The organism is Thiococcus pfennigii (assembly GCF_016583835.1).
GTDB lineage: Bacteria > Pseudomonadota > Gammaproteobacteria > Chromatiales > Chromatiaceae > Thiococcus > Thiococcus pfennigii.
The window spans coordinates 1-57,537 of record NZ_NRRW01000022.1 but is presented as its reverse complement, the minus strand read 5'-3'; the positions used below and the strand labels follow the sequence as shown (position 1 = coordinate 57,537).

General features: G+C 69.3%; 44 protein-coding genes. 15 read left to right on the top strand and 29 right to left on the bottom strand.

All coding sequences use genetic code 11. The annotated features are described in order from the left end of the window. The 7 genes from CKO41_RS09380 to minE form a co-directional block, all read left to right on the top strand. The coding region (locus CKO41_RS09380; protein ID WP_276568928.1) for a DNA polymerase III subunit gamma/tau C-terminal domain-containing protein at positions 1–458 on the top strand (458 nt) is incomplete at its 5' end. A 230-nt stretch (positions 459–688) separates the two neighbouring features. Next, positions 689–1,012: a YbaB/EbfC family nucleoid-associated protein gene (locus CKO41_RS09375; RefSeq protein ID WP_200255199.1), complete on the top strand. Its 324-nt coding sequence runs from the start codon at positions 689–691 to the stop codon at positions 1,010–1,012. A gap of 5 nt (positions 1,013–1,017) precedes the next feature. Further along, positions 1,018–1,614, top strand: a complete 597-nt coding sequence (recR, locus tag CKO41_RS09370; protein WP_200381944.1) for a recombination mediator RecR — start codon at positions 1,018–1,020, stop codon at positions 1,612–1,614. 41 nt (positions 1,615–1,655) lie between these two features. Beyond that, positions 1,656–2,000 carry a histidine triad nucleotide-binding protein gene (locus CKO41_RS09365; RefSeq protein ID WP_200255203.1) on the top strand — a complete coding sequence of 115 codons (345 nt, stop codon included), beginning with the start codon at positions 1,656–1,658 and terminating at the stop codon, positions 1,998–2,000. Positions 2,001–2,238: 238 nt separating this feature from the next. Next, the gene (minC, locus tag CKO41_RS09360; RefSeq protein WP_242464181.1) at positions 2,239–3,024 is read left to right on the top strand and encodes a septum site-determining protein MinC; all 786 of its coding nucleotides are present in this window, start codon (positions 2,239–2,241) and stop codon (positions 3,022–3,024) included. A 121-nt stretch (positions 3,025–3,145) separates the two neighbouring features. Further along, positions 3,146–3,958, top strand: a complete 813-nt coding sequence (gene minD, locus CKO41_RS09355; RefSeq protein ID WP_200255207.1) for a septum site-determining protein MinD — start codon at positions 3,146–3,148, stop codon at positions 3,956–3,958. A gap of 5 nt (positions 3,959–3,963) precedes the next feature. Further along, on the top strand, positions 3,964–4,233 hold the full coding sequence (gene minE, locus CKO41_RS09350; protein ID WP_200255208.1) for a cell division topological specificity factor MinE: 270 nt from the start codon (positions 3,964–3,966) through the stop codon (positions 4,231–4,233). Positions 4,234–4,356: 123 nt separating this feature from the next. Here the strand turns inward: minE and CKO41_RS09345 are convergent, their stop codons facing one another. The 12 genes from CKO41_RS09345 to CKO41_RS09290 form a co-directional block, all read right to left on the bottom strand. Continuing rightward, positions 4,357–5,928 (bottom strand): ATP-binding protein, encoded by a 1,572-nt coding sequence (locus CKO41_RS09345; RefSeq protein ID WP_200381943.1) that lies wholly within the window; start codon positions 5,926–5,928, stop codon positions 4,357–4,359. A 476-nt stretch (positions 5,929–6,404) separates the two neighbouring features. Then, positions 6,405–7,976 carry an AAA family ATPase gene (locus CKO41_RS09340; protein ID WP_200381942.1) on the bottom strand — a complete coding sequence of 524 codons (1,572 nt, stop codon included), beginning with the start codon at positions 7,974–7,976 and terminating at the stop codon, positions 6,405–6,407. Positions 7,977–8,214: 238 nt separating this feature from the next. Continuing rightward, positions 8,215–8,601: a PIN domain-containing protein gene (locus CKO41_RS09335; protein ID WP_200381941.1), complete on the bottom strand. Its 387-nt coding sequence runs from the start codon at positions 8,599–8,601 to the stop codon at positions 8,215–8,217. A gap of 17 nt (positions 8,602–8,618) precedes the next feature. Beyond that, positions 8,619–8,885 carry a ribbon-helix-helix domain-containing protein gene (locus CKO41_RS09330; protein WP_200381940.1) on the bottom strand — a complete coding sequence of 89 codons (267 nt, stop codon included), beginning with the start codon at positions 8,883–8,885 and terminating at the stop codon, positions 8,619–8,621. A 332-nt stretch (positions 8,886–9,217) separates the two neighbouring features. Then, positions 9,218–9,724: a hypothetical protein gene (locus CKO41_RS09325; RefSeq protein WP_200381938.1), complete on the bottom strand. Its 507-nt coding sequence runs from the start codon at positions 9,722–9,724 to the stop codon at positions 9,218–9,220. Further along, positions 9,721–10,008 carry a HepT-like ribonuclease domain-containing protein gene (locus tag CKO41_RS09320; protein ID WP_200381936.1) on the bottom strand — a complete coding sequence of 96 codons (288 nt, stop codon included), beginning with the start codon at positions 10,006–10,008 and terminating at the stop codon, positions 9,721–9,723. The genes CKO41_RS09325 and CKO41_RS09320 overlap by 4 nt, the downstream gene beginning before the upstream one ends. Before the next feature lie 51 nt (positions 10,009–10,059). Continuing rightward, positions 10,060–10,494: a type IV pilin protein gene (locus CKO41_RS09315; protein WP_200381934.1), complete on the bottom strand. Its 435-nt coding sequence runs from the start codon at positions 10,492–10,494 to the stop codon at positions 10,060–10,062. Positions 10,495–10,758: 264 nt separating this feature from the next. Next, positions 10,759–15,657 (bottom strand): PilC/PilY family type IV pilus protein, encoded by a 4,899-nt coding sequence (locus CKO41_RS09310; RefSeq protein WP_200381932.1) that lies wholly within the window; start codon positions 15,655–15,657, stop codon positions 10,759–10,761. A 41-nt stretch (positions 15,658–15,698) separates the two neighbouring features. Further along, the gene (locus CKO41_RS09305; RefSeq protein ID WP_242464179.1) at positions 15,699–16,265 is read right to left on the bottom strand and encodes a pilus assembly PilX family protein; all 567 of its coding nucleotides are present in this window, start codon (positions 16,263–16,265) and stop codon (positions 15,699–15,701) included. Between the two features lie 11 nt (positions 16,266–16,276). Beyond that, the gene (locus tag CKO41_RS09300; RefSeq protein WP_200252941.1) at positions 16,277–17,290 is read right to left on the bottom strand and encodes a PilW family protein; all 1,014 of its coding nucleotides are present in this window, start codon (positions 17,288–17,290) and stop codon (positions 16,277–16,279) included. Continuing rightward, the gene (pilV, locus tag CKO41_RS09295; protein WP_200252943.1) at positions 17,287–17,763 is read right to left on the bottom strand and encodes a type IV pilus modification protein PilV; all 477 of its coding nucleotides are present in this window, start codon (positions 17,761–17,763) and stop codon (positions 17,287–17,289) included. The genes CKO41_RS09300 and pilV overlap by 4 nt, the downstream gene beginning before the upstream one ends. Before the next feature lie 4 nt (positions 17,764–17,767). Then, a complete protein-coding gene (locus CKO41_RS09290; protein ID WP_276568927.1) occupies positions 17,768–18,376 on the bottom strand; it encodes a GspH/FimT family pseudopilin in 609 nt (202 codons plus the stop codon). Between the two features lie 876 nt (positions 18,377–19,252). Here CKO41_RS09290 and CKO41_RS09285 point away from each other — a divergent pair. Further along, on the top strand, positions 19,253–21,310 hold the full coding sequence (locus CKO41_RS09285; RefSeq protein WP_200381930.1) for an EAL domain-containing response regulator: 2,058 nt from the start codon (positions 19,253–19,255) through the stop codon (positions 21,308–21,310). Between the two features lie 1,118 nt (positions 21,311–22,428). Here the strand turns inward: CKO41_RS09285 and purB are convergent. Then, a complete protein-coding gene (purB, locus tag CKO41_RS09280; protein WP_200381928.1) occupies positions 22,429–23,796 on the bottom strand; it encodes an adenylosuccinate lyase in 1,368 nt (455 codons plus the stop codon). A gap of 26 nt (positions 23,797–23,822) precedes the next feature. Continuing rightward, positions 23,823–26,486 (bottom strand): aconitate hydratase AcnA, encoded by a 2,664-nt coding sequence (gene acnA / locus CKO41_RS09275; protein ID WP_200381926.1) that lies wholly within the window; start codon positions 26,484–26,486, stop codon positions 23,823–23,825. A 464-nt stretch (positions 26,487–26,950) separates the two neighbouring features. On the opposite strand from acnA, the gene CKO41_RS09270 reads away from it, so the two are divergent. Continuing rightward, positions 26,951–28,243, top strand: a complete 1,293-nt coding sequence (locus tag CKO41_RS09270) for a transposase (RefSeq protein WP_200381924.1) — start codon at positions 26,951–26,953, stop codon at positions 28,241–28,243. Between the two features lie 1,043 nt (positions 28,244–29,286). On the opposite strand, the gene CKO41_RS09265 is transcribed toward CKO41_RS09270, so the two are convergent. The 10 genes from CKO41_RS09265 to def form a co-directional block, all read right to left on the bottom strand. Next, the gene (locus tag CKO41_RS09265) at positions 29,287–33,648 is read right to left on the bottom strand and encodes a response regulator (RefSeq protein WP_200381922.1); all 4,362 of its coding nucleotides are present in this window, start codon (positions 33,646–33,648) and stop codon (positions 29,287–29,289) included. A gap of 438 nt (positions 33,649–34,086) precedes the next feature. Beyond that, complete coding sequence (locus CKO41_RS09260) at positions 34,087–34,794, bottom strand: PilZ domain-containing protein (protein ID WP_200381920.1); 708 nt, start codon at positions 34,792–34,794, stop codon at positions 34,087–34,089. A 387-nt stretch (positions 34,795–35,181) separates the two neighbouring features. After that, on the bottom strand, positions 35,182–36,633 hold the full coding sequence (locus CKO41_RS09255) for a TrkH family potassium uptake protein (RefSeq protein WP_200251669.1): 1,452 nt from the start codon (positions 36,631–36,633) through the stop codon (positions 35,182–35,184). Positions 36,634–36,661: 28 nt separating this feature from the next. Further along, entirely contained in the window at positions 36,662–38,035 is a 1,374-nt protein-coding gene (trkA, locus tag CKO41_RS09250) for a Trk system potassium transporter TrkA (RefSeq protein WP_200381918.1), read from the bottom strand. A 78-nt stretch (positions 38,036–38,113) separates the two neighbouring features. Next, positions 38,114–39,481, bottom strand: coding sequence for a sigma-54-dependent transcriptional regulator (locus tag CKO41_RS09245; protein WP_200251665.1), 1,368 nt, complete (start codon positions 39,479–39,481; stop codon positions 38,114–38,116). An 83-nt stretch (positions 39,482–39,564) separates the two neighbouring features. Further along, on the bottom strand, positions 39,565–41,754 hold the full coding sequence (locus tag CKO41_RS09240) for a sensor histidine kinase (RefSeq protein WP_420826470.1): 2,190 nt from the start codon (positions 41,752–41,754) through the stop codon (positions 39,565–39,567). Further along, on the bottom strand, positions 41,736–42,296 hold the full coding sequence (locus CKO41_RS09235) for a DUF4390 domain-containing protein (protein ID WP_200251659.1): 561 nt from the start codon (positions 42,294–42,296) through the stop codon (positions 41,736–41,738). The genes CKO41_RS09240 and CKO41_RS09235 overlap by 19 nt, the downstream gene beginning before the upstream one ends. Beyond that, the gene (gene rsmB / locus CKO41_RS09230; protein WP_338115559.1) at positions 42,293–43,654 is read right to left on the bottom strand and encodes a 16S rRNA (cytosine(967)-C(5))-methyltransferase RsmB; all 1,362 of its coding nucleotides are present in this window, start codon (positions 43,652–43,654) and stop codon (positions 42,293–42,295) included. Before rsmB ends, CKO41_RS09235 begins: the two co-directional genes overlap by 4 nt. After that, positions 43,647–44,582 carry a methionyl-tRNA formyltransferase gene (fmt, locus tag CKO41_RS09225; RefSeq protein ID WP_200381913.1) on the bottom strand — a complete coding sequence of 312 codons (936 nt, stop codon included), beginning with the start codon at positions 44,580–44,582 and terminating at the stop codon, positions 43,647–43,649. Before fmt ends, rsmB begins: the two co-directional genes overlap by 8 nt. A 68-nt stretch (positions 44,583–44,650) precedes the next feature. Continuing rightward, positions 44,651–45,187: a peptide deformylase gene (def, locus tag CKO41_RS09220; RefSeq protein WP_200255168.1), complete on the bottom strand. Its 537-nt coding sequence runs from the start codon at positions 45,185–45,187 to the stop codon at positions 44,651–44,653. Between the two features lie 104 nt (positions 45,188–45,291). Here def and CKO41_RS09215 point away from each other — a divergent pair, with 104 nt between their 5' ends. The 3 genes from CKO41_RS09215 to CKO41_RS09205 all read left to right on the top strand — a co-directional run bounded on the left by CKO41_RS09215 (position 45,292) and on the right by CKO41_RS09205 (position 48,219). Beyond that, a complete protein-coding gene (locus CKO41_RS09215) occupies positions 45,292–46,488 on the top strand; it encodes a LysM peptidoglycan-binding domain-containing protein (protein WP_200255170.1) in 1,197 nt (398 codons plus the stop codon). After that, on the top strand, positions 46,489–47,655 hold the full coding sequence (dprA, locus tag CKO41_RS09210) for a DNA-processing protein DprA (RefSeq protein WP_200381911.1): 1,167 nt from the start codon (positions 46,489–46,491) through the stop codon (positions 47,653–47,655). 87 nt (positions 47,656–47,742) lie between these two features. After that, the gene (locus CKO41_RS09205; protein WP_274607591.1) at positions 47,743–48,219 is read left to right on the top strand and encodes a Smg family protein; all 477 of its coding nucleotides are present in this window, start codon (positions 47,743–47,745) and stop codon (positions 48,217–48,219) included. 797 nt (positions 48,220–49,016) lie between these two features. Here the strand turns inward: CKO41_RS09205 and CKO41_RS09200 are convergent. The 4 genes from CKO41_RS09200 to CKO41_RS09185 are packed head-to-tail and all read right to left on the bottom strand — an operon-like array spanning position 49,017 to position 53,184. Then, entirely contained in the window at positions 49,017–50,144 is a 1,128-nt protein-coding gene (locus CKO41_RS09200) for a metal ABC transporter permease (RefSeq protein WP_200253624.1), read from the bottom strand. 1 nt (position 50,145) lies between these two features. Next, positions 50,146–51,285: a metal ABC transporter permease gene (locus tag CKO41_RS09195; protein ID WP_200381908.1), complete on the bottom strand. Its 1,140-nt coding sequence runs from the start codon at positions 51,283–51,285 to the stop codon at positions 50,146–50,148. Next, positions 51,282–52,187, bottom strand: a complete 906-nt coding sequence (locus CKO41_RS09190; RefSeq protein WP_242464176.1) for a metal ABC transporter ATP-binding protein — start codon at positions 52,185–52,187, stop codon at positions 51,282–51,284. The genes CKO41_RS09195 and CKO41_RS09190 overlap by 4 nt, the downstream gene beginning before the upstream one ends. Then, positions 52,168–53,184 (bottom strand): metal ABC transporter solute-binding protein, Zn/Mn family, encoded by a 1,017-nt coding sequence (locus CKO41_RS09185; protein WP_200253620.1) that lies wholly within the window; start codon positions 53,182–53,184, stop codon positions 52,168–52,170. Before CKO41_RS09185 ends, CKO41_RS09190 begins: the two co-directional genes overlap by 20 nt. Before the next feature lie 396 nt (positions 53,185–53,580). Here CKO41_RS09185 and topA point away from each other — a divergent pair, with 396 nt between their 5' ends. Both topA and tsaC read left to right on the top strand, forming a co-directional pair. After that, positions 53,581–55,980, top strand: coding sequence for a type I DNA topoisomerase (topA, locus tag CKO41_RS09180; protein WP_200381906.1), 2,400 nt, complete (start codon positions 53,581–53,583; stop codon positions 55,978–55,980). Between the two features lie 25 nt (positions 55,981–56,005). After that, complete coding sequence (tsaC, locus tag CKO41_RS09175; protein WP_200253618.1) at positions 56,006–56,560, top strand: L-threonylcarbamoyladenylate synthase type 1 TsaC; 555 nt, start codon at positions 56,006–56,008, stop codon at positions 56,558–56,560. A gap of 62 nt (positions 56,561–56,622) precedes the next feature. On the opposite strand, the gene CKO41_RS18915 is transcribed toward tsaC, so the two are convergent. Beyond that, a complete protein-coding gene (locus CKO41_RS18915) occupies positions 56,623–56,748 on the bottom strand; it encodes a hypothetical protein (RefSeq protein ID WP_274607590.1) in 126 nt (41 codons plus the stop codon). A 583-nt stretch (positions 56,749–57,331) separates the two neighbouring features. Here CKO41_RS18915 and CKO41_RS09170 point away from each other — a divergent pair. After that, positions 57,332–57,537 (top strand): CDP-archaeol synthase (locus CKO41_RS09170; protein ID WP_200381904.1); only part of this gene is annotated, 206 nt, incomplete at its 3' end.

Genomic DNA, 57,537 nt, shown 5'->3' with positions numbered 1-57,537 from the left:
CTCCGCCCCGGCCGGCGGTCGCGGTCGCGCCGGCGGCTGTCGAGGTGCCCGCCGCGGTCCCGGGGCGGTCCCTCGCCGGGGCCGAGGATTGGCACCGACTGATCGGCGAGCTCAAGCTCGGGGGCATGGCCAACGAGCTGGCGCACCACTGCGAGCTGATCGGTTGGGACGGCCAATGCCTGCGGCTGAACCTGGATGTTGCCAGCCAGCATGTGCGGGTGGCGAGCGCCGAGGCGCGGCTCCGGCAGGCGCTGGGGCAGGCCCTCGGCGTCGACCTGCGCCTGGAGATCTGTCTGTCCCGTCCGGAGGGGGAGACCCCGGCGCAGCGCCGCCGCCGCCAGGCCGCCGAGCGGCAGGCCGAGGCGCAGCAGACGATGCAGCAGGACCCGGTGGCCTGCGCGATCCGGGAGCAGTTCGACGCGGAATGGGTATCGGGCAGCATCAAGCCCAGCCATTGACAGGCCGCCCCGCGGCGCCGCGGGTCGATAGGATCCCGGCCGTCGTGCGCCGGGCGACGACAGGGGCGGGAGGGGAGGCGCACCCGCACGGCCTTCGATGAGAAGGCACGGGGCGCGCGCACGGTAACCCGACAGGCTGCGTGTCGCACGGTAGCTCGACCCGATCGCATGCACCGGTCATTTTCGCATCGTTCCTTGACGGTAACGAGCCAAACAGAGGTAAGACACGCGTGAAAGCTGGACTAGGCAATATCCTCAAGCAAGCCCAGAAGATGCAGGAAGATCTCCAGAAGGCGCAGGAGCAGTTGGCGCGGGAGGAGGTCGTCGGCGAGTCCGGCGGTGGTATGGTCAAGGTCACCATGACCGGCCGACATGAGGTCAAGCGGGTCGAGATCGACCCCACGCTGTTCGGCGACGACAAGGAGATGCTCGAAGACCTGGTGGCCGCCGCCGTCAACGACGCCGTGAAGCGGGTCGCCGAGAAGGCCCAGGAGAACATGGCCGGCGTCACGGCCGGTCTGCCGCTTCCGCCCGGCTTCAAGATGCCCTTCTAGTCGCCGTGACCGAGCTGCCGCTGGTCAGCCAGCTGATCGACGCCCTGCGCTGCCTGCCCGGGGTGGGGCCGAAGTCGGCGCAGCGCATGGCCTTCCACCTGCTCGAGCGCGACCGCGACGGCGGCCGCGAGCTCGCCCGCGTCCTCGCCGAGGCGATGGCCCGCGTCACGCGCTGTCGCAAGTGCCGCACGCTGAGCGAGACCGAGCTCTGCGGGCTCTGCGCCAATCCGCGCCGCGACGCGACGCTGCTGTGCGTCGTCGAGCAGCCCTCCGGGGTGATTGCCATCGAGCAGGCGACCGATTACCGTGGGCTCTACTTCGTGCTCGGCGGCCGCCTGTCGCCGCTCGACGGGATCGGCCCGGACGAGCTCGGCCTGGACCTCCTCGCCGAGCGCCTGCGCCGCGACGGGATCGCCGAGCTGATCCTGGCCACGAACCCGACGGTCGAAGGCGGGGCGACGGCCCAGTACATCGCCCAGCTCGCGACGAGCGCCGGGGTCGGCGTGACCCGGATCGCCCACGGCGTGCCGCTCGGCGGCGATCTGGAGATGGTCGACGGGGGCACGCTCGCCCATGCCTTCGTCGGTCGTCATGCCCTGTGATGGCGGCCGGATTCGGGTGTTGAATCGACGAGGAGTGCGCCATGTCCGAGACCATCTTCGGTAAGATCGCCGCCGGCGAGATCCCGGCCGACATCGTCTATCAGGACGACGAGATCGTCGCCTTCCGCGACCTCAGCCCGCAGGCGCCGACCCATGTGCTGGTGATCCCGCGCAAGCCGATCCGCACGCTGAACGATGCCGCCCCCGAGGATGCCGAGCTGCTCGGCAAGCTGTTCCTCGCCGCGGCCAAGGTCGCCGCCCACGAGGGCATCGCCGAGGCTGGCTACCGCGTCGTCGTCAACTGCAACGCGGCGGCCGGCCAGACGGTCTTCCACCTGCACCTGCACGTGCTCGGGGGGCGGCCGCTACAATGGCCGCCCGGCTGAACGGGGCACGCGCAGGGGCACCGTGGGTGCTCGGGGCGGTGTCCGATCGGGCGCCGCCGTCGGGGTCCGTGCCGGGTGCCGGGCGGGTCGCCGCGCCATGGGGAGGCGCCGGCGGTGCCGATTGGGCGGCCGCGACCACGCGGCGGTCCGCCGATGATGAAACGATTGACCGAGGCCCGCCGGTGCGGGCCTTTCCGCATGACGCTTCTCGGGACAGGGGGGCCTGACGGCCGACAAGATGGCATCGAAAGCTGATCAGATGGTTGGTGGCATCAAGCCCGCCTTCGAACTCAAATCGGCCGGCTTCACGCTACCGATCATCCGCCTGCTCGACGTGGACCTGGACGCGGTCGCGGCCCAGCTCGCCGCCAAGGTCGAGCAGGCGCCGGACTTCTTCCGCAACACGCCCGTCGTCATCGACCTGGGCGGCCTGCCAGAGACCGAGCGCGACGTCGAATTCCCAATGTTGGTCGGCCTGCTGCGCGGCCACGGCATGCTGCCCTTCGGCGTGCGCGGGGGCACCGAGCAACACCACCGGGCGGCGCAGGCGATGGAGCTCGCGGTCCTCGGCGAATCGCGGGTGCCGCGCGACAAGGCCCAGGGCCGAGGCGCGCCGCCCCCGGCGCCACGCCGGCCGGCGCCCCGGACGGAGCCCGAGCCCGACCATGAGCCGCTCGCGGCGGCCCCGCCGCCCTCGGGCAGCTTCACGCTGATCAACCGCCCGATTCGCTCCGGTCAACGCATCCATGCGCTGGGCGGCGATCTCTCGATCGTCGGCGCCGTGAGTTCCGGCGCCGAGCTGATGGCCGAGGGCAACATCCATGTCTACGGCCCGTTGCGCGGCCGGGCGATGGCCGGGATGAACGGCAATGTCGAGGCGCGGATCTTCTGCCAGGACTTGCAGGCCGAGCTGGTCTCCATCGCCGGCCACTACCGGGTCAGCGAGAACATCCCGGCGGCGCTGCGCGGCGTGGCGGTGCAGATCTTCCTCGATGGCCAGGCGCTGCGGATCGAGCCGCTGTAGCACCGCCGGTACGCCGTGGCCGAGGCCGCACCGGCTGGCCTCGGCGGTGCCCGTGGCGGTCCGGACGCGGGCGCGATCGATCATTCGCTTTTCCCGTTAGCAAAACCAGGAGGGCCAGAGATTGGCCAGAATCATCGTTATCACCTCGGGCAAGGGTGGCGTCGGCAAGACGACGACCGCAGCGGCCTTCTCCATGGGGCTGGCGCTGCGTGGTCACAAGACCGCGGTCATCGATTTCGACGTCGGCCTGCGCAATCTCGACCTCATCATGGGCTGCGAGCGGCGCGTGGTCTATGATTTCGTCAACGTCATCAACGGCGAGGCCAACCTGAATCAGGCCCTGATCCGCGACAAGCGCTGCGATCAGCTCTATGTCCTGCCGGCCTCGCAGACCCGCGACAAGGACGCGCTGACGAAAGAGGGCGTCGGGGCCGTCATCGAGGAACTCTCGAAGACCTTCGACTTCGTCGTCTGCGATTCGCCGGCCGGCATCGAACATGGCGCGATGATGGCCATGTACTACGCCGACGACGCGATCGTCGTGACCAACCCCGAGGTCTCCTCGGTGCGCGACTCCGACCGCATGCTCGGGATCCTCTCGAGCAAGTCCCAGCGGGCCGAGACCAATGCCGAGCCGATCCGGGAGTTCCTGCTCTTGACGCGCTATTCCCCGGAGCGGGTCGCGCATGGCGAGATGCTGAGCGTCGAGGACGTGCAGGAGATCCTGTCGATGGACCTGCTCGGCGTCGTCCCCGAGTCGCAGGCCGTGCTCAACGCCTCGAACGCCGGGACGCCGGTGGTCCTCGACAAGATCAGTCCGGCGGGTCAGGCCTATGGCGACATGGTTGCCCGCTATCTGGGCGAAGATGTGCCACATCGCTTCCTGGCCGTCGAGAAGAAGGGCTTCTTCAGCCGTCTGTTGAAGAGGGGGTGATCACCATGGGGTTGCTCGACTATTTTCGTGGCCAGCGTCCCAAGGGCAGTGCGACCGTCGCCAAGGAGCGCCTGCAGATCCTCGTCGCCCATGATCGGGCAGAGCGCAATCGCCCCACCTATCTGCTGAACATGCAGCGGGACATCCTGGACGTGATCCGCAAATACGTGGCCGTCGACATGGACGCGGTCTCGGTCAACTACGAGCAGGACGACGACCGAGAGACCCTCGAGGTCAACATCGTCCTCCCGGAACCGGCCGAAGAGCGCGCCTGAGCGCCCCAGCCCCGTCCCTCCCGCCAGGTTGGGCGGGGGGCGGGGCTCGGCACCGCAGCTGACCGGTGAGAGGCCTCGGCGCGCGGTCGGCAGGGCCGGCATTCTTGAGAGTAGTCCGTGGCCTCAGGCGCGGATCACCCGAATCGTGCGCCCCTGCGGGCTGATCTGGGTGGTACTGGCGGTGCGTTCGGCGAGCGGCGGCTGTCCCGAGCGCCGGTCGAAGAGCACCAGCCAGCCGCTGTTCAGACCCAGCCCGGCGAGGTAGCCGTCCAGTTGCCCCAGCCCCTCGGCGAGCGGGTCCGGGGCGCCGTCGCGCCAGACCTTGAGTTCCATGCCCAAGGTGACCGGGCCGTAGCGCAGACACAGATCCATGCGGCCCTTACCGATTGCGTATTCGCGCTCCAGGGTGCCACCGCCGTTGACCACCCGGTGCAGGAAGGCCATGAGCACCAGATGGGGGGCGATCTCGTGATAGGGGGCGCTGCCGAGCAAGGGTTCGCCGTGCTGGCGCCAGAAGGCGAGGAAGGCATCGAGCAAGGCGTCGGGGTTCAGCGTGCCATCGGGATCGAGCCAGGTGGGGGCGATCTGGGGCAGCGAGGCTTGCGGGGTGAAGGCCAGCATGCGCGGCAGGACTTCGCGATAGATCGGATTGGCGACGCGCAAGCCCCCGGCGGACTGGCGCAGCAACCCCAGATCGAGCAGATACTGGATATCGTCGTCGGGCACATCGCCCAAGGCGGTGCCGGCTAGCATCGGCTCGATGACATGGCGCACCCGGGGTTCGCGCAATTTGTGGGCGAGCTGATCGAGATGGGTCACGCGCTCGAGGATCATCGCCTCCTTGGCCTGGTCGATGAGTTCCAGGGTGATGGGCTGGGTGCGGTCGCGGCCGGCGGGCAGCTCGAAACAGGCGCGGTAGGCCAGCGCATTGACCAGCCAGGGCTGGCCCTGCGTCAGTGCCCAGACGCGCTCGAGGGCTTCCGCCGTGAAGACCTGTCCGGTCTCTTCGGTATGCGCCAGCAACAGGGTGCGAGTCTCCTCGGCCGTGAAGTCCCCGAGGCGCAGCGACTTGGCCTTGATATTGAAGGCGCTGCCGCCGGTGATGACCGCGCGCTCGGAGCTGGCGTGAATCCGGTAGTCGCGCAGGTCGCGCACCCCGCACAGCACGACGGTCTGCGGGAAGGCCTGGGGGCGCTGGGGATAGCCGGCGCGCAACTGGCGCAGCAGCGAAATGAGGGTGTCGCCGATCAGGGCATCGACCTCGTCGAGGAGCAGCACCAGCGGTTGCGGCGTGCGTTGGCACCACTGGCTGAGAAAGATGCTCAGCGCCGAGCCGGGTGCGGTGTTGGACAACACCTCCTGCGCGTGGCGCGGGCGCGCCTCGTCGCCGAGCCAGACCTGGGCCGAGTTGGCGATATCGGTGACGATGGTCGCTATGGCTTCGGCGAGGCGTTCGCGCCAGGCCTGGGCTCCCTCCAGGTTGGCATAGACGGCGCGATAGCGTCCGTCGCGATTCAGATGCTCCATGAGCGCCAGCAGGCAGGTGGTCTTGCCGGTCTGGCGCGGGGCATGGAGCAGGAAGTATTTCTTCTGGTCGACCAAGCTGAGGATCTCGTCCAGATCCCAGCGCGACAGCGGCGGCAGGCAGTAGTGGTCGTCCGGCCGCACCGGACCTTCGGTGTTGAAGAAACGCATGGGTTCCCCTGGCACGGAGTGAGCACGACGTCAGCCTATCACGGCTGACCGGCACCCGCGCGGCAGCGGTCGGAGGATCGCCCGGACCGGGCCGCAGGACCCGCCCGGGTCGCGCGCCTCCCAGCCCGTAGGGCGGGAAAGCGAAGCGCATCCCGCCGCTCACGATGTCACGGTCGCGCCTCCCGCAGCCGATGAAAAGGGCTTGTCGCGTTACGATCCCGGCCGGTTTCCCCATGCGGCGGCCTGGCTGCGCGAGCCTCGCCATCAGGGGTTGGCGACCCGTCGATGGCGGGATGCGCTGTGCTTTCCCGCCCTACGTCCTACGTCCTTCGGTGTTGAAGAATCGCATGACGCACCTCGCGGATCAGGGGGCGCGGCGAGCATAGCACGGGCGGTTCGAGCGGCTAATTGCGTGACACTGTGGCGGGCGTCTCGCCCGCCACAGGCGCATGCATCGCCAATTGTTGAGCCGTGACTCAGGCGCGGATCACCCGAATCGTGTGCCCCTGCGGGCTGATCTGGGTGGTGCTGGCGGTGCGTTCGGCGAGCGGCGGCTGTCCCGAGCGCCGGTCGAAGAGCACCAGCCAGCCGCTGTTCAGACCCAGCCCGGCGAGGTAGCCGTCCAGTTGCCCCAGCCCCTCGGCGAGCGGGTCCGGGGCGCCGTCGCGCCAGACCTTGAGTTCCATGCCCAAGGTGACCGGGCCGTAGCGCAGACACAGATCCATGCGGCCCTTACCGATCGCGTATTCGCGCTCCAGGGTGCCACCGCCGTTGACCACCCGGTGCAGGAAGGCCATGAGCACCAGATGGGGGGCGATCTCGTGATAGGGGGCGCTGCCGAGCAAGGGTTCGCCGTGCTGGCGCCAGAAGGCGAGGAAGGCATCGAGCAAGGCGTCGGGGTTCAGCGTGCCATCGGGATCGAGCCAGGTGGGGGCGATCTGGGGCAGCGAGGCTTGCGGGGTGAAGGCCAGCATGCGCGGCAGGACTTCGCGATAGATCGGATTGGCGACGCGCAAGCCCCCGGCGGACTGGCGCAGCAACCCCAGATCGAGCAGATACTGGATATCGTCGTCGGGCACATCGCCCAAGGCGGTGCCGGCTAGCATCGGCTCGATGACATGGCGCACCCGGGGTTCGCGCAATTTGTGGGCGAGCTGATCGAGATGGGTCACGCGCTCGAGGATCATCGCCTCCTTGGCCTGGTCGATGAGTTCCAGGGTGATGGGCTGGGTGCGGTCGCGGCCGACGGGCAGCTCGAAACAGGCGCGGTAGGCCAGCGCATTGACCAGCCAGGGCTGGCCCTGCGTCAGTGCCCAGACGCGCCCGAGGGCTTCCGCCGTGAAGACCTGTCCGGTCTCTTCGGTATGCTCCAGCAACAGGGTGCGAGTCTCCTCGGCCGTGAAGTCGGCGAGGCGCAGCGACTTGGCCTTGATATTGAAGGCGCTGCCGCCGGTGATGACCGCGCGCTCGGAGCTGGCGTGAATCCGGTAGTCGCGCAGGTCGCGCACCCCGCACAGCACGACGGTCTGCGGGAAGGCATGGGGGCGCTGGGGATAGCCGGCGCGCAACTGGCGCAGCAGCGAAATGAGGGTGTCGCCGATCAGGGCATCGACCTCGTCCAATAACAGCACCGCCGGGCGCGGATCGGCGCCCGACCAGAACTCCAACAGGCGCGCGAGGCGGTCCTCGGGCGCAAAGATCGCCCCCTCGCGGTGCTGCCAGTCATCGGGACGCGCGTCGTTCAGATAGAGCCGGATCGAACGCCCCAGGACACTACAGATCGCCGCCATGCCGCGGGCGACATCCTCGCGCGCGGTCTGCGCCGCCTCGATGTTGGCATAGACGGCGCGATAGCGTCCGTCCCGATTCAGATGCGCCATCAGCGCCAGCAGGCAGGTGGTCTTGCCGGTCTGGCGCGGGGCATGGAGCAGGAAGTATTTCTTCTGGTCGATCAGGCGAAGGACTTCCCCCAGATCCCAGCGCGACAGCGGCGGCAGGCTGTAGTGGTCCTCTGCTCGCACCGGACCTTCGGTGTTGAAGAAACGCATGGGTTCCCCTGGCACGGAGTCAGCACCACGTCAGCCTAGCACGGCCGGCCGGCACCCGCGCGGCAGCGGTCGGAGGATCGCCCGATGCGGGTCGCAAGACCCGCCCGGGTCGCGCACCTCCGAGGGCGCCGGGAATCCCGCCAGCGGTTTGCCCATTCTCCGGCGCGCACTCCCGGTGTCTATCGAGGTGGTGAGCCCGATCGTTCTCGGGCTTGCCGTTCCGACGCGGCAGCGATGATCAGGACAGGATCTCGAAGGCGAGCTGGCGGGGTCCCTGCTGGATCCGATAGGTAGCGAAGTCGCCGCGGTCGATCGTGAAGACCTTGCGCAAGCCGAGCGTTTCGGCCAGCACGACCAGGGAGGCGTCCGCCAAGTCCATCGGGTGATCCGCATGGCGCACCATCAAGGCAAAGGCGCGTGTCAGCGTGCGATCGTCCAGGTAGCGGACCTCGAGTCCGCGCGCCGCGACGAAGTCCACCGGGCGCCGCGCGCCGATGCTGGCTGGGGTCAGTAGATGAAAGGCCCCGGTCAGCACCGGAACCGTGGTGCACAGCGGCTCGGTGACTTTGGCCAATATCTCCTTGCAGTGGGTGTGACTGCCGTCGGCGGGATCGAACAGGGCCACCAGGGGACCCGTGTCGGTCAGGATCGCCGCCGGTGCTTCCGGCGGATCGCCTCCCGGACGGCGTGTTTGGTCTCGCTCGCCGGAGCGATCGCGTAACCGCCCTCGCCGAGATCGAGCTCGGAGTGAATGTCGTTGGGGGTGCGCCTGGCCTGCTTCATGGCCTCGCTCTCGTAGGCGCTCAAACCCCGCTTCAGGACCTCGGAGATCGAGAGCCCGGTCAGATTGCGCAGGCGGTCCAATGTCTTCTCGGCTTCCTCGTCGAGACGGACTGTTCTCGTTCCCATGACGGCACTCCGGTCGCAGGTGAATACGTAAAGTAATAAAGGGGGTAGCGGCCAGGCAACGAGGGATCGCCGACTCGTTCGCACACTCCGTGTAGAAGCGAGACTCGGCCGCGGGGTAGGAGCCTGCTTGCGGGCGATTGGGCAAGCGACCGGCGGTGGCGGCCGGCGGTCGATCGCGCTGCCCCGCCTAGGCCGCCACCTCCTCGGCGGGGTCATCGGAATGCCGGTTTCGATGAAATGCGGACTCTTGAGGGACAAGACGATCTAGTCGGCCTCGACGAAGAGCGGGCGAACGACATGCAATTCAGTGGTCCCGGCGCCGATGCTGCCCGTCAGGTTTCGGAATACCGTCGATTTGCCGTTCTCGAAGCAAGGCGTAATCGTGACGAGCCCCACATCGCCGTCCGCAAAGTGGGTGTAGCCCTTCTTGATTTGTCCCCACGGACGCGGTTCGTGTCCGTTCGCCACGCATATTCTGCGGCGATCATCGACATCGGAACGCATGATGCCTCGAGGTCGTCGGGGGCCTCGTTGCGAGGACTGATGACGCCAAGCTCCGCGATCTGCGTCCATGCCCATCCGTGTGGCAGAGTGAACGGTAGATCAGCGTGCACGAGAGGTGGGACGGCCTTCGGTTTCCTGATTTCCCCCGCTTTCACCAACCGCGCTTTCTCCGCCGCGATCCGCTTCAGCAACTCGGACGCTGGTTCGTCAGCCGGGTCCTGCGCCACCAGTTTCCCGCGCACGGCGAGGTTCAGCACGAAGCGGCGCAGGCGTGGGATGGCATTGGGGGCATCCGCGATGCGGTCATACAGAGTCAGCAGACGTTTCGCGTTCATGCGTTCGTGTCATCCTCGGCGGGTACGAGCGGTTCGAGGATGTCGATCGATGGAGCGATCTCTTCGTTGACTCCCGCGCAGACCAAGTCCACATCGACTGTCGCATAGCCTTGGATCAGCCGGTGCCGCATGCCGGTGACCTCTCGCCAGGGAACCGCCGGCAGCGCGGACGTCGATTCGGTCGAGACGCGTCCATCGGCCTCGCCGATGACCTCCAGGCCGTAGGTCGGGTTAGCCCCTCGGGGCGTAACCCGACAGCGGCCTCGGTGGCGGCGCGTGGCCACTCGCGAATCAGGGCCTCGCGACCCGAGGAAAGACCAGAAAGACGATTCAGCTCATTGACGCCAGCAGACCGATAGGTCGACGTCTTCGGCGGAGATCCCCTTGACGCCGGCTGCATTGATAGACAGGGTCCCGCACTTGTCGCCAGTCATCGCCCCGGCTGGTGTGGCGACGAGGGTGTAGGAGGTGCCGTCAGGCACTCCCTCGAAGTCGATGGTGTAATAGGTGGCATCCCCGTCCTTTGGGGCCTTTTCGAAAGGCAACGTGCCTTCGTCGTCGGCCCCGGCATAGGTATTGTTCATCGTGTAATAGCGCTCCATGAACTGCGCCAGCTCGAGCAGCGCCGCCTGGGCGTCCGCCCGGCGCGCCTTGCGGATCTGTTCTTGGTAGGACGGATAGGCGATGGCGGCGAGGATGCCGACGATCGCCACCGTGATCATCAGTTCGATCAGGGTGAAGCCGCGGGGGCGGACACGGGTCATCTTCATGGGGTTCTCCGAGGTTGGGAGCGCGAGGCGCGGCGTGCGCGCCAGGCGAGGGTTCGAAAAGGGGCGGAGATTGGTCTGTCGGCCCGCACCGCGGGAGAAACGCAAGGTTCGACGGCCACCCGAACAGGGGTGCGACTCGGCGAGGAACGCTGGTCATTCGGCACCCAAGGGGCAGTCCTTCGCGAGCAGATGGGCTCGGCCCGCAACGCGCCGCGGGGTGCCCGATCCGTTCTGGGCATCACGTGGCGACGTGCGGTGCGTCATCTATCTGAACTGCTGCCAGGATTGGCGGCCGAACGCATTACTATCGCCTTCCAGAGGCAACACTTCGCCGCGGCCACTGCTACCGATTGCAATGCCGGTGCCTGGGATCTGCACCACCGTTAGCCGCTCTCCGCTCCCAAAGCCGATGCCGCTCGGCGGGATGCCGTCGATCGTATCGTCACTGTCGATGTCACCGTCGCCATCCAGGTCGAAGACTGGGCTCCCATAGCGCCCACCGGTCAGGAGCTCGAGGTCGTAGAGGAACCCTTCGCGCCCGCCGACGCAGGGGTCATCGCTCGGGATCAGGGTCGTGAAGCGGACGTGATCGGTCGTCGATCCGAACGGGAAGGTCGCCTCGCTGATGACCCGCTCGCCTGGGCTGGTGTCGTAATCGAGATCGAGGTACCAGCCCCGCTTGTCGCTGTCCCAGTCGGTCTCGGACACGGTGCGCAGCAGATAGTCCTCGCCGCCGATCTCGATCTCGGTCTCGGACTCGATCTCCTGCCGGAGCAGTTCGCTGCGGCCGATCGGGTAGGTGCCGGTCAGGCTGTCGCGGATGCCGTAGAGGGTCTGGACCTGGGTATCGGCGGCGTCCTCCACGCGGAAGTAGCTGCCGGTGCCGAAGGCCACCATCAGGGTGTCCTTGTCGCCGGGGGCATAAGCGATCGCCGGGCGGGCCGTGATCGGCTGCGGGTTGCCGCTGCCGTCGGTCGCCGTGAACAGCTCCTTGACACTCCAGTTCGCCTTGTTCGCGTCAGCGAGCGTGAAGCGCCACAAGTGGCCTTGCAGATCGCCGGCGTAGACGTGGTTGACCGTCAGGTCATTGGCTGGCCAGTGGGTCCACTTCGGTGAGGCCAGGCCGTTCGGGGCGTCACCGCCCCCCTCGCCCGTGTCGATCTTCGCGATCAGATCGCCGGTCGCGAGCTCGACGACGAAGAGGATCGCCCTCTGGCTGCTGCCGTTGTAGCCGTTGCCGAAGATCGCTGCCCACTGGCCCGTGCTGAGCCGGGCGATTACGGGTTGGCCGACGCCATAGCCGAGGTCCCGATCCGTGAACTCCCAGAGCACGTCGCTCGGTCCGAACGACTTGGGCGCGGTGACGTCGAGCGCGAAGACCGTCCGGCCGCCGGCGCCCTGGCTGCCGACGAGGATGGTCCGCCAGGCGTCCTTGATGTACGCCTCCTCGATCACGGGCGTCCCATCGACCAGGTAGCGGTGGCTGCCGAGGCCGTCGACATAGTCGGGGTCCATCAGGCGGCTGAGGGGTGTGAACGCCTCCCCGGTCTCTCGCTCCAGCAGTGCGCTGGGTACGAAGGCGAGCTCCTCGGCGCCGGTCTTCGCGTTGAAGCCGTGGAGCATGCCGTCGTTGGCGGCGATGTAGATCATATCCGGCCGGTCGCGGTAGGCGGGGGCACCGAGGAGTCGGCTGCTGCCAGGGTAGTAGCTGCCGACGTACTGCGGGCTGGCGTTGATGATGTCGCCGAGGAGGCGCAGGTCGCCCTCGTCCGACACCCGGCTGCGAAACGACTCGTGGGCGTCGTCGTCACCGCGCAGCCAGGCGATGCGCGCGGCGGCGAGGCCGTCACCCGTGTCGCGCTCGTAGCCTTGCGACTCGCTGCTCGGGCCCCAGTCGAGGTTGGCCTGTTGACGTTCGCTCAGGTCTTCGAACGCGAAGTCGACTGGGGTGCGCTCGTACTCGCCGCTGTCTTCGTCGTACTCCAGGCTCACGGTGACGATATTGCGGTTGTCGGGCCTCGTGTCGCGCAGCCGTACCTCCGCGTCCCAGGCGGTGCTGCCGAGCTGACCGTCCCCCTCGATCTCCCGGGCGATCAGGGCCCCGGACCAGTCTTCGCTGCGGAAGCTGACCGTGTACAGGAGGGTCTCGCTCGACAAGAAGGACGAACTCGCGGCGGCGGCGGCGCCGGATTGTTCGCTGAGCAGCAGGATCTGCCGGAAGGCCTCCTCCATCTGCGCCTTCAGATTGCCGGCGTTGGTGACGAGGAAATAGTTGGGCGAGGTCTCCCCCGGTTCCGGATCATCGTCGGAGCCGTACTTGGCCGCGTACCAGAGCGGGTTCTCGAGGACGGTGGCGGCCTGCGCCCCGAGGTTCGGCTCGAAGGTACGCGAGGCGGTAAAGGGCAGGGGCGCGCATCCCGACGGCGGGGACGGGCCATCGCAGTATCCTGGAGACTGGCCTGGTGGTGTGTTGAGGAAATAGACGGGATCCTGGCCGCTGCCTTCGCCGGTCTTCTGGTCGCGGACCTCCAGGTAGACGCCGTCGGCCGTCGTTCCCGAGATGACATAGCCCATGTATTGCGTGATGCCGCCCGCGGCGTACTCCGAATTCAGCGTGACGATGAGTTCATCGTCCGCGGTTACGGCGAGTTCGTAGCTGACGATGGCGTCCATGTCGTGATCGGCGCCCTGTTCGACGTCCTCGAAGTTGATGCGGAATTTCGCGTAGGGCCGGCCTTCGTTGACCGACGCATCGGCATCGGAGCCCTGAGGATCCGTGTTCGCGAACGATTCGACGAAGAAGTCGACGATCGTGTCGGTCGGCTGGAATTGGCCCTTCGTCGCGGAGATACTGTTGCCGGCGACGGACTTGGCGAAGGGTACCAGTGTGATCCGGGTGCCGCCGACCGGGATCTCGAGCCGCGGCAGCGGCGAGGCCAGGGCGACCGCGAAGGTGGTGAGGTTCTGGTCGTCGTCCAGGTCGTCGCGGATGTCGTTGGTGTAGCCGAAGCGGGCGATGGAAGCGGAATAGTAGCCGCCCTGCTTGGTCGGCTCGGCCGGGGACAAGCCGCGGATGTTGCCGAGGCTGGTGACCGTCTTCGCAGTCGGGGCGCCGTCGCTCTCATCGCCCGATTGGCCGATGAAGTGCTGGCTGGGACCGCCGTGCTCCGCGTCCCAGATCTCCTGGGCCTCGCTCGTGACGTTCAGGCCCGAGATGTCCCCGGAGAAGCTACCGAACGAGGTGCCTGGGACCGCGTCGGTGTCGTAGGACGGATTGACGTCGCTGATGACCAGTTGCACACCCGGGGAGCAGTAGAAGGCGAGGGAGTCGTCGCGGGTATAGGGGTCTTCCCAGGCCGGTGCTGGAAGCCGCATCGTCGATGAACCGGAATGGTCCCTCAGGGTGATCTGTTCGTGGCCATCTGTCAGCGATGGCACGAATGCGCTCGTTGGACTGGTCTTGCCGGAGAAATAGCGCAGGCTCTCGTACATCATCTCCCCGATCGGGTTGCCCCAGTCGGGAAAGCTGCCTCCGTCGGCCATCGAACTGGTGGTCCGCCAGCCACCGGCGTAGTTATAGTTCTGGCCCATATCGAAATCGACGATGCGGAACCGGTCGATCGTGCGGACGATGCCGAGGACGTCGGTCCGGAAACTCCCCGTGTCAGGATCGATCTCGTCGCGGAAGCTCTCGATGTTCTTGCGCAGCACGCCGCCGGCCTTATTCTTCGGGCTCGTGAAGCTCCCGGAGACGAGCCCGAAGAGCATCTTATCGGATTCGCCGTAATCCTGGAGAAGACCGACCGGCTTGAGGTTGCCGTCAGGATACTCCTTGCAGTTGTCGTCGGGGATCAGTGGGTCGCAGACTTGGACGCGAACGACATAATCCGTCCGCGATGAACCTGGCGTGGAGAGTTGCCATCTGAGGTAATATGCGTCGCCGCCAGCCCACTCCTGATGCCTGAACTGGATGGTGTGCCACCCGGCCATCAGAGAGGTGGTGCCCGTGTGGGTATTGCAGTTGCAAACGCCGTGGCCGTCATACCAGGATGCGACTGTGCGGCCATCGATCTCCACGTCTACGGCGTCGTCGCCGTCGACGGAGAAGGTGTAGGTGCCGGTCTCGGCAATATAGATTCGGCCGGAGAAGATGGTCAGATAGTAATCGTTGGTGCAACCGTTCACGTTCGCGAATGGGTTGCCGGTGCCGTCGATCGTCGAGGCGCGTTTGGAACCACACAGGTTGCTGGGCGTCGCATTCTTGCTCACGAGGTTGTCGAACTGAGTCGAGTTCGTCGGGTAGTTGCCGCCCGTGCTTTGATCGGTGCTGGTAATTCGGTAGGTCGTTTGGGTGATGTCTAGAACGGATTCCGGAACCGTTACCCATTGTTCGGTTGCCGATGTCGTGCAGGTCGGTCCGCTGCCACCGTGCTCGCATCTATCGCCGGCTACCGGCCGTTCGATCGCGATCCACTCCCAAATCCGATACTTCGAATTGGTCAGCACCCGCATCAACGGTTCCTTGTTGCCGGTCTTGAGTAGTGTCGTGTTGGCGAAGAGGTGGCGGGTGCCCCTGGCTGGTTGGGAGAGCGGGGTGTAGTCGGCGATGTCGTAGCCGTCGTGCGCGATGCTGCGGTATTCCTTGCCCCAGCTGTGAGCGTCCTGGGGAATGTACGTGCGTTCGAGGATCGTCGGTTCGTCCGGGTCGGCGGGATCGGCGATGCGGCGCCCGCCGTAGAGGACCTTGCGCAGCGCATCGATGCGGGCGGTGGTCACATAGTTGAGGAAGTCGCCGCTCCAGGCGCCGGGGCACTTCTTGTCGGCCGTGGCGCCCGTCGGCGAGAAGCGGCTATTGGCGTAGCTGTAGCAGAGGTTGGAGTCGAAATAGCCGTAGTAGTCGATCCTGTCCGGCTTGTAGCCGACGTCGAGGACGCCGTCTCCGTCCAGGTCGGAGGCATCGTTGTAGGCCTCGTAGTAGAGGGTATGATCGCGACCCATGACCAGCATCGTGAGCGGTGGCGCGGCCTCGCCCACCCCGAGATCCATCGGGTAGTTGGCGATATTGATCTCGGCCCGGGCCGGGAGGCCCGCGAGCGCCGTCAACAGGAGGGCGCCCATCAGGACGGAAAGACGACGGACGAGGGGGTGTTGGTCGCAACGCATGACGAGGCTCCTGGGCGCAGGGGGCAGCTTGCTCGGCCGGTTCACAGGGGGCCGCATAGCGGGATGCTGATGTCGCCGGGCGTGGCGCAATAGCTCTGGAGTACCACGATGGTCGAGCCCGAGCCGCCGACGCTTCGCGCCGTGATGGGGAAGTGTTGAATAACCTCATAGTTATCAAGATCCGGACCCGGGGCCGAATAGATATATTGGCCGACATGGACGGCTACATCACTGGCAACACCATAGTCGTCTTTGTCGATCGTAAAGGTCGGCTCCACCGCCTCTTCGTCGGGATCGTCCGATGCCTCCCAAGCGGCCGGGTCGGTGAAGCGGCCAAAGGTCAGGCCGACGCCCTCCGCGCGAGCAAGCTCGGTCAGCGCCTTCAAGTTTTCGTCGACGTAGATCTCACCCGCGCGCAGGCCGGCCTCGGCGGCTTGGAATGCCTGATTGCGGTCGCGCTGATTGCCGGCCATGCGCTCTTGCAGCGCGGTGCCTTGCATCGACGAGACCCCGAGGATCGTCATCAGCAGCAGGAAGACCAGTGCGATCACGAGGGCTGCGCCCGCCTGGCGCGTTGCCGGCATCGCCTGTCTGGTGGAATTGGCCATCTTGGAATGCCTCATTGCAGCCGATTGCGCAGCGCGATCGTCGCCGAGAAGACCTGGCGCAGGCGGCCGTCTTCATAGGCTTGCGTGACGCCCCGCCACTCCAACGACTGGGGGGCGTCGTTCGACCCGATGTCCGGGCTGACCAGCAGCAAGCTGATTCGCACGCCCCTGACCTCGCGCCAGTCCGCAACGTCATCAGGGTCGTCCTCATATCCATCGGGCGTGCCGTACTGGATCCACATGTCCTGGACGCCGTCGAGCAGCTCTTCTTTGATGTTCCTGGCCGTGTCGTTGTCCTCGTCGGGGATATAGCGGCTGCGCCACAGTCCGTTTTCGTGGACATAATAGGTCACATCGCGCAGCCGCTTGACGACGCTGGCGTATCGGCCCGGTCTGTCATCCTCGTCCCCCTCGGTGATGTTCCCGACCTTATAGGCCTCTGAAAGCGCATTGGCCGGGGTTATCTCCGTCGATGTGACCGAGCTGGGTGCGAAGATGTCGATGTTCTCGCAGTTCGAGATCGCGAGGATGTCGTCGTCATCGAAACCGCCTGGGTTCGATGCGATGACAATGGGGTCGGTCTTGCGCTCCATGTCTTTGGTGACCCAGGCGGACTCGGCCGAGAGCAGGCGCAATCGCATGAAGTCGGTGCCGGAGGCGACGTCGTCGGCTACGGTATCTTCGATCGCGTCGCTGATCAGCGTCTCGTCGGAGAATTCGACGCGGTCGACCAGATTGGTAAGAAGTACGTCACCCAATCGGCCGCAGCCGATATGGCCGACCATCCGCAGGTCCCGGCTGATGGCCTCGATCGCATAGCGGCCGTTCTCCTGGAGTCGGGCGAGCGACTCCTCGAAGCGGTAGGTCTGGCGGGTGCCGAGGAAGAGCTGGAGAACGCCGGCCGAGAGGAACAGACCGATCGTCAACGCGACGAGGAGTTCGACCATCGAGAAACCCCGCCAGCGGATCCGATGCTGGTGGCGGGGTGCCGGTGGCAGGTGGGCCTGCGGGCGCGGGGCATTCATAGGATCGTCTCGAACGTGAATTCGCATTCGTCGTCTTCGCAGGTCGAGTCGCGCAGGCTCTCCCAGCGGATCCTGACCTCGGCGGCCCCGTCGTTGGCCACTGCGATAGTCGCCGCGCCGGCAGGCAACTGGCGCGTCAGGCGCTCGCACCATCCGTGGAGATCATCCTGGGCGATATCGCTTTGGCTTTCTTCGGGGCAGGAACCGCTGTCGTAGGTTCGGCCGTTCGGGGGCGCGCCGTAGGTCCCGGCGAGGGCCTGCTGCCGATTCGCCCGCATCGCGTCGGTGATCTCGTAGGCGAGGATGGTCGCCTGGGTGCGCAGGAGCGCGCCGCGGTTGAACTGCATCGAGATCGCTTGCAGGCTGGCGAGGCCGAGCAGGCCGATCGCCAGCACGAGGGCGGCGATCAGGACCTCGATCAGCGTCAGGCCGCGCTGGGTGGCCGGGCGCGGGGGGGCGGAGGGGGTGTTCATGGTGTCATTCGTCTCCGCTCTCGCAGTCCTTCTTGGCGATCGTGGCATGGCCGACCAGGCCGACCGTGATGGTGCGCCCCTGTTGGCCGGAGCAGCCGGAGGGTTCGATCTCGAATTCGATCGCGGCCGAGAGGCTGGCATCGCCGCCGCCGCGGTAGCGGACCCAGTTGGGACCGGTGAAGGTCGCGATGCCCGTCGGTGCCGACCAGACGCGCAAGACGGTGCCGATGACGGGGGCCGTCGCGTCGCTCGCCGCCGAGTCCGTGACGACGATCCAGCCGTCGCTCCAATCGGTGCCGTCGCGGCAGACAGGCGATGCTGCCTCGGGATCGGCGGATGGGCAGACGCTCACCTGACCGCCGCGCTTGATCGCCTCGCTGCGCGCCAGGCTCAGCGCCGTGACGATCGCGTTGGCCTGGGCCGTCGAGCGATTGTTGGCGATGACGCTCTGAAAGCTCGGCACGGCCAGGGCCATCAGGATGCCGGCGAGCGCCAGGGTCATGATCAGCTCGATGAGGGTCACGCCGGCGTGGCGCGGCCGCCGCGCCGTTGAACCCGCTGTGGGGCGCGGGGGTGCCTGGTGCTCGGCTGGGTTGGCGAGTCGGGTCGTCATTGGGCCTGCGGCATGGAAGGACGAATTCGTCGACATCGTGTCTTCTGGACTCTAATGATAGGGGCTCGACGCCGTCTTCGGGCGAAGCCCATCCCGAAAATGGCGCCGTTCATCGGCTGATGGGTGCCCGCAAGGCAGGACGCACTGCGTCGCATCGGGCAGAACGTAGGGCGGGAAAGCGCAGCGCATCCCGCCGCGCACCCGGGGCGTAAGCACTCGGGGCGTAACCCGACGGCCGGCGATGCGGTGCCCGGCGGAGGCCGCCGTCGGGTTACGGCGCGCGCGAGCGGTGATTTCTCATAGGGGGCCGTGCGGCGCGCCTAACCCGACCTACGGGCCGTGCCGGTATCGCCGGGGCCGTAGAACGCAGGGCGGGAAAGCGCAGCGCATCCCGCCGCGCACCCGGGGCGTAAGCACTCGGGGCGTAACCCGACGGCCGGCGATGCGGTGCCCGGCGGAGGCCGCCGTCGGGTTACGGCGCGCGCGAGCGGTGATTTCTCATAGGGGGCCGTGCGGCGCGCCTAACCCGACCTACGGGCCGGCCGTGCCGGTATCGCCGGGGCCGTAGAACGCAGGGCGGGAAAGCGCAGCGCATCCCGCCGCGCACCCGGGGCGTAAGCACTCGGGCGTAACCCGACGGCCGGCGATGCGGTGCCCGGCGGAGGCCGCCGTCGGGTTACGGCGCGCGCTACGCGGCTTGTCGTCGCGGCGGTGGCGGCCTAGATTTAGGGCGATTATTTCTCCTGGACGCAGGGCGGCCTTCGTGTCGCGGCTGTCGTCGGGGAGGCGTGCTTCGCCCTCGCCGTGGGCGGCCGGTGTCGGCTCGCCGGTTCCAGGGATCGGCAATCAGCACTGCCATGGAGGTGCATAGGGACGATGGCTAACCATGATTCGATCGCGTCCAACCCGCTTCGGCTCGTCTACGTCGGCGCCGACGAGGCGCTCGCGGAGGCGCTACGTACCGCGCTGCGGCGCGTCGGCGCTACCCTCGTCGGGATTGCCGATGCGGCCGATCCGCTGCCGAACGTGGCTGGTGGTCAGGGGACGGCGGTCCTCGTCGATACTCGAGCCGCCGCCTCGCCGGGCGCTCTGGCGGCGGCGGTGGCCGCGCTCAAGGGTCGCTTGGGCGAGGGGGCACGGGTCTTCTGTCTGGCCGCGAGCGGTCGGATCGAGGCGCGTCTCGAGGCGTTGCGCGCCGGGGCCGACGGCTTCTTTTCGCTCGCCGACGAGGCGCTGGCCCGCGAGGCGCTGAGCGTCCGGCTGGCCGATCTCGTGCGGGATCGGATCAGCCGGCCGCGGATCCTGATCGTCGACGACCAGCCGGTGGTGGCGCTCTTCGCCCACCGGGTGCTCGAGAAGGTCGGGATGGAGGTGCGGGCGGTCAGCGATCCGCTGCTGGTGCTCGATGCGCTGGTGCGCTTTCGCCCCGACCTGATCCTGATGGATCTACACATGCCGGGGGTCAGCGGCATCGAGTTGACCCGCATCATCCGCGATCACGACGAGCTGCATTCGATTTCGATCGTCTTCTTCTCCAGCGAGGCGGATCCGGCCACGCAGTTGGAGACCCTGCGCGTCGGCGGGGATGATTTCTTGCCCAAGCCCATCCTGCCCGATCGGCTGATCGCCGTCGTTCAGGATCGGCTGAGCCGTTCGCGCGAGCAGCAGGGCCATGCGCCAGAGAGCGGGGTGTTCGAGCGGCGGGCCTTTCTCGGCCGGTTGGAGGGCGTGCTCGCCGATCCGGCCCTGGAGGGGGCGGGCTACGGTCTGTTGCTCCTTGCGCCGGATCGCCCGTTCACGATCGGTGAGGCCGCCGGGGTGCTCGACGAGGCGCGCTGGCGGGCGCAGTTCGCCAGCGGGCTGGTCGCCTGTCTGGAGGCGACCGATGTGCTGGCGGCGCTTGCCGAATCCGGTTTCGGGGTCCTGGCCCGCCGCGCCGATCGCGCAGCCCTGGTCGCGCTCGGCGAGCGGCTGCGCGAGGTCGCCACCGGGTTGCTGGCCGCCGGGCAGGACCAAGGGGGCACGGCGAGCGTCGGTCTGGCGCCGCTCGACAGCCCGGGCGGCGATGCGCTCGCGCTCCTTTCGCGCGCCGAGAGCGCCCTCGGTGAGGCGCGACGCAGCGGCGGAGGTCGGCTCGTCGTGCATGTCTCGGCGGTGCCTCGCCGGAGCGCCGACGGGCGCGAGGCCCATCTGGCGGGCCTGGTCGAGCGGGCCTTGCGGGAGGAGGCCCTCGAGCTCTACTTCCAGCCGATCGCCCCACTGCGACGCCCGCGGGGCGAGCCCTATGACGTGTGGCTGCGCCTGCGCGCGCCGGACGGCGAGTTGCTCTCGCCGGGCGACTTCCTGCCGGCGGCTGAGCGTGGCGGCCGGATGGCGGCCATCGATCGCTGGGTGCTCGACCGGGCACTGGCGGTACAACAGTGCGTCGGCATCGGGCACGACCGGCTGAGGCTGGTGATCCAGCAGCGCCTGGCGACCTTCGCCGACGCGCGGGCGGTCGAGGATCTGCGCGATCTGATCGTCGCCCGCGACCTGATCAGGCAACGGCCGCTGCTGCGCTTCTCGTGCGCCGAGCTCCTCGCCGATACGGGCCTGGCCACCGAGGTTGGCGAGGCCCTGGGGCGACTCGGGATCGGTATCTGTACCGATCTCCCGGAGGATACGCCGGCCGTCTGGCGGCTGCTCGAACGCCTGCGTCCGGCCCTGGTGCGCCTGCCCTGTCAACGGGCAGTGCGCCTCGGGCGTCTGGCGCTACGCGCTCAGGTGGATCGCTTGCACGCCGCCGGCGCCCTGGTCATGGTCGCCGGCATTGAAGACCCGCTGGCCATCAGCGAGGTCTGGCATGGGGGTGTGGACCTGATCCAGGGCAACTTCGTCCAGCCCGCCGGACCCCACCTCGATTTCGACTTTGCCGGCACCGTCCTGGAGGCCTGAGCGGCGTATGTGCCATATCCCGACGCGGCCGCACCGGCCTACGCCGGGGCCGTAGGGCGGGAAAGCGCAGCGCATCCCGCCGTGCTCTCGGGGCGCATCCCGCCGTGCCCTCGAAGCGTAACCCGACGGCCGGCGACGCGGTGCCTATCGAGACCGATGCCGGGTGGCGGCGCGGTGTTCGACCTGCTGGCGCCGCGTCGGGTTACGGCGCGCGCAATCGGTTGTTTCTCATCGAAGGCCGTGCGGCGCGCCTCACCCGACCTACGGGCCGTGCCACGGACGCGGCCGTAGCGGTCTGCGCCGGGGCCGTAGGGCCGTAGGGCGGGAAAGCGCAGCGCATCCCGCCGTGCTCTCGGGGCGCATCCCGCCGTGCCCTCGAAGCGTAACCCGACGGCCGGCGACGCGGCGCCCATCGAGGCCGATGCCGGGTAGCGGCGCTGTGTTCGACCTGCTGGCGCCGCGTCGGGTTACGGCGCGCGCAACGGGTGGTTTCTCATCGAAGTCCGTGCGGCGCGCCTAACCCGACCTACGGGCCGTGCCACGGACGCGGCCGCACCGGCCTACGCCGGGGCCGTAGGTCGGGTTAGCCCCTCGGGGCGTAACCCGACGGCCGGCGACGCGGTGCCTATCGAGACCGATGCCGGGTGGCGGCGCGGTGTCCGACCTGCTGGCGCCGCGTCGGGTTACGGCGCGCGCAACGGGTGGTTTCTCATCGAAGGCCGTGCGGCGCGCCTAACCCGACCTACGGGCCGTGCCACAGACGCGGCGGCGCTGGCCTACGCCGCGGCCGTAGGTCGGGTTAGCCCCTCGGGGGGCGTAACCCGACGGCCGACGACGCGGTGCCTATCGAGACCGATGCCGGGTGGCGGCGCGGTGTCCGACCTGCTGGCGCCGCGTCGGGTTACGGCGCGCGCAATCGGTTGTTTCTCATCGAAGGCCGTGCGGCGCGCCTAACCCGACCTACGGGCCGTGCCACAGACGCGGCGGCGCCGGCCTACGCCGCGGCCGTAGGTCGGGTTAGCCCCTCGGGGGGCGTAACCCGACGGCCGGCGACGCGGCGCCCATCGAGGCCGATGCCGGGTGGCGGCGTGCGCCCTGTGTCGTTTTCGAGTCGGTTTCTATACGGTGCGGGCTTGCGCGGCGGCGTTGCCGATGTAGGTCGCCGGGCTGAGGGCCTGGAGCCGGGCCTTGGCCTCGGCGGGGATCTCGAGCGCGGCGATGAAGTCGACGAGTTGTTCGCGGCCGATGCGTTGGCCGCGTGTCAGGGCCTTGAGCCGTTCGTAGGGCCGGTCGACGCCGTGGCGGCGCATGACCATCTGGATCGGCTCGGCGAGGACCTCCCAGTTGCCGTCGAGGTCGTCGGCGAGGCGCTTCTCGTCGGCCTCCAGCTTGCCCAGGCCGCGTGACAGCGATTGCAGCGCGATCGCCGTGTGGGCGATGCCGACACCGAGGTTGCGCAGGACCGTCGAGTCGGTGAGGTCGCGCTGCCAGCGGGAGATCGGCAGCTTGGTCGCCAGGTGTTCGAGGATCGCGTTGGCGATCCCCAAGTTGCCCTCGGCGTTCTCGAAGTCGATTGGGTTGACCTTGTGCGGCATCGTCGAGGAGCCGACCTCGTCGGCGACGACGCGCTGCTTGAAGTAGCCGAGCGCGATGTAGCCCCAGACGTCGCGGCAGAAGTCGATCAGCACGACATTGAGGCGCACGAGCGCGTGGAACAGCTCGGCCATGTAGTCGTGCGGCTCGATCTGGGTCGTATAGGGGCTCCAATCGAGGCCGAGCGAGGCGATGAACTCGGCGGTGACCGCCGGCCAGTCGATGTCCGGGTAGGCGGCGAGGTGGGCGTTGTAGTTGCCGACCGCGCCGTTCATCTTGCCACGCAGCGCGACGGCCGCGAGCTGGGTGCGCTGGCCGTGGAGGCGGTGCACGGTGTTGGCCATCTCCTTGCCGAGCGTCGTCGGCGAGGCCGGCTGGCCGTGGGTGCGGGCGAGCATCGGCAGGTCCGCGTAGCGGTGGGCGAGGTCGCGCACCGCCTGGATGACGGCGTCGATCTGCGGCAGCAGGACCTGGCCGCGCCCCTCGCGGATCATCAGCGCGTGGCAGAGGTTGTTGATGTCTTCCGACGTGCAGGCGAAGTGGAAGAACTCGGCGACCGCCGTCAATTCGGCATTGCCGGCGATCCGCTCCTTCAGGAAGTATTCGACGGCCTTGACGTCGTGGTTCGTGGTCCGCTCGATCGCCTTGACGCGCTGGGCCTCGGCGATGCCGAAGCCTTCGACCAGGTCGTTCAGGACCCGGTTGGCGTGCTCGGAGAAGGGCGGCACCTCGGTGATCTGCGGGTTGGCGGCGAGGGCCTGCAGCCAGCGCACCTCGACCAGTACCCGATGGCGGATCAGGCCGTACTCGCTGAAGATGGCCCGCAGGTCGGCGGTCTTGCCGCCGTAGCGGCCGTCGACCGGCGAGACGGCGGTCAGCTCGGAAAGCTCCATGGCTTCGATCGTCTCCTGTCGTGACATCAGGCGGTCGCCAGCTTGCGCAAGACGAATTGCAGGATGCCGCCGTGGCGGAAGTAGTCGACCTCGTTCGGCGTGTCGATGCGGACCTTGGCGCGGAAGGTCTTGACCGCGCCATCGCCCGCCTGGGCGCGGACCTCGACGGCCTTGGCCCGCCCGTCCTCGAGGCCGACGATGTCGAAGACCTCCTCGCCGGTCAGCCCCAGCGTCTCGGCCGTCTCGCCGGGCAGGAACTGGAGCGGCAGCACGCCCATGCAGACCAGGTTGGTGCGGTGGATGCGCTCGTAGCTCTCGGCGATGACGGCACGCACGCCGAGGAGCCGCGGGCCCTTCGCCGCCCAGTCGCGCGAGGAGCCCGAGCCGTACTCCTTGCCGGCGATGACGATGGCCGGGACGCCCTCGGCCTGGTAGCGCATCGCCGCGTCGTAGATGCTCATCTGCTCGCCCGAGGGTAGGTGGCGCGTGATGCCGCCCTCGGTGCCCGGGGCCATCAGGTTGCGCAGGCGGATGTTGGCGAAGGTGCCGCGCATCATCACCTCGTGGTTGCCGCGCCGCGAGCCGAGGCTGTTGAAGTCCTTCTGCGCGACGCCGTGCTCGATCAGGTACTGACCCGCCGGGGTCGTCGGCTTGATCGAGCCGGCCGGCGAGATGTGGTCGGTCGTGATCGAGTCGCCGAGGCGGGCGAGACAGCGGGCCCCGGTGATGTCGCCGACCGCGCCGACCTCGAGGGTCATACGATCGAAGTAGGGCGGCTTGCGGATGTAGGTCGATTCCGGCCAGTCGTAGGTCTGGCTGTGCGGGGCGTCGAGGCCCTGCCAGCGCGCATCGCCGACGAAGACGTTGGCGTAGGACTCGGTGAACTCGGCGGCGGTGACGTGCTCGGCGATCGCCCGGTTGATCTCGGCCTCGCTCGGCCAGAGGTCGCGCAGATAGACGGGCCGGCCTTGCGGATCGGTGGCGAGCGGATCCTCGTAGGGGTCGATGTCGATGCGCCCGGCGAGCGCGTAGGCGACGACCAGCGGCGGGCTCGCCAGGTAGTTCATCCGCACCTCGGCGTGGACGCGGCCCTCGAAGTTTCGGTTGCCCGAGAGGATCGAGACGGCGCACAGGTCCTTCTCGGCGATGGCCTGCGAGACCGGCTCGGGCAGGGGCCCGGTGTTGCCGATGCAGACGGTGCAGCCGTAGCCGACGTTGTGGAAGCCGAGTTGCTTCAGCGGCTCCATCAGGCCGGCGCCCTCCAGGTAGCGGGTCACTGCCATCGAGCCCGGGCCGAGCGAGGTCTTGACCCAGGGGGCCGAGCGCAGGCCGCGGGCGGCGGCCTTTTGCGCGAGAAGTCCGGCGGCGATCATCACGCTCGGGTTCGAGGTGTTGGTGCAGGAGGTGATCGCGGCGACGACGATCGAGCCGTCCCCGATCTCGACCTCGCGGCCGTCGATGACCGCCTTGGCCGGCCCCTTGTCCGGGATGTTGCGCTCCTTCTTGAGCGCCGCGAGGGCCTGCGGGAAGTGCTTGGCCATCTCGGTCAGCGGCACGCGGTCCTGCGGGCGCTTCGGCCCGGCGAGCGACGGGACCACCTCGCTCAGGTCGAGCTCCAGCGTCTCCGAGTAGTCGGCCTCGACCGCCTCGGCCGTGTGGAAGACGCCCTGGGCCTTCGCGTAGGCCTCGACGAGGGCGATCTGCGCCTCCGCACGACCGGTCAGGCGCAGGTAGTCGAGCGTCACCTGGTCGATCGGGAACAGGCCGCAGGTGGCGCCGTACTCGGGGCCCATGTTGGCGATGGTCGCGCGCTCGCCCATCGGCAGGGCGCCGATCGCCGGGCCATAGAACTCGACGAACTTGCCGACGACCCCGTGCTGGCGCAGCCGCTCGACGATCGTCAGGACCAGATCGGTCGCCGTGACGCCGGGCTCGAGCTGGCCGGTCAGGCGGAAGCCGACGACCTTGGGCACGAGCATCGACACCGGCTGGCCGAGCATCGAGGCCTCGGCCTCGATGCCGCCGACGCCCCAGCCGAGGACGCCGATGCCGTTGACCATGGTCGTGTGCGAGTCGGTGCCCACACAGGTGTCGAAGTAGGCCTGGGTGGTGCCGTCGAGCGGCTTGGGGAACACGACGCGGGCCAGGTACTCGACGTTCACCTGGTGGACGATGCCGGTGTCCGGCGGCACCACCTTGAAGCCCTCCAGGGCGTTTTGGCCCCACTTGAGGAACTTGTAACGCTCCTGGTTGCGCGCGAACTCGATCTCGGCGTTCTTGGCGAAGGCCAGGTCGCTGCCGAAGTAGTCGACCTGCACCGAGTGGTCGATGACGAGCTCGACGGGTTGGAGCGGGTTGATTCGGCTCGGGTCGCCGCCGAGGTCGCGCATCGCGTCGCGCATCGCCGCCAGGTCGACCACGGCCGGCACGCCGGTGAAGTCCTGCATCAGCACCCGCGCCGGGCGGAACTGGATCTCGCGCGACGGCTCGGCCTGCGGATCCCAGGCGGCCAGGGCGGCGATGTCCTCGCGGGTGACCGTGACCCCGTCCTCGCAGCGCAGCAGATTCTCCAGCAGGATCTTCAGCGAGTAGGGGAGCCGGGCGCTGCCGGGGACGGCGTCGAGGCGATAGATCTCGAACGCGTGGCCGGCGACCGAGAGGGTGGATTTGGCTTGGAAACTGTTGGGCATGCGACGACCCCGCCTTGCTGTCGGTATTGAAGACAATCGCCCGATTTTATCGGGACCGGGCGTCGTGCGCATCTGCTGCACCGCAATAATTCCCCTGCAATGCGCGCGGGCGGAGACGCCCGCCCCACGAGCGGGTTGCCGCCTCCGGGCGTGCCGTGCCCCGGTAGGCGCCGGCCTGCCGGCGATCCGCGCCCGCCCGCCAGGCCCGCAGGTCGGGTGAGGCGCACCGGCACGGCGGCTGCCAAGAAGCAACGGCCCGGGGCGCGCCGTCGCCCGACAACAACCTCCGCGGGCGGCGCGTTGCCGGCTGTCGGGTTACGCCCCTGCGGGGCTAACCCGACCTACGGCCCCGGTGGACATCGGCACGCCCCGTAGTCAGTTATAACAAAGTAAAAAGGGACCCTCATAGCTCGGCCAACAAGTGCTTGACTTGAAGGTGTAACCCGAGATGTTGGAGGTGTCCCATGAGTAAGCATAGGTATCACAGCATCGAGTGCAAGCAGGTGGACTGGTCGATGTTGGCGCAGCGCGTTGGTGGAGAGCGAGTCGTGCTGGCGATTGATGTCGCCAAGCACGATTTCGTGGCGACCCTGCAGGTGCGTGCGGGGGAGATCCTCGCCCGCATCAAGTGGCCGCATCCGCAGGAGACGCGCCTGCTCCTGGCCGGCGTCGCGCAGTTGCAAGCCGCCGCTCGGGTCGAGGCGGTGATGGAGTCGAGCGGGACCTATGGGGATGCCCTGCGCGGGCAGTTGCAGGCGTTGGGGGTCGCGGTCTACCGCGTCAGCGCCAAGCGCGTGCATGATGCCGCCGAGGTGTTTGACGGGGTGCCCAGCCTGCACGATGCCAAGGCGGCGGAGATCATCGGTGAGCTGCACCTGCAGGGGCGCACGCAGCCGTGGGTGCAAGCCGACGCGCGCCGGCGTGGTCTGACGGCGCAGCTGCGTCAGCTGCGTCAGCTGCGTCAGCTGCGTCAGCTGCGCCAGTGCAAGGCGCGCTACCAGGGCGATCTCAACCGGCTCGAAGCGCTGTTGAGTCGGCATTGGCCGGAGAGTTTGGTGATCCTGGATCTCGACAGCGTCACGTTGCACCACCTGCTGGCCAGCTATGGCGGGCCGGCCCGGATTCAGGCCCACGCGGCGGCGGCGCGGACCTTGATGGAGCAGGTCGGGCGCCCCGGCCTGCGCGAGGAGACGCTCGCGGCGCTATTGGACAGTACCGCCACCACCTTGGGGCAGCCCACGGTGGTGGAGGAAGACGCCCTGCTGCGCTGGCAGGCCAAGGGACTGATTGAGACCCACCGGGAACTGCGCACCATCGAGCGGACGATCGAGCAGGCGGTGCAGGCCGATGCGGCGCTCACGCCCATGGCCGAGGTGGTCGGGCGCGTCACCAGTGCGGTGCTGGTGGCCAGTCAAGGCAGTCCGCTGGACTATCCCGATGCCCGCAGCTACTGCAAGGCGCTCGGGCTCAATCTCAAGGAGCACAGCAGCGGCACTCACCGGGGACGCTTGGCGATCACCAAGCGCGGTCCCTCGCTGGCGCGGTTCTACCTTTATTTCGCCGCGTTGCGCCTGATTGCCCACGACCCGGTAGTCGCCCGCTGGTTCCAGGCCAAGACCGCGCGTCCCGGTGCGATCAAGGGCAAGCAGGTGGTCGAGCTGATGCGCAAGCTCGCCAAGGGACTCTGGCACCAGGCCCATGGAAGGCGTTTCAGCACCGACAAATTGTTCAATCTTTCCGCCGTCGCCGGTGCGTAAGGCGCTGAGGCGACCCCGCAACGGCAGCCACAGGAGACCTCGGCCATGTCGATGTAAGCGCAGATCCCACACGGGCATCACCGGTCTTTCCCCGGCGTCGACCTCCGACCCAACCTCAAGCCGCTGTGCAGGCTCCAACGTAGTCCTCGAGGCGGCGCCCGGGATAGCCCATGGGCCACTTGCCCCATGAAACTGTTCTGATGCCGCCCCCGTGCGGACATCCCATGTGAGAGGTTTGGTTAACCCCATGGGTGCCTATCCGGAAAGGCCGACCAGCCCGTGTGAACGCGCAGATTGCACGAAGGCAATGGCTCGTTTGTGATAAGAGGAACTTATCAGAATCGACCAACGTTTTCGTGCGGGCTGAGGGGGTGGGGACATTAAATATATTGATTTGCTTGGCTTATGAGAGGTTGGGTTAGGTGCGCCTGCACGGCGGTCGCTGAGAAGAGACAGGTTGCGCGCGCCGTAACCCAACAGCAGCCTCGGCCGGTGCCGCGTCGCCGGCTGTCGGGTTACGCCCCTGCGGGGCTAACCCGACCTACGGCCCCGGTGGACATCGGCACGCCCCGTAGGTTGGGTTAGGTGCGCCTGCACGGCGGTCGCTGAGAAGAGACAGGTTGCGCGCGCCGTAACCCAACAGCAGCCTCGGCCGGTGCCGCGTCGCCGGCCGTCGGGTTACGCCCCTGAGGGGCTAACCCGACCTACGGCCCCGGTGGACATCGGCACGCCCCGTAGGTCGGGTTAGGTGCGCCTGCACGGCGGTCGCTGAGAAGAGACAGGTTGCGCGCGCCGTAACCCAACAGCAGCCTCGGCCGGTGCCGCGTCGCCGGCCGTCGGGTTACGCCCTGAGGGGCTAACCCGACCTACGGCCCCGGTGGACATCGGCACGCCCCGTAGGTCGGGTTAGGCGCGCTGCCACGGCGGTCGCCGACGAAGAATCGCCCGGCGCGCGCCGTAACCCGACAGCCGCCTCCGGGCGTGCCGTGCCTCGGTAGGCGCCGGCTTGCCGGCGATCCGCGCTCGCCCGCCAGCGGGCCCCGCTAGTCGTCGAGGCGCACGAGCAGCGCCGCGACGAGGGGTTCGGCCTCCTTGAAGCGGTATTTGCCGATCAGGCGGGCGATTTCCTGGATGTCGTCGACGAGCGGCGGCGGCCAGGACAGGGCGCGCACGGCCGCGATGGCCTCGCGGCAGCCCTTCGCCCGCCGCGCCTGGACCTCGGGTGCAAGCGCCAGGAGGGCCGCCCGCAGCCGGGCCGGCTCGCTGGCGGTGGCGGCGTCGTGCGCGGCGCTCGCCTCGGCGTCCATCAGCGGCCGCGCCGCCGCCACGGCCGACCCGAGGGCCAGGGCGAAGGCGGCGAGCCGTCCTTCGAGGTCGGTCGCCGCCTCGCGCAGCCCCGCCTCGAGCGCGGCCGCCGCCTCCTGGAGGCGGCGGTGGCCGAGGCTGCCGGCGACACCCTTGAGGGTGTGCGCCAGTCGCTCGGCGCCCTCGCGCTGGCCTCGATCGAGTGCGGTGCGCAACCGGTCGGCGGCATCGGCGTGGCTGCGGGCGAACTCGGCGAGCAGCCGGCGGTAGAGGCGGACGTTGCCGGCGAGGCGCGCGAGCGCTGCGTCGACCTCGTAGCCGGGTAGCTCGGGCAGGTCCGCGGCGGGGCGCGACGCCCGCCTGGGCGGCGGCGCACCGTCCGCGGGGCGCTCCCCGGACGGGATCCAGCGCACCAGGGCGCTGAAGAGGTCGACGGGATCGACCGGCTTGGTGATGTGGTCGTTCATCCCGGCGGCGAGGGTCTTCTCGCGATCGCCGGCCATCGCGTGGGCGGTCATCGCGATGATCGGCAGGTCGGCGCCGCCGGGGAGGCCGCGGATCGCGCGGGCCGCGGCGAGGCCGTCCATGACCGGCATCTGGATGTCCATCAGGACGGCGTCGTAGCGCCGGGCGCGGACCCGCTCGAGGGCCTGCTGCCCGTCGGCGGCGATGTCCACGCGCAGGCCGACCTCTTCGAGGAGTTCGCGGGCGACCTGCTGGTTGATCTCGTTGTCCTCGGCGACCAGGACCGTGGCGCCGCGGATGCCGGGGAGTCCGTCGGGGGTCTTGCGGGCGGCCCGGGCGGGGCGCAGTTCCCGCGCGGCGGCGGGGCCGAGCGCGGCCACGATGGTATCGAAGAGGACGGAGGGGTTGACCGGTTTGACGAGGAAGGCGTCGAGACCCGCGCCCTGGGCCCGGTGCATGACCTCCTCGCGACCGTAGGCCGTGACCATGACGATGGTCGGGATCTCGGGCAGGCGCCCGTGCCGCCGGATGCGCTGCGCGGTCTCGATGCCGTCCATGCCGGGCATCTTCCAGTCCATCAGGACCAGTTTGAACGGCCGGCCCGCGTCGAAGGCCGCCTCCAGTCGCTCGATCGCCTCGGCGCCCGAGCAGGCCGTCTCGGGCGCGAAGCCCATGTTGGTCAGGGCGTCGGCGAGGATATCGCAGGCCGTGCGGTTGTCGTCGACGACCAGTACGGGCATCCCCGCGAGGTCGCTGGCGAGGGCTCGGCCCGGGTCCTTCGCCCGCGCCGGCAGGCCGAGCCGGGCCGTGAACCAGAAGGTGCTGCCGGCGCCGAGGCGGCTCTCGACGCCGATCTCTCCGCCCATCAACTCGGCGAGGCGCTTGCTGATCGCGAGCCCGAGGCCGGTGCCGCCGTAGCGGCGGGTGGTCGAGGTGTCGGCCTGGGAGAAGGACTGGAAGAGCCGGCCGCACTGCTCGTCGGTCAGGCCGATGCCGGTGTCGCGGACCGTGAACTCGAGCACGACCTGGTCATGGGTCTGCGCGAGCCGTGCGACGGCGACGACGATCTCGCCCCGGTCGGTGAACTTGACGGCGTTGGTGGTCAGGTTGATCAGGATCTGGCCCAGTCGCAGCGGGTCGCCGATCAAGGCGAGCGGGACGTCGGGCGCGATGCGCAGCAGCAGCTCGAGGCCCTTCTCCTCGGCCCGGGGCTGGATCAGCTGGGCGAGATGGTCGAGGACCTCCTCCAGGTCGAGCTCGGCCCGCTCGATGTCGAGCCGCCCGGCCTCGATCTTCGAGTAGTCGAGGATGTCGTCGATGATGTGCAGCAGGGCCTTCGCCGAGGTGTCGATCTTCTGCAGGTAGTCCTGTTGTTTCTCGGTCAGGGCCGTGCCCAGGGCCAGGTGGGTCATGCCCAGCACGGCGTTCATCGGCGTGCGGATCTCGTGGCTCATGTTGGCCAGGAATTCGCTCTTGGCCTGGGTGGCGGCCTCGGCGCGGGCCTTCTCCGCGTCGAGGTCCCGCATCATCGCGAGCATCTGGGTCTGGGCCGCGTCGAGGTCGCGGATCCGCTGCTGGAGTTCGGCCTCGGTGCGCCTGACCTCGGTGACGTCGACGAAGGTGGCCAGGCAGAGGTCCTCGAAGGCCATCCCGGAGATGCATACGGAGCGCGTGTCGCCGCCCTTGCAGGTGACGCGGTATTCCAGCGATTCGATCTCGCCGTGCCGCTCGGCGGCGCGGCGCACGGCCGTGGTCCAGGCCGCGCGCGCCCGGTCGCGATCGGCCGGGTCGGGGTAGGCCTGCCGCCACCAGTCCTCGAGGGTCGGGATGTCGGCCAGCCGGTAGCCGAAGACCTCGGTGAACTTCGGGTTGATCTCCTGCACGACCCCCTCGGCGTCGACCTGGCAGAGCGGGATGGCCGTCACGTTGAAGAGCCGGCGGAACTTGGCCTCGGCGGCCAGGGCGGCGGCCTCGGCCTCTTTGCGCTCGGCGATCTCGGCGGCCAACTGGCGGTTCCAGCGCACGAACACGACGAGGACGATGGCGGCCAGGCCGCCGACCAGGAGGGCAATGCGCCAGACCGCGCCCCAGTCGACCCGTGATTGCACGCGGGCGTTGACCCAACGGTCGTAGAAGGACTGGCGGGTCGCCTTGGGGATCGTCGCCAAGGTCTTGTCGAGGATGGCGACGAGCTCCGGCCAATCCTGGCGGACTGCGAACGCGAGCTCGAAGTTGTAGGTCGTCGTCGCCGCGACCTGGAGTCTCGAGAGCTCCTCGGCGCGGATCGTGTAGAGGATCGAGCCGAGGTTGTCGAACGCCGCCTCGGCCCGACCGCCGGCGACGGCGGCGAGGCACTCGCGCAGGGCCCGGCAGGTGACGATCTGGATCTCGGGGAAGTCGCGCTCGAGGTATTCCTGGGTGACGTAGCCCTCGACGACGGCGACGCGTTTGCCGGCGAGATCGGTCAGCCCGGCGACGAACGGGGTCCCCTCGCGGGTCACCAGGACCCCGGGCATCCTCAGGTAGGGACGCGTGAAGTGCAGGTATTGCGCGCGTTGCGGTGACGGCGTGATGGCCGGTATGACGTCGACACCGCCCGCCCGGGCCTTCTCCAGGACCTGGGCCCAGGTGATCCCCCCGACCGGCCGCATCGCGATGCCGAGCTCGGCGTTCAGCCAGTCGACGTATTCCGAGACCACGCCCAGATAGCCGCCGTGCTTGTCGAGCGCCTCGAATGGCAGCCAGGCCGGGTCGGCGCCGACGCGGATATCGCGATGCGCTGCCAGCCAGGCCTGTTCCTCGTCGCTCAGCACGACCGGCGTCTCGGCGGCCGCCTCGCCGGTCCAGCGCCGCAGGATCGCCTGCGTCTCGGTCGGGCTCAGGCTCGCCAGTGCCTTGTCGAGGATGCCCGCGAGCTCGGGCCAGTCCTTGCGCGTGCCGACGGCCAGCACGGAGCCCGGGCGATCGAGCTGGCCCATGATCCGCAGGTTGGTGAGGACCTCCCGGGCGATCACGTAGGTGGCGACGGCTCGGTTGCCGGCATAGGCGTCCGCGTCGCCACGGGAGACGGCGGCCAGGCAGGCGGCCGTGTCCGGGTACTCGACGACGGTCACCTCGGGGTGGTTGTCGTGGAAATGGTGGACGCTGTAGAAACCCTTCTCGATCGCCACGGTGCGCCCGGCGAGGTCCGCCTCGCTGGCATAGTAGGGACCGTCGACACGCCCGATCAGGACGTGGGGCACGACCAGGTAGGGCTCGGTGAAGTTCAGGAACGCCTCGCGGTCCTGGCGGGGCGTGACGTCCATCAGGGCGGCGAGGCGCCCGTCGCGCACGGCGGCCAGGTTCTCGTGGAAGGGGCCGGTGAGGATCCGCGCCGAGAGGCCGGTCCGCTCGATAAGGAGGCGCAGGATATCGACCCCGATGCCGGCCGGCTCGCCGTTCGGTGCGGCGAAGTCGAGCGGTGGCCAGGCGTCCATCACGGCGATCGCGAGGTCGGGGTGGGTGGCGATCCAGTCGCGCTCCTCCCGGGTCAACGTGATCCGCTGCTCGACGCCCTCGGTGTGTGCCGCGGCGACCGGCGGGGCCAGGATCGAGCAGATGAGGACGAGCAGCGGAAAGAGGCCGCGCTGGCGCATGTCGCGTTCCTGTGCGTCTAGGCCCGTCGGGGCCGAGAAGATTCTTCTGCGATTCGAGTCGCCCGCGCGGCTGGCGAAGTCCGGCCATCGTTCGCGCCCCGACGCCGATGGTGGGTCGCGGGCGGGCGGAATCAAAGGGCGCCGCCGTCTTGTACCTTGCCCGTGGCGGCTCGCGGGGTCGAATCCGACAGCGGGGCCTTCGACCAATGTGCGTTGGGCGCGACGGAGGCGGCCCGCGATGGGTAGGCCGGTTTGTGTCGTTCAACCTGAAGGCGGCAGTCGGACGGGATAGCCGCTCGGGGCGTCACCCGGCGGCCGGCTACGCGTTGCCCGCCAAGGCCGATGTCGGTTTACCGTGAGACATCCCGTTTCATCTTTCAGGGTGCCGCAACGCCGGCATGCGTGCGAGCCCAGCGTGACCCGACATCGGGGGCCGCGTCAGCCGTAGGTCGGTTTGGCGAGCCCCTTTTCGAGCGAGTGCGCCAGGGCCTTCAACTCCTCGGGCGGGTGCTCGAAACGCAGCTTGAGGTTGTACATCAACCAGGCCGAGTCCTCGCCGGTCGGCGCGATGCCGATTTCGAGGACCCGCGCGCGCAGCCGCAGCGGCGGGTGATCGCCGACGCCGCCGAGGACCAGGCGGATGCTCTGGTTGACCTCGTAGGTCTCGAAGACGGTCACCGTCAGCTGCCCGGCGGCGAGTTCCGCGAGCTTGAGGTGGACCTCGTCGTCGTCGCTCATCATCACTTCGAGGACGGGGACCAGCGAGTGGCTGCGTTCGTCCAGTTCGTCGCCGTGCAGCAGCTCGAGCAACTTGTCGAGCCGTTGCTGGTCGCGCGTGGAGAGGCGGCAGAAACGCGCCGCCACCGCGTCGCGTCCGTCCTCGAGCGGCTCGCGGCGCAGGACCTCGGCCTCGACGGAGAAGATGCGGCCCTTCGTCCAAGGGAAATTGACCCAGAGATGCTCGCATGGCGGCATGGCCTCCCGGGCGACGGCAAAGCGGATTCCTCCCCAGGAGATGTCCAGGTTCTGAATCGTGACCGGCGTTTCGCCATCGCCGAAGGCGATGGTCATCGCGGTCGTCATCGGCAGGCGACGGTGATAGCGTCTGTTGCGCGTCTGGGCCGTTCGGCGCGGGTCGCTCCCCATGGTCTTCGTCCTCGTTGAGCTGGCGTCCTCAGCTGAATTGGCTGGGCGTCCCTTCCCGGGCCGCACGTCCGGTGATCCTTCGGACCGCCCTCTAGTGCGAAAGCAAGGATCACGCCAAAAATAAGTCGCGGATTTTCTAGGCGCATCTCTGGTTGGTGCCCGGCGATGCGGCGACCGTTCGGGCCGCGGACGGCAGAGGCGTACGCGGATCGTCAGGCGCGGGCGCTGGGCACCGCGACGCGGACGAGACCAGCGACCGAACGCGATAGTATGGGAGATGGCGCCGGATGGCTATGCCCTTGGCCGGGAACGCGCCGGCGCCCTTCCCGCTGCCGCGTGCCAAGCCTGGTTGTCGTTGCCGCAAGGTGCGATCGCGCACCCGCGGCCTCAATTGCGCCAGAAGCTCGGCGAGAAGAGCACCAGCAGCGTGAAGATCTCCAGGCGCCCGAGCAGCATCGCGAGGCAGAGGATCCACTTGGCGGCATCGGGCAGGGCCTGATAGTGGGGGCCGACATCGGCCAGGCCGGGGCCGAGGTTGTTGATGCAGGCAGCGACGGCCGAGAAGGCCGTGATCAGGTCGAGGCCCGTGGCGGTCAGGGCCAGGTACATCATCACGAAGCTCGCGACATAGAGCGAGAAGAAGCCCCACACGGCGTCGACCACGCGGTGGTTGACCGAGCGGCTGCCCATGCGTACTGGGATCTGCGCGTTGGGGTGGATCAGACGCTCGACCTCGCGGATCCCCTGCTTGATCAACAGCAGGAAGCGGATGACCTTGATCCCACCGCCAGTCGAGGCGGCGCAGCCGCCGACGAAACTCATGAGCAGCAGCAGGATGGCCGGGAAGGGCGGCCAGGCGTAGTACTCGGCGGTCGTGAAGCCGGCCGTCGTGCCGATCGAGACGGTCTGGAAGACCCCTTTGCCGAGCCATTCGCCCCAGGTCGAATAGGTGCCGCTCAGCGCGAGCGACGCGGTCACGAGCAGGATGCCCGCCGTCATCAGGGCGAGGTAGAAGCGGAATTCCTCGTCTTGCCAGTAGAGCAGTGGGGAGCGGCGCCGCCAGGCGAGGAAGTGCAGCGCGAAGTTGGCCCCCGAGATGAGCATGAAGAGGATCGCGACCGCCTCGATCGCCGGGCTGTCGAAGTGACCCAGGCTCGCATCGTGGGTGGAGAAGCCACCGATCGCGACCGTCGAGAAGGCATGACCGACGGCGTCGAACGGGGTCATGCCGGCCAGCCAATAGCCGAGCCCGCAGGCGACGGTGAGGCCGAGGTAGATATACCAGAGGGCCTTGGCCGTCTCGGTGATGCGTGGCGTGAGTTTGGTGTCCTTCATCGGCCCGGGGATCTCGGCGCGGTAGAGCTGCATGCCGCCGACGCCGAGCATCGGCAGCACGGCGACGGCCAGCACGACGATCCCCATCCCGCCGAGCCACTGGAGTTGTTGGCGGTAGTAGAGGATCGACGGGGGCAGGCCGTCGAGGCCGGTGATGACGGTCGCCCCGGTCGTCGTCAGGCCCGACATGGACTCGAAGACCGCGTCGGAGACCGACAGGCTGGGGTCGGTGCTGAAGACGAGCGGCAGCGACCCGCCGAGGCCGAGCACGGTCCAGAACAGGGCGACGACGAGGAAGCCGTCGCGCAGGCGCAGCTCGCGACGGTGACGGGCGACCGGCAGCCAGGCCGCCAGGCCGACGGCGAGGATGGTCGCGAAGGCCCACAGGAAGGCGAGGGCGGCGCCGTCGCGGTAGCCGAGCGAGACCGCGAGCGGGGGCAGCATGGTGGCGCTGAAGAGCACCAGCAGCAGGCCCAACACCCGCTGTACCGCCAGGAGCTTCATCGCTCGATGCGCCGCCGTCGCCCGGACGTCACAGGAAGGTGATGCCGACTTGGAAGAGCCGCTCGATCTCGGCGATGCGGCGCTTGTCCTGGAGGAACAGGATCACGTGGTCCTCAGCCTCGATGCGGGTGTCGTGGTGGGCGATGATGACCTCCTCGCCGCGCACGATGGCGCCGATGCTGGTGCCCTTGGCCAGGTCGAGTTCGCCGACGGTGCGCCCGACGACCTTGCTGGAGTGGCGGTCGCCGTGGGCGATCGCCTCGATCGCCTCGGCGGCGCCGCGGCGCAGCGAGTGGACCATGACCACGTCGCCGCGGCGCACATGGCGCAGCAGGGTGCCGATCGTCGCTTGCTGGGGCGAGATCGCGATGTCGATCGCCCCGTGCTGGACCAGGTCGACGTAGGCCGGACGGTTGATCAGGGCCATGACCTTGTGGGCGCCGAGCCGTTTGGCGAGCATCGCCGCAAGGACGTTGACCTCGTCGTCGTTGGTCACGGCGCAGAAGACGTCCGTGTTCTCGATGTTCTCCTCTTGGAGCAGCTCCTCGTCGGCCGCGTCGCCGCGCAGCACGATGGTCTTCTCCAGGTCCTCGGCGATGCGTTTGCAACGATCGAGGTCGCGCTCGATGATCTTGACCCGATAGCTGCCCTCGAGCGCCTTCGCCAGGCGCGTGCCGATGTTGCCGCCGCCGGCAAAGACCAGGCGCCGGTAGGGGTTGTCGAGGCGGCGCAGTTCGCCCATGACGGCGCGGATGTGCCGCGGCGCGGCGATGAAGAAGACCTCGTCGTCGACCTCGATGACGGTGTCCCCGCGCGGCTGGATGCCGTGGTCCTGGCGATAGATGGCGGCGACCCGGGCATCGATGTCGGGCATGTGCTCGTAGAGGGCGCGCAACTGTTGGCCGACCATGGGGCCGCCGTGGTGGGCCTTGACGGCGACGAGGCGTACCCGTCCGCCGGCGAAGTCGAGGACCTGCAGCGAACCTGGGTTCTCGATCAGGCGCAGGATGTAGTCGGTGACGAGCGCCTCGGGGCTGATCGGCACGTCGATCGGCAGGGCCTCGTTGCCGAACAGCTTGGGGTATTCGAGGAAGCCCGGCGAGCGCACCCGGGCGATCTTGGTCGGCGTGCGGAATAGCGTATAGGCGACCTGGCAGGCCACCATGTTGGTCTCATCGCTGTTCGTCACCGCGATGATCATGTCGGCGTCTTCGGCCCCGGCGCGGATCAGCACGTCGGGGTGGGCGCCGTTGCCGAGTACGGTGCTCAGGTCGAAGCGGTCCTGGAGGGCGCGCAGCAGGTCTGGGTTCTGGTCGACGACCGTGATGTCGTTGGCCTCGTGGACCAGGTTCGCGGCCACCGAGGTCCCGACCTGGCCGGCCCCGAGGATGATGATCTTCATCGCGGGCGTGCCCCCGGTGCGTGCGCCGGCCGCGCGGGCGCGCGGCCGCCCGTGGCGCGGAGGAGCCGCGCGGCCATCTCAGCGTCGCTCCTTGATCTCGATGCCGAGCGAGCGCAGCTTGCGGTAGAGGTGGGTGCGCTCCATGCCCGCCTCCTTCGCCATCTTGCTGACGTTGGCGCCGTGCTTCTCGAGCTGGTATTCGAGGTAGGCCTTCTCGAAGAGCTCGCGGGCGTGGCGCAGCGGCTGGTCAAAGGAGACCAGTCCCTCTAGCGGCTGAGTCGGCAGCGGTCCCGGCGTGCCGAGCGCCCCCTCCACCTCGTTCTGGGTGACCTCGTCGCCGGCGCCGAGGATCAGCACGCGCTGGACGAGGTTCTTCAGTTCGCGGACGTTGCCCGGCCAGGGGTAATGGCGGAGGAAGTTCTGGGCGCCGACGCTGAAGCGCCGATAGGGCAGCTTCTCGTGGGTCGCGAAGTAGTCGACGTAGAAGTTGAGGAGTTCGGGGACGTCCTCGTTGTGCTCGCGCAGCGGCAGGACATGCAGTGGCACCACGTTGAGGTGGTAGAAGAGGTCCTCGCGGAAGCGACCGGCTCGCACGTCCTCCTCGAGGTTGCGCTGGGTGACGGCGACGATGCGCACCTCCACGCGCACCGGCTCGGCGCCGCCGACCCGCAGGAAGGAGCCGGTCTCGAGCGCGCCGAGGAGTTGGCCCTGCGCCTCCAGGTCCATGTCGGCGACCTCGTCGAGCAGCAGGGTGCCGCCGGCGGCCTGCTCCAGGGCGCCGTAGTGGGTGTGGTCGTCGGTCTCGCTGCCGAACAGCTCGCAGGCGGCGTTGCCGCGGGTGATGCCCGAGACGCTCAGGTCGACGAAGGGCCGCTCGCGCCGGGCGCTCTGGGAGTGGAGATAGCGTGCCAGCGTCTCGCGCCCGCTGCCGGCCTCGCCGGTGATCAGCACCCAGGTGTCGTGCTGGGCGATGCGCTTGACCTGCTCGCGCAGCCGCTGCATCGCGGGGCTGCGCCCGATCGGCTCCTGGACCAGCGGGGCGCGGCGTTTGAGGCCGACGTTCTCGCGCTGGAGCTTGTCGGCCTCCAGGGCGCGCTCGACGGTCAGCAGCAGCTTGGCCATCGAGAGGGGCTTCTCCAAGAAGTCGTACGCGCCGAGTCGCGTGGCCTCGACCGCCGTCTCGACGGTGCCGTGGCCGGACATCATGATCACCGGACAGGGCAGACCGGCGTCCTCGCCCCACTCCTTGAGCAGGCTGATGCCGTCGCGGTCGGGCATCCAGATGTCGAGCAGGATCAGGTCCGGGCGGCGCTCGCGCAGCGACTGCCGCGCGGCCTCGCCGTTCTCGGCGCCGACCACGACGTAGCCTTCGTCCTCGAGGATCTCTTGGATCAGGGCGCGGATGTCGGGCTCGTCATCGACCACCAGGATGTGGGTTGCGCTCATGGTTCTCCGTCGTGGCTGGCACCGCTGGACCGGATGTCGGGTCCGGGCGCCCTAACATCGTCATCGTCGGCCCGCGGTGCGCGTCAGGCCGTCGCTTCGTCCTCGGCCGGTTCCCGCCAAGCGGGCAGGCGCGCGATGATCCGCGCCCCCGGCATGAGGTTCTCGGCCCAGATGATACCGCCGTGCTCCTCGATAATCTTCTTGACGATGGCCAGGCCGAGCCCGGTCCCTCGGCTCTTGGTCGTGATATAGGGCTCGAAGAGGTTTTCCAGGAGTTCGTGCGGGATCCCCGGGCCGTCGTCGGTGACGGTGAGCTCGAGCATGGTCCCGTCGCGTTCCTCGAGGCGCCGGGTCGCGACCAGGATGTGCCCGTCGTTGCGCTTCTCGAGCGCCTCCTGGGCGTTCTTCACGAGGTTGTGGACGACCTGGCGCAGCCGCAGCGGGTCGCCCTTGATCCGGGCGTCGCCCGTGGCGAGTGCCGCCTGTAGCTGGACCTTGCCGCCGGCGCTGCGGTAGAGGTCGAGCACGTCGGCGATCAGCTTGTCGAGGGCGAACGGGGTCTTCTGGATTTCGGGCGTGCGGGCGTAGTTCGAGAAGTCGTTGACCATCGACTTCATCGCCTCGACCTGCTGGACGATGGTGCGGGTCGCGCGATCGAGGATGCCGGCCTCCTGCTCGGGCAGCTTGGCGAGCAGCTTGTGGCGCATCCGCTCGGTCGAGAGCTGGATCGGCGTCAGCGGATTCTTGATCTCGTGTGCCAGGCGCCGGGCCACCTCGCCCCAGGCGGCATCGCGCTGGGCCGTGATCAGGGTCGTGATGTCGTCGAAGACGACGACGTGGCCGTTCGCCTCGCCGTCGGGCTGGCGCAGCGGGCTGCCCCGGCACAGCAGGACCTGGCGGCCTTCGCCGTTGAAGAGGGTGATCTCGGTGCGCCAGTCGGTGTCGCCATCCAGGTGCCGGCGCACCGCCTCGGCCCAGGGCACGAGGTCCGGGTAGCACTGCGCGAGCCCCTCCGGGGTCGGGGTCGCATCGGAGGCCAGCGAGAGCCTGAGGATCTGATGCGCGGCTGGGTTGGCGGTGCGCAGCCGGTACTCGGTATCGAAGGTGACGACCCCCGAGGAGAGTCGCCCGAGGACGGTCTCCAGGTAGGCGCGCTGGGCCTCGACGGCTTGTTGGCTGCGGTCGGCGGCGTCGCGGGCGTTGGCGATGCCCCGGGTCATCGCGTTGAAGGAGGCGACGAGGAAGGCCAGTTCGTCGTCGTGGCGCGGCATCGGCAGCTGCTGCTCGTAGTCGCCCTCGGCGACGGCACGGGTGCCGCGGGCGAGATCGGCGATCGGTGCGACCAGCCGCCCGGCGGTGTGGAAGGCGGCCATCAGGGCCGCCATCAGGCCGAAGAGCAGGACCAGCGACAGGGTTAGAGAGAAGCTGAGCTTCAGCGAGCGGCGCAGGTAGGCGAGCTCGGTGTAGCGGTTGTAGGCCTCCTCGAGATGCGCCGAGAGCTCGCTGATGCGCTCCGAGGTCGGGAAGATCGCCTGGAGCTGCAGGGGGCGCCCGCCCGGGTCGCCGACCAGGACCCGGATGATCAGCTCGCTGCCGCCGCCGCGGTTGTCTAGCCCGACGTGGTTGGTGCCCTGGCGCACCGCCTGGAGGATCTCGCGTTCCGGGTAGGCCGGCACGAGCTTGGTCGGGTCCTCGTTGGCGGTGCCGTAGACCTGGCCCGAGGGGCCGAAGACGGTCAGTTCGATCGCCCCGGCCTGGCGGCGCAGCTCGCCGAGGCTCAGGGCCAGCGCGGTCGAGGAGCGGTCCTCGATGCCGGCGAGGAGCTGCTCGGTGTACTTGAGCAGCGTGCGCTGATTGAGGTCGAGCGATGCCTGGCTGAGCGTCAGGGCGTCCTGCATCGCCTGATCGATCTGGACGTCGAACCAGCTGTCGATGCCCCGCAGCAGGAAGATCAACGAGAAGTAGTAGACGATCCCGACCGGCAGCAGCGAGATCAGCGCGAAGAGGAGGACGAGACGCCCGGTCAGGCGCGAGCCGGCCGCCTGGCTGCGGTAGCGGCGCACGAGTCGGACGATGTTGACGGCGACGACCAGCGCCAGGATCGCCAGACCCGCGAGCACCGTCATTAGCAGTGGGACGAACAGACGGCTCAGCGTCTCCGAGTTCTGGACCGCATCGCTCATCAGGGTCAGCGCGACGAACAGCGAGACCAGGAGGACCGCGGCCGGCAGGGCGCCCAGGCGGCCGAGCCATTTCAGGGTTCCAGCGGCCACTTGCTCCACTTGCTCTCGAGTTTCCAGGATGGCTTGAGGTAGGCGATCGGGCGCAGCGGCAGTGGTAGCTCATCGATGTCGAGGGCTACGTGGATCTCGACCGCGTAGTCCTCGTCGGGGTCGATGTGACGATGCTCGACGAGCGGGAAGTCGCGCAGGGTGCCGAGGGCAGCCAGGGCGGCGTCGCGGGTGACGAAACTGCCGCCGTCGCCGGTCGTCTCGTCGATCGAGTAGCGCTCGGAGAGCGGCTTGTAGCTGATCCTGTGGCGCACCTGCTGGTCGTAGAGGCTCCCCTCCCAGATCCAGGCCCCGGCGCGACGGACCTGCACATGCAGCTCGAAGGTCAGCGGTACGCCGTTGTCGAGGGCCTCCAGGGCCGTGTCGCTGAGGTCGAAGTCGATGTGCCCGTCCATTAGGTAGACGCCGTCCTCGAGCCGGATCGACACGTCTCTGACATGGATCTCGGCGGCCGCTGCGCCTAGGCTCAGGGTCGCGAGCCAGAGGGCGCAGGCGATCACGGATAGGCGTCGGCGCCGCGTCATGGCGCCGCCTTGTGCAGCAGGGCGAAGTAGAAGCCGTCGGGGCCACGGCGGGTCGGCAGCGTCTGGCGCCCATGGCGGCGGGCGAGGCCCCAGGGGCCGGCGATCGGGCCCTCGGTGGCGTCCGGGTGGCGGGCGAGGAAGGCCGAGATCTGTTCCTCGTTCTCCTCCGGCAGCAGCGAGCAGGTCGTGTAGAGCAGCCGCCCGCCGAGTGCGAGGAGCGGCCACACGGCCTCGAGGAGGCGCGCCTGCTGGGCGGCGAGGCGGTGCAGGTCGCTCGGGCGGCGCAGCCACTTGATGTCGGGGTGGCGGCGGATCACGCCGGTCGCCGAGCAGGGGACGTCGAGCAGGATGCGGTCGTAGCGTTGCGCCGCCCAGCCCGTGGTCAGGTCCTCGTCGGTCGGGGCCGCGGCGTCGGCCGCGATCACGGCGGTCGCGGCGAGGCCCAGGCGGGCGAGGGTCTCGTGCACCCGGGCGAGGCGGATCGGGTCGCTGTCGAGGGCCGTCAGGGCGACCCGGCCGCCGGCGCGCTCGAGGAGGTGGGCGCTCTTGCCGCCGGGGGCGGCGCAGGCGTCGAGGACCCGCTCGCCGGGCTGGGCGTCGAGCAGTTCGGCGGCGAGCTGGGCGCCGCCGTCCTGGACCGAGACCAGGCCGTCGGCGAAGCCGGGCAGGCGGGTGACCGGCACCGGGGCATCGAGCATCAGCCCGGACGGTGCCCCGGCCACCGGGCGGGCCGTCAGCCCGGCGGCGGCGAGGGCCTCGGCATAGGCCCGGCGGGTCGTCTTCATGACGTTGACGCGCAACGTCATCGGTGGGCGGGCGTTGCTCGCCTCGATGATCGCCGGCCAATGCTCGGGCCAGGTCCGCGTCAGCCGCTCTTGCAGCCATTGTGGAAACAGCCCCGCGACGCCCGGCTGGCGCGCAACGCGGGCCTCGAGCGAGGCGCGCTCGCGCAGATAGCGGCGCAGCTGCGCGTTGACGAGGCCGGCCGCGCGCGGCTTGCCGAGGAGGCGGGTGGCGGCGACGGTTGCGGCGACGGCGGCGTGGGCCGGCACGCGCGTCTCGGCGAGTTGGTAGAGCCCGATCAGGATCAGGGCCGCGATGTCCTGATCCATCGACTTCACCGGGCGATCGGCGAGGACGGCACCCAGGGCCTCCAGCCGCGGCAGCGCGCGCAGGGTGCCGAAGCAGAGTTCCTGGGTCAGGGCCCGGTCGCGCGGGTCGTCGAACGGCGGCAGTTGGGCCAGGGCGACGGTCAGCGAGCGGCCGTCGGCGCGCACGGCCTGGACGACACGCGCGGCTCGGGCGCGGACCTCGGCGCCGGCGCCTGCGGTGGTGGCGCGCGGGGTCGGCTCAGCCAAGGTGCTGGCCATCCAATCGGTGGGCGTTGAGGTAGTCGGCGGCGCTCATCGGGCGCTTGCCCGGGGGCTGCACGCGGGTGATCCGCAGGCGACCCTCGCCGGTCGCGACCTCGACGCCGTCCCGCCCGGTTGCGACGACGGCCCCGGGGGTGGCGTCGGCGGTCGTATCGACTGCATAGGCCTCCCAAATGCGCAGCGTCGTCTGGCCCAGACGGGTCTCGGCGACAGGCCAGGGATCGAAGGCGCGGACCTGCCGTTCGATCGCCGTGGCCGGTCGGGTCCAGTCGATCAGGGCCTCCTCCTTGGTCAGCTTCTTCGCGTAGGTCGCCAGGCGCGGGTCCTGCGGCTGCGGGTGCAGGGTGCCGTCGAGGATGCCGGGCAGGGCCGCGCGCAGCGCCTCGGCGCCGAGCCGGGCGAGCCGATCGTGGAGGCTGCCGCCGGTGTCGCGCGGGTCGATCGGCGTCGTGCGGGCGAGGTACATCGGGCCTGTGTCGAGGCCGGCCTCCATGCCCATGATCGTGATCCCGGTCTCGGTGTCGCCGGCGAGCAGCGCCCGCTGGATCGGCGCGGCCCCGCGCCAGCGCGGCAGCAGCGAGGCATGGACGTTGATGCAGCCGAGCCGGGGCGTGGCGAGGACGGCGGGCGGCAACAGCAGGCCATAGGCGACGACCACCATGAGGTCGGGCGCGAACGCCGCGAGTTCGGTGACGGCCGCCGGGTCCTTCAGCGTCGCCGGCTGGCGAACCGGCAGGTCATCGGCGAGGGCCGCCTCCTTGACCGGGCTCGCCGCGAGGCGTCGGCCACGACCGGCCGGGCGGTCCGGCTGGGTATAGACGGCAACGACCTGCCCCGGGCCGGCGAGTAGGGCGGTCAGGCACGGGACCGAGAACTCGGGCGTGCCGGCGAAGACGATCTTGATGTCGTGCATGGGTCTCGGGTGAGGCCGTATTGGCACGGGGCCGCTCGCGCGGCCCCGTCGGTGGGTCGTAGCGATGCCTAGAGGGCTCGGCGGCGGGGTTCGGCCTCGGCCGGGTGGTGCAGGCGTCGCTCCTTCTCCAGTCGCTTGCGGATGCGGTAGCGCTTGAGGCTGGAGATGTAGTCGACGAAGAGCTTGCCGTCGAGGTGATCGATCTCGTGCTGGATGCAGGTCGCGAGCAGACCCTCGGCCTCCAGCTCGAAGGGCGCGCCGTCGCGATCGAGCGCCGCGGCGCGCACCCAGGCGGCGCGCGTCACGGGTTCTTGGAAGCCGGGTACCGACAGGCACCCCTCCTCCATCTCGGCCGCGCCGCCCTTGGCGATGATCTCGGGGTTGATCAGACAGAGCGGTGCGTTCTTCTGCTCGGAGACGTCGATGACGACGATGCGCTGCGCGATGCCGACCTGGGTCGCCGCCAGGCCGATGCCGGGGGCCTCGTACATGGTCTCCAGCATGTCGTCGACGATGCGTCGTACGCGCTCGTCGACGATCGCCACCGGCTTGGCCTGGTTGCGCAGCCGTGGATCGGGAAAGGTCAGGATATCGAGTATGGCCATGGGCTTGATGTGCAGTGGAACCCAGGTTGATCTGTGGGCTAATATGGCATGGTACACCCCAGTATGGGGGCGGGTGAATCCTCTTTCGAATAGCCGGAGTGCTGATGGCCGCGAGACCCCGATCGTATCCGCGAGGAGGGATCCTCCTCGGTCTGGCCTTGTCGCTCTTCGCGGCCGGCGCTGCCGCCGAGGTGCCCCTCAAACCCGACCACCCGACCCGTTATGTCGTGCGCCATGGGGATACCCTCTGGGACATCGCCGGGCGCTTCCTCCACGAGCCCTGGCGCTGGGGCGAGATCTGGCAGGCGAATCCGGACATCGGTGACCCGGACCTGATCTATCCGGGCGACGTCCTGGTCCTGACCTGGGTCGACGGCGAGCCGCGGATCGGCCGCGCGGGCGGCGGGATGCGCACCGTCAAGCTGACGCCGCGGGTCCGGGTCGAGGCCCTCGATCGGGCGATCCCCGTCGTCCCCGCCAATGTCATCGCGCCCTTCCTGTCCCAAGCCTACGTCCTCGACAAGGTCGAGATGGACGCAGCGCCCTACGTCGTCGGCTTCCCGGAGGAGCACATCGTCGCCGGGCTCGCGGACTCCATCTACGTGCGCACGATCGCGACGGGCGAGGTCGATAGCTTCGACATCATCCGTCCCGGCCCGGCCTACGTCGATCCGGACACCGAGGAGGTCCTCGGCTACGAGGCCGCCTATGTCGCCAACGCCGAGCTCGAGCGCCCCGGCGATCCGGCGCGGCTGCGGATCGAGCGCTCCGAGGTCGAGGTCGCGGTCGGCGACCGGCTGATCCCGGCCAACGAATCCGAGCCCCTGCGGCGGCTCGAGCCGCGGGCCGCCCCGTCCGGGCTGCGCGGGCGCATCATCGGGGTCCTCAACGGGGTCACCCAGATCGGCCAGTACAATGTGGTCGTGCTCAACCGGGGCAGTGCGGACGGGGTGGCCTCCGGCCATGTCTTCGCCGTCTATCAGGGGGGCGAGGAGCGCCCCGACGACGTCAAGGGCGGGCTCGCCGACTGGCGCAACTGGCGCGACGAGTCCCCGCTGAACGCCGAGTTCTGGTACGACAAGTATCGCGTCGTCGACTGGCACGACGGACGCCCGGGCGAGGACACCCCGGTGCCGCCCCATGTCGTCGCGCGCAAGCCGGTGGCGACCTATGTCGCCCCCTACGAGCGCTCTGGTCTCCTGCTGGTCTTTCGCGCCTTCCCGCGGGTCAGTTTCGCCCTCGTGATGGATGCCCAGCGGCCGATGAAGGTCCTCGACAGCGTCGGCGCGCCGGAGACCTGAGTGGCGCGCCCCGGGCGGCCGGGCGCGAGCGGGGATCCACGCTGTCCCTGGCTGGTCCTCGCGGCCGCCCCCGGCGTCGGCCCCAAGACGCTGGAGCGCCTGGCGGCGCGATTCGGCGGCGCACCCGAGATCGTCGCCGCCGGCGCAGCCGCGTTGGCCGAGTCCGGCCTGTCCGCGGCCGCCTGCGAGGCCATCGTGCACCCGGATCGCGCCGCGCTCGCCGCCGCGCTCGCCTGGGCCGACGGCGAGGGCGCGCACCTGCTCACGCGAGAGGATCCCGGCTACCCGCCCCAACTCGCCGAGATCCCCGATGCCCCGCTGGTCCTGTACGTGCGCGGCGACCTCGCGGTGCTCGGCGATCCTCAGCTCGCGATCGTCGGCAGTCGTACGCCGACGCCGCAGGGGCTCGAGGCGACCCGCGAGTTCGCCGCGGCGCTCGCCGCCCGGGGCCTGACGATCACCAGCGGCCTGGCCGCCGGCGTCGATGGCGCCGCCCACGAGGGTGCCTTGGCGGCCGGGCGCACGATCGCGGTCCTCGGCACCGGGCCGGATCGCGTCTACCCAGCCGTGCACCGCGAACTCGCCCACCGGATCGCTGCCAACGGGGCGCTGGTCAGCGAGTACCCGCCCGGGGTCGGGCCGCGCCCGGCCCACTTCCCGCGACGCAACCGCTTGATCGCCGGCCTGAGCCTCGGCACCCTGGTCACGGAGGCGGCCGAGCGCAGCGGCTCGCTGATCACGGCGCGCCTGGCCGCCGAGCAGGGCCGCGAGGTCTTCGCCGTGCCCGGCTCGATCCGCAACCCGCGCGCCCGCGGCTGTCATCTGCTGATCCGTCAGGGGGCGAAGCTGGTCGAGACGGCTGACGACATCCTGGTCGAGCTTGCCCCCCTGCTGCGCGGGATCCTGGCCTCGGCCTCGTCGGCGATTGCCGCGGGGCCGGAATCGGAGCCGGCCGATGAGCTCGACGAGGACTATCGGCAGTTGCTCGAGTGCATGGGCTACGATCCGGTCGCGCCCGATGAGCTCATCGCCCGCAGCGGCCTGCCGGCCGCGTCGGTCTCCTCGATGCTCTTGTTGCTCGAATTGCAGGGTTATGTATCATCTTGCCCCGGTGGCCGCTATTGCCGCGATACTGGGCGCGCTGTGGCGCCGGCCCAAGATTCTTGAAAGCGCCGGTCGAGGTCGGCGTCCGCGCGAGCTGGGGATCGGGCACGCGATGCATCGCGCGCACGGTGTCGTAGCGAGGTTGTCTGAATGTATGAAAACATGTTCGACGTATTGATCTACCTCTACGAAAACTACATGGACGGCGAGAGCCACCCACCCGTCGACCAGGGTGAACTGGAGGACGAGCTGTCCCAGGCCGGCTTCACTCAAGACGAGATCCGCAAGGCCCTGCGCTGGCTCGACGACCTGGCCGACGGGTCGCACTGGTCGCCGTATCTGACGCTGCAAGACAGCTCGATGCGGATCTACACGGAGATGGAGGCGGCCAAGCTCGATCTGGAGGCGCGCGGGCTGCTCCTGTTCCTCGAGCAGACCGGGATCCTGGATCCGGCGAGCCGCGAATTGGTCATCGAACGGGCGCTGGCCATCGAGCAGGCCATCGTGACCCTCGACGAGCTCAAATGGGTCGTGCTGCTGGTCCTGATGAACCGTCCGGGCCGTGAAGACGCCTTCAGCCAGATGGAGAGCCTGATCTACAGCGAGGCGCCTGTCTATCTGCACTGATGGTCGCCGGCAGGGGTGAGGAACGGACCTCGCTCGTTTCCCCGATTCTCATCGCCGCAAGCGACCCCCCTGCGCGTCGAGAGCGCATCAGAACCGTTGGTCGGGCTGGCCCCCGGCGTCGCCCAACGGCCGGCAACGCGGTGCCCGCCGAGGCCGCTGTCGGGTTACGGCGCGCGCTGGGCTGTGCGTTCACAGCGACCGCCGTGCCAGCGCGCCTCACCCGACCTACGGGCCGTGCCGGTCTTCGCCGGGGCCGTAGGTCGGGTCAGCCCTCAGGGCGTAACCCGACGGCCGGCAACGCAGTGCCTGCGGAGGCCGCTGTCGGGTTACGGCGCGCACGGGCCTTTCTGCTCGGCGACCGCCGTGCCAGCGCGCCTCACCCGACCTACGGGCCGTGCCGGTCTTCGCCTGGGCCGTAGGTCGGGTTAGCCCCTCGGGGCGTAACCCGACGGCCGGCAACGCGGTGTCCGCGGAGGCCCATGTCGGGTCACGGCGCGCGCTGGGCTGTTCGTTCACAGCGACCGCCGTGCCAGCGCGCCTCACCCGACCTACGGGTCGTGCCGGTCTTCGCCGGGGCCGTAGGTCGGGTTAGCCCTCAGGGCGTAACCCGACGGCTGGCAACGCGGTACCCGCCGAGGCCGCTGTCGGGTTACGGCGCGCATCGGCCTGTTCGTTCGCAGCGCCCCCCCGTGCCGCGCGCCCCACGAGCAGGCCGGCTTGGCGGCACGCGGGACGATGAGACGGCGTGTTTCACGTCAATCCGACGCGATCCCCATCCATCGGGGGTCGAATCCTGCCTAGCGCCGCCAGGGCTCGAGGATCTTGCGCGCCGCGGCGCGCCCCTTCTCGGTCAGTTCCAGCATGTCGCCGTCCTGGACGATTAGGCCCTGGGCGAGGCTGCGGGCGACGATCCGGCTGGCCTTCGCATCATCCCAAGAGAGGTGCTCGCGTAGCGCCGAGGTCACGCATTCCTCGCAGCGCTCCGGGCCGGCCTCGTGGTTGTAGAGGTGCACTGCCAGCGTCCGGCACTCGTTGTGGCGGCGCCGCCCGCGGCGCCGCAGTTCGCCGGCGATCAGACCATGGCGCGGTCCGAGCAGGAAGGCGAGGACGAGGAAGACCCCGGTGAGGGTCGCCATCATCCCGCCGATCGACACGTTCCAGGCGACCGCGAGGAAGTAGCCGGCGATCGTCGAGGCGGCCGAGATCGCGACGCCGTAGATCAACATCCGGCCCAACCGGTCGGTCAGCAGGTAGGCCGCCGACGGCGGCACGATGACGAAGGCGACGAAGAGGATCACGCCGACCGCATCGAAGGCGGCGACGGCCGTGGCGCTGGTGAGCGTCAGCAGCGCATAGAAGAGGACGCCGGGGGCGAACCCCAGGGCCTTGGCGAGGCCGGCGTCGAAGCTGGTGAGCTTGAGCTCCTTGTAGAAGACGACGACGAAGAGCAGGTTGACGAGGGTCATCGCGCCCATCGCGATGAGCGAACGCGGCACCGGGTAGCCGGCGATCGGCACCGTGTCGAGCCAGACGAAGCCGATCTCGCCAAGCAGGACCGTGTGCTGGTCGATGTGCACGTCGCGCGCGTAGAGGTTCAGCAGCAGGACGCCGATCGAGAACAGGACCGGAAAGACCAGTCCGATCGCGGCGTCGTTCTTGACGCGTCGGGTCGCGACCAGGAGTTCGGTCAGGACCACGGTCAGGACGCCGGCCAGGGCCGCGCCGAGGATCTGCACCGGGCCGCTCACCTGGTGGGTGAGCAGCCACACGACGACGATGCCGAGGACGATCGAGTGGCTGATCGCGTCGGAGAGCATGCTGTTGCCGCGCAGCACGAGGAAGGTGCCGAGCAGGGTCGCGGCGACCCCGACCAGGGTGCCGGTCAGGACGATCATCAGTGCCGTGTTGTCGAAGAAGGCCTGCACGTCAGTCGGCCCCGCGCCGCGATGGGCCGTCGAGGCCCCGCTCGGCCTCGGCGAGACCGGCCGCCGTCAACTGCCAATGCAGCGTCGTCTCCGGGGGGTGGGAGACGGCGCGGACCAGGCCGCGCGACTCCAGCCGGCGCAGCACGCGGCCCATCGCGCCGCCGTAATAGGCCTCGATCGTGCCCTGCTCGGACGGGTAGGCCGGGTCCTCGTGCGCCTCGGCGAGGCGGTGGAGGGTGGCCAGGACCTGGGCGGTGCGCACCTGTCGGCGGTTGCGCCAGTGCCGCGCCATCTCCCAGAGGAGGCCGCGCTCGGGCGCGAGCAGCAGTGAAACCAGGACGATCAGCGAGACGCTCAGGACGATCAAGGGGCCGGTCGCCAGGCCGCTCCCGGCGGCGCTGAGCACGGCCCCCGTGATGCCGCCGACCACGCCGAACGCGGCGGCGAGCAGGACCATGCCCTCGAGGCGGCGGCTCCATTGGCGCGCGGCGACGGCCGGGGCGACGATCATCGCCGCCATCAGGACGACCCCGACCATCTGCAGGCCGACGACGACCGCGAGCGCGATCATCATCGTCAGCAGCACCTCCAGGACGACCACCGGTAGGCCGAGCGAGGCGGCGAAGAGGGGATCGAAGCAGACCAGCTTCAGCTCCTTCCAGAGCAGGATCACGAGCGCGAGGGCCACGGCCGTGATCGCGCCCATGACCGGCAGATCGCCGCGCAGGATGGCTGCCGCCTGGCCGAAGAGGAAGGAGTCCAGGCCGGCCTGGGCGGCGCCGCCAGTGCCCTGGATGCGGGTCAGCAGGACGGTGCCGAGTGCGAAGAAGACGCTCAGCACGACGCCGAGGCCCGCATCCGTCTTGAGGCGGCTCTTGCGGGTCAACAGCAGCATCAGCAGCGCGGCCGCCGTGCCGCTGGCCAGCGCGCCGAGCAGGATGCTCCCGAGTTCGCGCGCGCCGGCGACCAGGAAGCCGAGGCAGATGCCGGGCAGGGCGGCGTGCGACAGGGCGTCGCCGAGCAGGCTCTGGCGGCGCAGCACCGCGAAGCTGCCGAGGACGCCGCTCGCGACGCCGAGCAGGCCGGCGCCCAGGACGACGGTCTGGATCGTGTAGTCCGAGAGCAGGTCGAGCGGTGTCACCGCACGCCCCCCGCCGACGGCGCTGGGCCGAGGAGCGCCTCGGGGTCGAGCAGCGCGATCTGCCCGCCGTAGGCGCGGCGCAGGTGCTCGGCCGTGTAGACCTCGGCGACGGGCCCTTGGGCGATGACCCGCACGTTGAGGATCAGCAGCCAATCGAAATAGGTGCGCACCGTCTGCAGGTCGTGGTGGACGACGATGACGGTCTTGCCCGCGTCGCGCAGCCGCCGCAGGATCTCGACGATGGCCCGCTCGGTCGTCGCATCGACCCCGGCCATCGGCTCGTCGAGGAAATAGACATCGGCCTGCTGCACGAGCGCCCGCGCGAGGAAGGCGCGCTGCTGCTGGCCGCCCGAGAGTTGGCTGATCTGGCGCCCGGCGAGGTCGCGCAGGCCGACCAGATCGAGCGCCTCGAGGGCCTTGGCGCGCTCGGTGCGGCCCGGCCAGCGCAACCAGCCGAGCTGGCCGTAGAGGCCCATCGTGACCAGGTCGAGGACGGTGGTCGGAAAGTCCCAGTCGACGCTGGAGCGTTGCGGCACATAGCCGACGCGGCGGCGTTGCGCCCGATAGGGTCGGCCGTGGATGCGGATGTGCCCGGCGGCCGGCCTGACCAAACCGAGTACCGCCTTGATCAGGGTGCTCTTGCCGGCGCCGTTGGGGCCGACGATCGCGGCCATGACGCCGGGCGGGATGTCGAGGTCGATGTCCCAGAGCACCGGGTCGCCGTGGTAGCTGACGGTGAGGTCCTCGACATGCAGGGCCAGGCGTGGCTCGTGCAGCTCGCCGTCGCGCGCCGGCCCCGGCCCGGGGGCGCCGAGGATGGCCCTCAGCCTGGCGGCCAGCGATGGGCTCGCTCGCCGGTCGTCTCGGTGGGCGACGGGCGGTTCAGGATTCGGCTTCGTCATCGGCGATGCCCCAGCGTTCGGCCCAGTCGTGCAGCGCCGCCGGCAGCGGCGGCAACCGGCCGCCGAGCGCCTCGACGATGTGGGTCGTGTTCTCGTGGATCATGCCGACGTAGGTGCCGCCGGCGGTGCCGTCCTCGCCCATCGCGTCCGAATAGAGCTGCCCGCCGATGCGCACCGCCTGGCCCTGGTCGGCGGCCGCCTCGATCACCGCCTGGATCGTGCGCGGGTTGATCGTGGTCTCGACGAAGACCGCCGGCACCTGGCGCTCGGCGATGAGCCCGGCCATCCGGCGGATGTCGGCGATGCCGGCCTGGGACTCGGTGCTGGTGCCCTGGATGCCGATGACCTCGATCCCGTACGCGCGGCCGAGGTAGTTGAAGGCATCGTGGGCCGTGATCAGGACGCGCTGCCCGGTCGGGATCGTCTCGATCGCCTCCGCGACCCAGGTGTGCAGCGCCGCGAGCTGGGCCATCGAGGCGTCGGCGCGGGCGCGGATGTCGGCCGCGCAGTCCGGGCGCTGCTCGCCGAGCAGGGCGGCGATGCGCGGCACCGTCCGCGACCACAGACGCACGTCCATCCACAGGTGCGGATCCACGCCATAGGCCCCGCCGACCTCGATCAGATCATCGCGCGCGACCGCCGCCTCGGCGACCGCGAGCGTCGGCTTCAGCCGCGCGAACCGCGCGAGGACGTCGCCGAGCTGCCCCTCCAACGCATAGCCCGCGTAGAGGATGACGTCGGCGCGCTGGAGCCGCTGCACGTCACGGGCGCTCGCCCGATAGAGGTGCGGGTCGACACCCGGCCCCATCAGGGTCGTCGTGCGCACGCAGGGGCCGCCGACCTGCTCGACCAGATCGCCGAGCATGCCGATGGTCACGACCACCTCGAGCGGCGCTGCGCCCGGCTCGTCGCGGGCACCGGCCTGACTGGCGGCGAGCAGGGCGATGAGCGCCCACAGGAGCGCCGAGATGGTCAGGGTGGGGATGCGGTACCTCATGGCAGCCTCCGGGACCCGAGGGTTTCGGGTCGTTGGAATTGTCGTATCCCGGGCATGGTAAGAGAAGTCCGGTCGGAATCAACCGCAATCCTTAGGGTAAGGGCCGAGGGCGGGTAACCATCCTCCACCGCCGACCCCGTTCGGACACGCCTTCGCCATCTTGCCGGGTGCCGGACCCTGTCCGCCCTTCGTCGGGGAACCGCGGGCCGGCGCGATCGAGTGCGACGCGGAGGCTGGGCGGTGCATACCCTGCGCCGGACTGGCCAAGGCCGATGGTGGGCGCTGCATTCGTCGCCTCGTGTACCCGCGGGGGTGCCGCCCGGCGTCGATGCCCCTTGACTCCCAGGATCCGGATCGTATCTCCTAGTGCGCCTTGTCAGCCGTCCCAGCGTGAAGATGAACCTCGTAGTCGTCGAATCCCCCGCGAAGGCCAAGACCATCAAGAAGTACCTCGGACCCGATTTCGAGGTGGTCGCCTCCTATGGCCACGTCCGCGATCTGGTGCCCAAGGAGGGCGCCGTGGATCCGGCGCAGGGCTTCAAGATGCAGTATCAGGTCATCGAGCGCAACGAGAAGCACGTCCAGACCATCGCCAAGCGCCTCAAGCAGGCCGATGCCCTGTATCTGGCGACCGACCCGGACCGCGAAGGCGAGGCCATCTCCTGGCACCTCTACGAACTGCTGCGCGGCCGCCGCCAACTTGGCGAAAAGCCCGTGCATCGGGTCGTCTTCCACGAGATCACCAAGCGCGCGATCCAGGAGGCCGTCGCCCATCCGCGCGGCCTGTCGGTCGATCTGGTCAACGCCCAGCAGGCGCGCCGCGCGCTCGACTACCTGGTCGGCTTCAACCTCTCGCCGCTGCTGTGGAAGAAGGTCCGCCGCGGCCTCTCGGCCGGGCGCGTGCAGAGCCCGGCGCTGCGCCTGATCGTCGAGCGCGAGCAGGAGATCGAGGCCTTCATCCGGCGCGAATACTGGACGATCGAGGCCGACGCCGCCAAGGACGCGTCCAAGAGGGACGCCAAGCCCTTCACGGCCAAGCTGGTCGAGTTCGCCGGCGAGAAGGTCGAGCAGTTCACGATCACCGACGAGGCGCGCGCCGGCGAGGTCACGCGGACCCTGGAGCAGTCGGCGGGCGGCAAGCTCCGCGTCGAGTCCGTCGAGCGCAAGCAGCGCAAGCGCCAGCCCGCGCCGCCCTTCATCACCTCGACGCTGCAACAGGAGGCCGCGCGCAAGCTCGGGTTCACCGCCCAGCGCACGATGCGCGTCGCCCAGCAGCTCTATGAAGGGATCGACGTCGGCGGCGAGAGCGTCGGGCTGATCAGCTACATGCGTACCGACTCGGTGAGCCTCGCCGGGGAGGCGCTGGCCGATATCCGCGGCTATGTCGCCGAGCGCTATGGTGAGGATCACCTGCCGCCGCAGCCGCGCCAGTACAAGACGAAGGCGAAGAACGCCCAGGAGGCGCACGAGGCGATCCGTCCGACCTCGATCCGTCGTGAGCCGACGGCGCTCAAGGGTCACCTGAGCAACGACCAGTTCCGCCTCTACGAGCTGATCTGGAAACGCACGCTCGCCTGCCAGATGGCCAATGCCCTGATCAACACGGTCTCGATCAACCTCTCGGCCGGGGCCGGCAACATCTTCCGCGCGACCGGCTCGACGGTCGCCGAGCCGGGCTTCATGCGCGTCTATCTGGAAGGCCGCGACGACGAAGGCGGGGCCGATGACGACGAGGAGCGCATGTTGCCGCCGCTCGCCGAGGGCGACCTCGTCGACCTGCTCGCGATCCGCCCCGAGCAGCACTTTACCGAGCCGCCGCCGCGCTACAGCGAGGCGTCGCTGGTCAAGGCGCTCGAGGAGTACGGCATCGGCCGGCCCTCGACCTATGCGAGCATCATCTCGACGCTGCAGGAGCGCGAGTACGTGCGCCTGGAGAAGAAGCGCTTCCACCCGACCGACGTCGGCCGCGTCGTCAATCGCTTCCTCACCGAATACTTCGCCTCCTACGTCGACTACGACTTCACGGCCAGGCTCGAAGATGACCTCGATGCGGTCTCGCGCGGCGAGGGGGAGTGGATCCCGCTGCTCGAGCAGTTCTGGCAGCCGTTCAAGCAGCGCATCGACGACACCGAGGTCAACGTCAAGCGCAGCGACGTCACTCAGGAGCGCACCGACGAGCCCTGCCCCAAGTGCGGCGCGCCCCTGTCGATCCGCCTCGGGCGCCACGGCCGCTTCATCGGCTGTACCAACTTCCCGACCTGCGACTACACGCGCGACCTCGGTGACGGCAAGGCCGAGCCCGAGGCCCCCGAGGTCGTCGAGGGCCGCGCCTGTCCCAAGTGCGGTTCGCCGCTGCATGTCAAGCGCGGCAAGTACGGGCGCTTCGTCGGGTGCAGCGCCTATCCGGAGTGCAAGCACATCGAGCCGCTGGAGCGCCCCGAGGATACGGGCGTCACCTGCCCGAAGTGCGGCAAGGGGACCCTGCAGAAGAAGAAGTCGCGGCGCGGCAAGGTCTTCTATTCCTGCTCGACCTATCCCAAGTGCGACTATGCGATCTGGAACGAGCCGATCGCGCAGGCCTGCCCGGACTGCGGCTGGCCGATCCTGACCCGCAAGGTGACCCGCGGCAAGGGCGAGGAACTGGTCTGCCCGCAGAAGCAGTGCGGCTACAGCGCGCCGTTGGAGGCCGGCGAGGGCCCGGACGGGGCGGCCGGCGAGCCGCGGCCGGCGGTGTCCACCGACCCGGCCTCCAAGCGGCGCCGGAACGTGCGGGCCAAGGACGAGGCGGCGGGCTGATGCCCGACTGCGCGGACCCTCGCCGATGAGCCCGCACCGCATCCGCCGCGCGGCCGCGGTCATCGCCGCGGGTGGCGTCCTTGCCTATCCGACCGAGGCCGTCTACGGCCTCGGCTGCGACCCGCGCGATGCGGCGGCCGTCTCGCGACTGCTCGCGCTCAAGCGTCGGTCGGTGACGAAGGGCCTGATCCTGATCGCTGCCGACTTCGTCCAGCTCGAGCCCTACGTGCACCGCCTCGCCCAGGCGCGGATGGACGAGATCCTCGCCTCCTGGCCTGGGCCGAACACCTGGCTCCTGCCGGCGCGTGTCGAGACGCCCGGCTGGCTGACCGGCGAGCACACGACGCTCGCGGTGCGGGTCACGGCCCATCCGATCGCCGCGGCCCTCTGTCGGTGCTTCGGTGGCGCCATCGTCTCGACCAGCGCGAACCTGAGCGACCGGCGCCCGGCGCGCACCGCGCTTGAGGTGCGCCGACGGCTTGCCGGCGCGCCGGACATGATCCTCGTAGGGGACTGCGGCGGGGCCGAGCGGCCCTCGCGCATCCGCGACGGGGCGACCGGGCGCACCCTGCGTCTCTGAGCCCGGCGCGCCGGGGAGCGACCCGGCCGCCCAGGCGGCCGCGCTGGGGTGCGGTAGCGACCCTATTTTGAGAACAGGGAGCGGACCCAGGCGACCGTCTTCGCCTGGGCGTCCCTGGCCCACGGCGGCTGGGGCCAGTTCCAGCCGATGATGATGCCGATGGCGAGGATGATGAGGGCAGAGAACATAGCGATACCGTCCTGAGGTGGTGATGGCCTTCGGCCGGAGATTCCGATCGCCCGGGGCGTTGGCGCCGTAGGGCGCGCTCGATCGGCGCCCCGGACGACCAGCGTGCGGGTGGCGGGCAAGCGCGGTCGCAGCCGTCCCGGAATTCCCGCAGATTCTTACATACTAATCGGGTTCGCCCCGGCGGACCAGGCATGGCCCGTAGCTTGGGTGAGGCGCGCCGGCACGGCGGTCGCCGAGGGGGAACAGGCCAGCGCGCGCGCCGTAACCCGACAGCGGTCTCGGCGGGGTTTGCGTCGCCGGCCGTCGGGTTACGCCCCCGAGGGGCTAACCCGACCTACGGCCCCGGCGCAGACCGGCGCGGCCCGTAGTCGGGTGAGGCGCGCCGGCACGGCGGTCGCCGAGGGGGAACAGGCCGGCGCGCGCCGTAACCCGATAGCTGTCTCGCTGGCTGCGGCGTTCCCGGCCGTCGGGTTACGCCCCGCGGGCTCGCCCGACCTACGGCCCCGGCGCAGATGGGCACGGCCGAAACGGCGAGATGCGGCGCGAGCAGCCCAAGATCCGGCAATTGCGTTCAACCAGGTCATGGCGATCCAGATCGAACTCCTCGTGCTGCTGATCGTCGCCAACGGCGCGCCGATCCTGCTCGACAACCTCCTCGGGTCGCGGTTGCGCTGGCCCCTCGACGGCGGGCGCGTGCTGCGCGATGGGCGGCGGCTGTTCGGGGATTCGGTGACGGTGCGCGGGGTCGTCGGCGCCGTCGTGCTCGCGGCGGGCGGGGCGGCGCTGCT

Excerpts from the sequence above, each read along its gene's own strand:
- CKO41_RS09365 (WP_200255203.1), top strand. The coding sequence starts at position 1,656 with ATGTCCGAGACCATCTTCGGTAAGATCGCCGCCGGCGAGATCCCGGCC.
- minC (WP_242464181.1), top strand. The coding sequence starts at position 2,239 with ATGGCATCGAAAGCTGATCAGATGGTTGGTGGCATCAAGCCCGCCTTC.
- minE (WP_200255208.1), top strand. The coding sequence starts at position 3,964 with ATGGGGTTGCTCGACTATTTTCGTGGCCAGCGTCCCAAGGGCAGTGCG.
- CKO41_RS09345 (WP_200381943.1), bottom strand. The coding sequence starts at position 5,928 with ATGCGTTTCTTCAACACCGAAGGTCCGGTGCGGCCGGACGACCACTAC.
- CKO41_RS09340 (WP_200381942.1), bottom strand. The coding sequence starts at position 7,976 with ATGCGTTTCTTCAACACCGAAGGTCCGGTGCGAGCAGAGGACCACTAC.
- CKO41_RS09330 (WP_200381940.1), bottom strand. The coding sequence starts at position 8,885 with ATGGGAACGAGAACAGTCCGTCTCGACGAGGAAGCCGAGAAGACATTG.
- CKO41_RS09325 (WP_200381938.1), bottom strand. The coding sequence starts at position 9,724 with ATGAACGCGAAACGTCTGCTGACTCTGTATGACCGCATCGCGGATGCC.
- CKO41_RS09315 (WP_200381934.1), bottom strand. The coding sequence starts at position 10,494 with ATGAAGATGACCCGTGTCCGCCCCCGCGGCTTCACCCTGATCGAACTG.
- CKO41_RS09310 (WP_200381932.1), bottom strand. The coding sequence starts at position 15,657 with ATGCGTTGCGACCAACACCCCCTCGTCCGTCGTCTTTCCGTCCTGATG.
- CKO41_RS09305 (WP_242464179.1), bottom strand. The coding sequence starts at position 16,265 with ATGGCCAATTCCACCAGACAGGCGATGCCGGCAACGCGCCAGGCGGGC.
- CKO41_RS09300 (WP_200252941.1), bottom strand. The coding sequence starts at position 17,290 with ATGAATGCCCCGCGCCCGCAGGCCCACCTGCCACCGGCACCCCGCCAC.
- pilV (WP_200252943.1), bottom strand. The coding sequence starts at position 17,763 with ATGAACACCCCCTCCGCCCCCCCGCGCCCGGCCACCCAGCGCGGCCTG.
- CKO41_RS09290 (WP_276568927.1), bottom strand. The coding sequence starts at position 18,376 with ATGACGACCCGACTCGCCAACCCAGCCGAGCACCAGGCACCCCCGCGC.
- CKO41_RS09285 (WP_200381930.1), top strand. The coding sequence starts at position 19,253 with ATGGCTAACCATGATTCGATCGCGTCCAACCCGCTTCGGCTCGTCTAC.
- purB (WP_200381928.1), bottom strand. The coding sequence starts at position 23,796 with ATGGAGCTTTCCGAGCTGACCGCCGTCTCGCCGGTCGACGGCCGCTAC.
- acnA (WP_200381926.1), bottom strand. The coding sequence starts at position 26,486 with ATGCCCAACAGTTTCCAAGCCAAATCCACCCTCTCGGTCGCCGGCCAC.
- CKO41_RS09270 (WP_200381924.1), top strand. The coding sequence starts at position 26,951 with ATGAGTAAGCATAGGTATCACAGCATCGAGTGCAAGCAGGTGGACTGG.
- CKO41_RS09265 (WP_200381922.1), bottom strand. The coding sequence starts at position 33,648 with ATGCGCCAGCGCGGCCTCTTTCCGCTGCTCGTCCTCATCTGCTCGATC.
- CKO41_RS09260 (WP_200381920.1), bottom strand. The coding sequence starts at position 34,794 with ATGGGGAGCGACCCGCGCCGAACGGCCCAGACGCGCAACAGACGCTAT.
- CKO41_RS09255 (WP_200251669.1), bottom strand. The coding sequence starts at position 36,633 with ATGAAGCTCCTGGCGGTACAGCGGGTGTTGGGCCTGCTGCTGGTGCTC.
- trkA (WP_200381918.1), bottom strand. The coding sequence starts at position 38,035 with ATGAAGATCATCATCCTCGGGGCCGGCCAGGTCGGGACCTCGGTGGCC.
- CKO41_RS09245 (WP_200251665.1), bottom strand. The coding sequence starts at position 39,481 with ATGAGCGCAACCCACATCCTGGTGGTCGATGACGAGCCCGACATCCGC.
- CKO41_RS09235 (WP_200251659.1), bottom strand. The coding sequence starts at position 42,296 with ATGACGCGGCGCCGACGCCTATCCGTGATCGCCTGCGCCCTCTGGCTC.
- fmt (WP_200381913.1), bottom strand. The coding sequence starts at position 44,582 with ATGCACGACATCAAGATCGTCTTCGCCGGCACGCCCGAGTTCTCGGTC.
- def (WP_200255168.1), bottom strand. The coding sequence starts at position 45,187 with ATGGCCATACTCGATATCCTGACCTTTCCCGATCCACGGCTGCGCAAC.
- CKO41_RS09215 (WP_200255170.1), top strand. The coding sequence starts at position 45,292 with ATGGCCGCGAGACCCCGATCGTATCCGCGAGGAGGGATCCTCCTCGGT.
- CKO41_RS09205 (WP_274607591.1), top strand. The coding sequence starts at position 47,743 with ATGTATGAAAACATGTTCGACGTATTGATCTACCTCTACGAAAACTAC.
- CKO41_RS09190 (WP_242464176.1), bottom strand. The coding sequence starts at position 52,187 with ATGACGAAGCCGAATCCTGAACCGCCCGTCGCCCACCGAGACGACCGG.
- CKO41_RS09185 (WP_200253620.1), bottom strand. The coding sequence starts at position 53,184 with ATGAGGTACCGCATCCCCACCCTGACCATCTCGGCGCTCCTGTGGGCG.
- topA (WP_200381906.1), top strand. The coding sequence starts at position 53,581 with ATGAACCTCGTAGTCGTCGAATCCCCCGCGAAGGCCAAGACCATCAAG.
- tsaC (WP_200253618.1), top strand. The coding sequence starts at position 56,006 with ATGAGCCCGCACCGCATCCGCCGCGCGGCCGCGGTCATCGCCGCGGGT.
- CKO41_RS18915 (WP_274607590.1), bottom strand. The coding sequence starts at position 56,748 with ATGTTCTCTGCCCTCATCATCCTCGCCATCGGCATCATCATCGGCTGG.